Origin of the sequence: Leptolyngbya sp. GB1-A1 (genome assembly GCF_039962475.1) — a bacterium.
Classification (GTDB): domain Bacteria; phylum Cyanobacteriota; class Cyanobacteriia; order Elainellales; family Elainellaceae; genus Leptolyngbya_A.
In genome coordinates this window covers 115,344-173,014 of the sequence record NZ_JAMPLI010000005.1, presented here as the reverse complement: position 1 = coordinate 173,014, position 57,671 = coordinate 115,344, and the positions used below count along the sequence as shown (strand labels likewise).

Annotated in this window: 35 protein-coding genes and 1 tRNA gene (2 of these 36 cut by a window edge); 19 read left to right on the top strand and 17 right to left on the bottom strand. The window is 51.1% G+C overall.

Going from position 1 to position 57,671, the window contains the following annotated elements:
* The 3 genes from NDI45_RS07600 to acsF all read right to left on the bottom strand — a co-directional run.
* On the bottom strand, positions 1-8,036 hold the 5' portion of the coding sequence (locus NDI45_RS07600; RefSeq protein WP_348246931.1) for an SDR family NAD(P)-dependent oxidoreductase. Its footprint begins 1,096 nt before the window's first position; 8,036 of the gene's 9,132 nt are visible here — the first part of the coding sequence; it begins with the start codon at positions 8,034-8,036; its stop codon lies off the left edge, out of view.
* Positions 8,037-8,256: 220 nt separating this feature from the next.
* Positions 8,257-8,333 (bottom strand) — tRNA-Met (locus NDI45_RS07595).
* Between the two features lie 121 nt (positions 8,334-8,454).
* The gene (gene acsF / locus NDI45_RS07590; RefSeq protein ID WP_348246930.1) at positions 8,455-9,531 is read right to left on the bottom strand and encodes a magnesium-protoporphyrin IX monomethyl ester (oxidative) cyclase; all 1,077 of its coding nucleotides are present in this window, start codon (positions 9,529-9,531) and stop codon (positions 8,455-8,457) included.
* Between the two features lie 810 nt (positions 9,532-10,341).
* Between acsF and NDI45_RS07585 the strand changes: the two genes are divergently transcribed.
* Positions 10,342-12,408, top strand: coding sequence for an N-acetylmuramoyl-L-alanine amidase (locus tag NDI45_RS07585; RefSeq protein ID WP_348246929.1), 2,067 nt, complete (start codon positions 10,342-10,344; stop codon positions 12,406-12,408).
* Here the strand turns inward: NDI45_RS07585 and lnt are convergent.
* Positions 12,405-14,066, bottom strand: a complete 1,662-nt coding sequence (lnt, locus tag NDI45_RS07580) for an apolipoprotein N-acyltransferase (protein WP_348246928.1) — start codon at positions 14,064-14,066, stop codon at positions 12,405-12,407. The genes NDI45_RS07585 and lnt overlap by 4 nt on opposite strands.
* A 329-nt stretch (positions 14,067-14,395) precedes the next feature.
* Here lnt and NDI45_RS07575 point away from each other — a divergent pair, with 329 nt between their 5' ends.
* Positions 14,396-15,604 (top strand): serine hydrolase domain-containing protein, encoded by a 1,209-nt coding sequence (locus NDI45_RS07575; protein ID WP_348246927.1) that lies wholly within the window; start codon positions 14,396-14,398, stop codon positions 15,602-15,604.
* Here NDI45_RS07575 and NDI45_RS07570 read toward each other — a convergent pair.
* A complete protein-coding gene (locus NDI45_RS07570) occupies positions 15,601-17,052 on the bottom strand; it encodes a low-complexity tail membrane protein (RefSeq protein WP_348246926.1) in 1,452 nt (483 codons plus the stop codon). The genes NDI45_RS07575 and NDI45_RS07570 overlap by 4 nt on opposite strands.
* A gap of 75 nt (positions 17,053-17,127) precedes the next feature.
* Positions 17,128-18,069, bottom strand: coding sequence for an NAD-dependent epimerase/dehydratase family protein (locus NDI45_RS07565; protein ID WP_348247023.1), 942 nt, complete (start codon positions 18,067-18,069; stop codon positions 17,128-17,130).
* A gap of 93 nt (positions 18,070-18,162) precedes the next feature.
* Between NDI45_RS07565 and NDI45_RS07560 the strand changes: the two genes are divergently transcribed.
* Entirely contained in the window at positions 18,163-18,633 is a 471-nt protein-coding gene (locus NDI45_RS07560; RefSeq protein ID WP_190791800.1) for a GNAT family N-acetyltransferase, read from the top strand.
* 240 nt (positions 18,634-18,873) lie between these two features.
* Positions 18,874-20,058, top strand: a complete 1,185-nt coding sequence (locus tag NDI45_RS07555; RefSeq protein ID WP_348246925.1) for an MFS transporter — start codon at positions 18,874-18,876, stop codon at positions 20,056-20,058.
* Positions 20,059-20,134: 76 nt separating this feature from the next.
* Here NDI45_RS07555 and NDI45_RS07550 read toward each other — a convergent pair whose 3' ends face one another.
* A complete protein-coding gene (locus NDI45_RS07550; RefSeq protein WP_199296527.1) occupies positions 20,135-21,097 on the bottom strand; it encodes an SGNH/GDSL hydrolase family protein in 963 nt (320 codons plus the stop codon).
* A gap of 184 nt (positions 21,098-21,281) precedes the next feature.
* Here NDI45_RS07550 and NDI45_RS07545 point away from each other — a divergent pair, with 184 nt between their 5' ends.
* A complete protein-coding gene (locus NDI45_RS07545; RefSeq protein ID WP_190791798.1) occupies positions 21,282-21,422 on the top strand; it encodes a hypothetical protein in 141 nt (46 codons plus the stop codon).
* Positions 21,423-22,012: 590 nt separating this feature from the next.
* On the top strand, positions 22,013-23,827 hold the full coding sequence (locus tag NDI45_RS07540) for an ABC transporter ATP-binding protein (RefSeq protein ID WP_348246924.1): 1,815 nt from the start codon (positions 22,013-22,015) through the stop codon (positions 23,825-23,827).
* 12 nt (positions 23,828-23,839) lie between these two features.
* Here the strand turns inward: NDI45_RS07540 and NDI45_RS07535 are convergent, their stop codons facing one another.
* Positions 23,840-24,805 (bottom strand): glycosyltransferase family A protein, encoded by a 966-nt coding sequence (locus NDI45_RS07535; RefSeq protein ID WP_348246923.1) that lies wholly within the window; start codon positions 24,803-24,805, stop codon positions 23,840-23,842.
* Positions 24,806-25,221: 416 nt separating this feature from the next.
* Here NDI45_RS07535 and NDI45_RS07530 point away from each other — a divergent pair, with 416 nt between their 5' ends.
* The 9 genes from NDI45_RS07530 to NDI45_RS07490 all read left to right on the top strand — a co-directional run bounded on the left by NDI45_RS07530 (position 25,222) and on the right by NDI45_RS07490 (position 43,145).
* Positions 25,222-26,676, top strand: coding sequence for a DUF697 domain-containing protein (locus tag NDI45_RS07530; protein ID WP_348246922.1), 1,455 nt, complete (start codon positions 25,222-25,224; stop codon positions 26,674-26,676).
* 522 nt (positions 26,677-27,198) lie between these two features.
* Positions 27,199-30,354: a GAF domain-containing protein gene (locus NDI45_RS07525; RefSeq protein WP_348246921.1), complete on the top strand. Its 3,156-nt coding sequence runs from the start codon at positions 27,199-27,201 to the stop codon at positions 30,352-30,354.
* An 8-nt stretch (positions 30,355-30,362) separates the two neighbouring features.
* Positions 30,363-32,186, top strand: coding sequence for an EAL domain-containing protein (locus NDI45_RS07520; RefSeq protein WP_348246920.1), 1,824 nt, complete (start codon positions 30,363-30,365; stop codon positions 32,184-32,186).
* 542 nt (positions 32,187-32,728) lie between these two features.
* Positions 32,729-34,888 (top strand): glycogen debranching protein GlgX, encoded by a 2,160-nt coding sequence (gene glgX, locus NDI45_RS07515; protein ID WP_348246919.1) that lies wholly within the window; start codon positions 32,729-32,731, stop codon positions 34,886-34,888.
* A gap of 204 nt (positions 34,889-35,092) precedes the next feature.
* Entirely contained in the window at positions 35,093-36,922 is a 1,830-nt protein-coding gene (gene treZ / locus NDI45_RS07510; protein ID WP_348246918.1) for a malto-oligosyltrehalose trehalohydrolase, read from the top strand.
* A gap of 283 nt (positions 36,923-37,205) precedes the next feature.
* A complete protein-coding gene (gene treY, locus NDI45_RS07505; protein ID WP_348247022.1) occupies positions 37,206-40,001 on the top strand; it encodes a malto-oligosyltrehalose synthase in 2,796 nt (931 codons plus the stop codon).
* A 308-nt stretch (positions 40,002-40,309) separates the two neighbouring features.
* Positions 40,310-40,846 carry a cell division protein SepF gene (gene sepF / locus NDI45_RS07500; protein WP_190791790.1) on the top strand — a complete coding sequence of 179 codons (537 nt, stop codon included), beginning with the start codon at positions 40,310-40,312 and terminating at the stop codon, positions 40,844-40,846.
* 43 nt (positions 40,847-40,889) lie between these two features.
* Positions 40,890-41,753 (top strand): Tab2/Atab2 family RNA-binding protein, encoded by an 864-nt coding sequence (locus NDI45_RS07495; protein WP_348246917.1) that lies wholly within the window; start codon positions 40,890-40,892, stop codon positions 41,751-41,753.
* Between the two features lie 81 nt (positions 41,754-41,834).
* Positions 41,835-43,145, top strand: coding sequence for a TldD/PmbA family protein (locus NDI45_RS07490; RefSeq protein ID WP_348246916.1), 1,311 nt, complete (start codon positions 41,835-41,837; stop codon positions 43,143-43,145).
* On the opposite strand, the gene NDI45_RS07485 is transcribed toward NDI45_RS07490, so the two are convergent.
* From NDI45_RS07485 to NDI45_RS07475, 3 genes are all read right to left on the bottom strand, one after another.
* A complete protein-coding gene (locus tag NDI45_RS07485; RefSeq protein ID WP_190791861.1) occupies positions 43,142-43,294 on the bottom strand; it encodes a hypothetical protein in 153 nt (50 codons plus the stop codon). The genes NDI45_RS07490 and NDI45_RS07485 overlap by 4 nt on opposite strands.
* Positions 43,295-43,832: 538 nt before the next feature.
* Positions 43,833-44,525, bottom strand: coding sequence for a serine/threonine protein kinase (locus NDI45_RS07480; RefSeq protein ID WP_190791862.1), 693 nt, complete (start codon positions 44,523-44,525; stop codon positions 43,833-43,835).
* 370 nt (positions 44,526-44,895) lie between these two features.
* Positions 44,896-46,248 (bottom strand): hypothetical protein, encoded by a 1,353-nt coding sequence (locus NDI45_RS07475; RefSeq protein ID WP_348246915.1) that lies wholly within the window; start codon positions 46,246-46,248, stop codon positions 44,896-44,898.
* A 133-nt stretch (positions 46,249-46,381) separates the two neighbouring features.
* Between NDI45_RS07475 and NDI45_RS07470 the strand changes: the two genes are divergently transcribed.
* Positions 46,382-49,699, top strand: coding sequence for an alpha-mannosidase (locus NDI45_RS07470; protein ID WP_348246914.1), 3,318 nt, complete (start codon positions 46,382-46,384; stop codon positions 49,697-49,699).
* A gap of 40 nt (positions 49,700-49,739) precedes the next feature.
* Here NDI45_RS07470 and NDI45_RS07465 read toward each other — a convergent pair whose 3' ends face one another.
* The 4 genes from NDI45_RS07465 to NDI45_RS07450 all read right to left on the bottom strand — a co-directional run bounded on the left by NDI45_RS07465 (position 49,740) and on the right by NDI45_RS07450 (position 53,491).
* Positions 49,740-49,949 carry a hypothetical protein gene (locus tag NDI45_RS07465; RefSeq protein ID WP_190791864.1) on the bottom strand — a complete coding sequence of 70 codons (210 nt, stop codon included), beginning with the start codon at positions 49,947-49,949 and terminating at the stop codon, positions 49,740-49,742.
* A gap of 293 nt (positions 49,950-50,242) precedes the next feature.
* Positions 50,243-50,467 carry a type II toxin-antitoxin system HicA family toxin gene (locus NDI45_RS07460; protein WP_190791865.1) on the bottom strand — a complete coding sequence of 75 codons (225 nt, stop codon included), beginning with the start codon at positions 50,465-50,467 and terminating at the stop codon, positions 50,243-50,245.
* Positions 50,464-50,667, bottom strand: a complete 204-nt coding sequence (locus tag NDI45_RS07455; RefSeq protein ID WP_190791866.1) for a type II toxin-antitoxin system HicB family antitoxin — start codon at positions 50,665-50,667, stop codon at positions 50,464-50,466. The genes NDI45_RS07460 and NDI45_RS07455 overlap by 4 nt, the downstream gene beginning before the upstream one ends.
* A 259-nt stretch (positions 50,668-50,926) precedes the next feature.
* Complete coding sequence (locus NDI45_RS07450; RefSeq protein WP_348246913.1) at positions 50,927-53,491, bottom strand: NACHT domain-containing protein; 2,565 nt, start codon at positions 53,489-53,491, stop codon at positions 50,927-50,929.
* A gap of 124 nt (positions 53,492-53,615) precedes the next feature.
* Between NDI45_RS07450 and NDI45_RS07445 the strand changes: the two genes are divergently transcribed.
* On the top strand, positions 53,616-53,858 hold the full coding sequence (locus NDI45_RS07445; protein ID WP_199296435.1) for a hypothetical protein: 243 nt from the start codon (positions 53,616-53,618) through the stop codon (positions 53,856-53,858).
* A 356-nt stretch (positions 53,859-54,214) separates the two neighbouring features.
* Here NDI45_RS07445 and NDI45_RS07440 read toward each other — a convergent pair whose 3' ends face one another.
* Both NDI45_RS07440 and NDI45_RS07435 read right to left on the bottom strand, forming a co-directional pair.
* Positions 54,215-54,814 carry a DUF3318 domain-containing protein gene (locus tag NDI45_RS07440; protein ID WP_190790992.1) on the bottom strand — a complete coding sequence of 200 codons (600 nt, stop codon included), beginning with the start codon at positions 54,812-54,814 and terminating at the stop codon, positions 54,215-54,217.
* A gap of 26 nt (positions 54,815-54,840) precedes the next feature.
* Entirely contained in the window at positions 54,841-56,052 is a 1,212-nt protein-coding gene (locus NDI45_RS07435) for a M20 family metallopeptidase (protein WP_190790991.1), read from the bottom strand.
* Between the two features lie 131 nt (positions 56,053-56,183).
* Here NDI45_RS07435 and NDI45_RS07430 point away from each other — a divergent pair, with 131 nt between their 5' ends.
* On the top strand, positions 56,184-56,810 hold the full coding sequence (locus NDI45_RS07430; protein ID WP_348246912.1) for a GNAT family N-acetyltransferase: 627 nt from the start codon (positions 56,184-56,186) through the stop codon (positions 56,808-56,810).
* A 569-nt stretch (positions 56,811-57,379) separates the two neighbouring features.
* On the top strand, positions 57,380-57,671 hold the 5' portion of the coding sequence (hydA, locus tag NDI45_RS07425) for a dihydropyrimidinase (RefSeq protein WP_348246911.1). The gene runs 1,118 nt beyond the window's last position; the window shows 292 of its 1,410 coding nt (coding positions 1-292); the start codon lies at positions 57,380-57,382; the stop codon falls past the right edge of the window.

The window sequence follows — 57,671 nt, the reverse complement described above, 5'->3', positions numbered from 1 at the left end:
ATGTCGAGTTGGGCGATCGTGATCTGGACTCCCTGAGCCTGGAAATGATCGAGTTTGGTTTGGGTTTCGGGGGTGGGTTTGCTGCGTCCGATCAGGAGAAGGGAGGTTGCGCCGCGATCGATAAGCCATTGGGCAACGTGCAGTCCAAGTGCGCCGAGGCCGCCTGTAATCAAATAAGTGCCGCTGGGTTTGACGGTGAAAGGCTGTGAGACTGGATGTGAAACGGGAGCAGGTTCAGGGTGGGCAATGACGATTTTGCCGATGTGCTTTGCCTGCTGCATCCAGCGAAAGGCTGCGATCGACTGACTCCGATCGAACACTTTGTGCGGCAGGGGCTGCAGCCCGCGCGAATGAAACTGCTGCAAAAGCTGGCTCAGCAGGGCCTGAATTGTTTGTGGCTGTTCCTGGGTGGTCTGCATTAGATCCATGATGTGATATGCCACATCAGAACGAACCTGAGCAACCTGTTCGGTTGACCAGATGCCCTGCTTGCCGATTTCGATCAGGCGACCGCTCCGACGCAAAATTGACAGATTTGCCGGGATAAATTCGCCGGACAGGGAATTGAGGATAATATCCATTCCTTGTCCCCCAGTTTGAGCCTGGATGGCTGCGGCAAATTCAGTCGATCGATCGCTCAAGACGTGTTCAACGCCAATCGATCGCAAAAAGTCCCACTTCGCCGGAGCTGCGGTTGCCCAGAGTTCTGCCCCTGCCTGCTGCGCGATCTGGACTGCGGCCAGACCGACTCCACCTGCTGCCGAGTGAATGAGCACCCGTTCTCCGGGTTTGATCTGGGCAAGGTGATGCAAGCCATACCAGGCAGTCAAAAAGGCGATCGGAATCGTAGCGGCTGCGGCAAAGTCTAGATCAGAGGGCAGGGGAACCACTCGCCGCGCATCAACCGTGACCCATTCGCTAAAGCTGCCCGTCGCCAGTGCCACCACCCGATCGCCCACTTGAACCGAGGTGACACCCTGGCCGACAGCGACCACTTCCCCGGCACACTCCAGGCCCAGCAAACCCGCTTCGCCCGGATACAGCCCCAGCACGTTCATCACATCCCGAAAATTTAGCCCCGTTGCCCAGACGCGAATCTCGACTTCGCCGAGTTGGGGAGGACGGCGATCGATCGGCTGCCAAACAAGCTGATCCAGCGTGCCGCGATTGAGAATTTCGAGGCGGAGCGATTGAGCAACGTCAGGCAACTTCTCCGTGAAATGTTTTACAACAGAATGTCGTACAAGCCGCGCTGCATAACGGGTTTGATTGCGATAAACAATCTGGTTTTCCCCGTCCTGGCTGACGAACTCTGCCCAGAGCAGACTTGCGGCTTCTGCGCCCGAAAGGTTTTCTAGATCGATCGTGATGCAGTTCAGTTCGGGATGCTCCAGCCGAATCGATCGCGCCATGCCCCACAGCGGAGCCTGTCCGGTTGCCTCCAGCAAGATCGACGGCTGACAAACGCCTCGCGTCACAATCCAGAGCTGCGGTGGCGGGTTCAGATGAGTTATAGACTGAACGATCGCCAACAAACGGCTGCACTGCTCAGAAACAAACTCTTCCAGGGAGTCGAGAGTTAAAAGTTCAGGGGTCACGGCATCCGCAAAGAAGATAACCCCGCGCAGGTTTGCCCCGCTAGCCCCCTCATTCTGGGGAGAATCTTGCCGATTATTCTGACTTTCAAAGTCCCCTCGGTGTAAGGAATTTAGGGAGCTTTCAGAACCTTCAAACGAAGCCCACTCCTTTAGAGAGGATAAATCAGCCGGATCAAGCCTTGCCCAGGGTTGTTGCTGGGTTTCGAGCAGCCCAGTCAAAGCGTCGATCGAATCATTTGCTTCGCCCACAATCAGCCAGTAACCTCGATCGCTGCAAAGCATTTTCCCTGCTGGAGTCATTGCCTCCTGTGAAGAAACCAGGGGAACAGGTTGCCAATCAATCTCATACAGCCAGTCCTGCCAGGAGAACGATCGCACCCGATCGGATGAAGGTTGAATTCGCTGAAGGGTCAGTCCTTCGATGTGGGCAAGGCATTCACCAGAGTCACTGTACAGCGATAAATCAGCCGTAATGTGAGTCGAATTGTCCGCCCAAGAGCGTAGCTGCACATGGCTCCAAACCGTTCCCGCCGGACGCTGAAGCAGGCTGAAAGACTCGATCGCCACAGGCAAATAAGTCACGCCTTGCAGACGAGCGGGCAGGGCTGCCGCTGCAACTTGAATGCAGGCATCAAGCTGGGCAGGATGAATCTGATAGGGCTGAGCATCACAGGATGAAATTTGCCCTAACGCTTCACCGTCTTTGCGCCAGAGCTGTGCAACCCCCCGGAAGCTTGCCCCATATCGAATGCCTGCGGCTTCAAAGCTTTGATAGTGGGTTTCAGCGAATCGCCGCTCAGAAAGACGCTGCCGGATTTGTGCCAGGCTTGCGCTGGGTAGAATCGGACGAGCGCAAACCTGCGCCTGTCCTGTGCAGTGAAGTGTCCAGTCAGAATCTTGCTGGTAATCGGGCTGCTGATGATCGGGCTGTTGACTGTAAATTTCAATGCGAATCCCGGAACCAATTACCTCGCTGCGGTTGGACAGAGGAATTGGGGTGGCGATCGTCTGAACCGTTTGCGGTGTGGATGACAAAATGAGCGGCTGCTGAAACTCGATCTGGCTCAGCGAAATCGTCTCGGTTTTCAACTGTTGCACAGCGATCGCCAGAGCCATTTCCACAAAGGCAGTTCCCGGCAAAATGGGGCGATCCTCAAGGCGATGATCGGTGAGGAAGTCCGGCGAATGTTCGCAGAGAAGCGACTGAAACAGCGCAATTTTAAGCGGCGTAGAAACACGGCTTCCTAACAGAGGATGACTTTCGGAAGCAGTGAGAACAGGCTGAGCCGATCGCTTCGCCGCTTCCTGAAGGGGAAATTGCCCAGGCGGATCGATCCAGCAGCGTTGTCGCTGAAACGGATAGGTCGGCAGAGACATCCGATGACGAGAAAAGCCTTGGTGGAACGCTTGCCAATCTACAGGGATACCCCGCTGATAAAGTTCGCCCAGGCTTTGCAGCAGCGTTTCGGTATTCGATCGATGCGAAGCCGTTGTCGTTCTGGTTGCCGTTCTGGTTGTTCCTCTGGGCAAATCGCGTCTCAAACTTGGCAGCCAAATGCGGTGATGCGAAGCCGTTCCCCCTAGGGGGTCATCGGGAAACTGTTCACGTCCTATCCCCAGCAGCACTGGATGCGCTCCACATTCCAGGAAAATTGCACAGCCCGATCGAATCAGCGTCTTCATTCCGGCAGCAAATAAAACAGGCTGCACCAGATGGCGACTCCAGTAGTCCGGGGAGGCGATTTCGTCAGCGATAAAATCCCCGGTCAGGTTAGAAATCAGCTGACGCTGCGGTGTGGAATAGCTAACTTGGCGCGCAATTTGCTCAAAGTTCGGTTCGTTCGGAGTTACGCTTTGCGCGAATCGCAGTGGTTCCAGCAGGGGCGAATGAAACGCATGAGAGACATTGAGCCAGGTCGTTTTAATGCCGCGATCGGTGAGGCGATCGACCAGAGTTTGCAGCGATGGAATCTTTCCAGACACAACGATATTTTGATCGCTATTGATGGCAGCGATCGTCACCGTTTCCGGGTCAGTCTCACCCTCAAAATCAGCAAGGAACGATCGCACCGTTGCCTCATCGCTTCTGATTGCCACCATGCCCCCTGGAGGTAACGCCTGCATTAGCCGACCCCTCGCCGCCACCAGCTTTAAGCCATCCTCCAGGCTGAATACCCCCGCCACACAAGCCGCCACATATTCACCGATGCTGTGCCCCATGACGATATCTGGCTCAACGCCCCAAGACATCCAGAGCTGCGCCAGAGCATAGTCAATCGTAAAAATGGCAGGCTGGGTATAGAGAGTTTGATTCAAAAGTTCGGCAGCATCTTCGGCAAAGAGCAACTGCCGCAGCGGTCGATCGATTTCTCCTTGTAAGATTGCCTCACACCGATCGATCGTCTCCCGAAACACGGGTTCCGTTTCATAAAGCTGCCGACCCATCCCGGAATACTGCGAACCCTGTCCGGTGAAGAGAAATGCGATGGGCGAAGAAATGCCAGAACGAATGGAGCGGGGACGCTGAGCAATTTGTTCGAGGAGATGCGGAATTGAGCTGGATACGAATGTGAGTCGATGCTCAAAGTGCGATCGTCCGACGTTAGTAGTGAAGCAAAGATCGGCGAGAAAGCGATTGGGTTGTTTGAGGCGGGTGAGCGCTTCTGCATTGCCCCCCAAATGCAAACATTGCTTGAGAAACCTTTCATAGCGGTCAAGCAAATCGTTCAGAGCAGATTCGCTTTTGGCAGATAGCGTTAGCAAATGATCAGGACGATCCGCCGCATTTCCCAATGCCGCATTTCCCAATAGGGAGGAATCATCCGCCTGCGTCACAGCCGCGATCGTCGGAGCCTCTTCGAGAATGACGTGGGCATTGGTGCCGCCGATTCCCAGCGAGTTCACCCCTGCCCGTCGTGGATGCCCGGCTTCCTGCCAGTCCAACAGGCGCGTGTTGACGTAAAACGGACTGCGATCGAAATCAATTTGCGGATTTGGAGCTTCAAAATGCAGGCTCGGCGGAATCTGGCGATGATGCAGCGATAGCACCGCTTTGATAAATCCCACCACGCCCGACGCAACGTTTAAGTGTCCCACATTCGTCTTGACGGAGCCGATCGCGCAAAACTGCTGCTGCTGAGTGCTGAGGCGAAACGCCTGGGTCAGTCCGGCAACTTCGATCGGGTCGCCTAAGGAAGTTCCGGTTCCATGAGCCTCAACATAGCCAATCGTGTCTGCGGGGACCTCTGCCATTGCCAGAGCTTCTGCAGCAACCGTTGCCTGACCTTCGGCGCGAGGAGCCAGATAGCCCACTTTTTGGCTGCCATCATTGCCGATCGCCGAACCTTTTATGACCGCATAAATTCGATCGCCCGCTTCGATCGCCTGATCCAGCCGCTTTAGCACCACGACCCCCGCTCCGCTGCCAAAAATCGTGCCTTGTGCCTTTGCATCAAAAGCGCGACAGTGACCATCCGGCGACAAAATCAGCCCTTCCTGATACAGATGCCCCACCTGCTGCGGCGTATGCACCGAAACCCCACCCGCCAACGCAATCTCACATTCGCCCGATCGCAAACTTTGTGCCGCCAAATGAATCGCCACCAGCGAAGTCGAGCAAGCAGTTTGCACGTTCACACTCGCGCCTGTGAGATTCAGCTTGTAAGACGTGCGCGTAGTCAAATAGTCTTTATCGTTGGCAATCGTCACCTGAAATCCGCCCATCGAACTCAAGTTAAACACCTGCATATTTTCGTGGGCGTCTAGCCGATCGCGGTTTGGATAAACATGATTTAGCAGGTAAGTATTCATTGACGCACCCGCATAAAGCGCGATCGATCCGGGATAGGAAAACGGGTCATAGCCCGCATCTTCCAGACCTTCCCAGGCACACTCCAGCAACAGCCGCTGCTGTGGATCGATCAGTTCTGCTTCTCTGGGACTGTAGCCAAAAAATTCTGCGTCGAAGCGATCAACATCCTTCAAAATTGGACTTGCTTTGACATAGGCAGGATTCTGGAGCAGCGTTGGATCAATCCCCGAAGCCAAGATTTCTTCATCGCTAAAAAAGGCGATCGACTCCACTCCGTCACACAAATTTCGCCAGAACTGATCGAGCGACTCCGCCCCCGGAAACCGACAAGCCATTCCAATCACGGCAACCTCAGACGAAATCAGAGACGATCGGCGGGTTTGCTGTCGCTGCTGTACCCGCTGCTGTGCCTGCTGAAGACTGGAATTAACCGTTGGATTTTCCCTGGTGTCGCTCAAGTCGCTTAAAAATTGCGCCAAAGATTCGATCGTCGGATGCTGAAATAGGCTTACAGTATGCAGATCAGGACAATCGAATTCCGTTTGCAGTCGGGCAAGCACCTGCATGAGCCGCAGCGAGTTGCCGCCCAGTTCAAAGAAGTTATCGCGAATTCCCACCCGTTCCAGTGCTAAAACGTCCTGCCAGATCGAAACAATCTGCTGTTGTCGCTCCGTCTGCGGTCGATCGATTGCCTGCTGTCCCCACAACTCGCTGATTTGCCTGATAATTCCATCAAACTCCCCCGCTCCAAATCTCCCACTCAACACAGATCGCTGAATTTTGCCGATCGCCGTTTTGGGAATCTCCTTCTGCTCTACCGGAATGACAAATCGGGGACTGATGCCGATCGCCTCTCCCACTCGGCGCTGAATTGTCTTGATCAACGGCATCACAGCAGCCAGATTGTCACACCCCCTCTCTGGACAAAAGAAAATCGCGAGCTGTTCGGTCGAATCGCTGGATTGCTTCCCAGTCTCGCCAGCGGGTAATCGCCGCACTGCACAAGCCGCTGTGAAGGACACCGCTATTCCGTCTAGTGCCTCTACGATCGCCTCAATTTCGTGATTAGCGTAGTTTGCACCGTTGATGATAATCACTTCTTTCTGACGACCCGTAATCGTTAAGCGCCCAGATTGCAAAAAGCCCAGATCGCCCGTGTTAAACCAGCCATCCGGCGTAAAAACTTCCGCATTCAGATCGGGTCGCTGGTAATAGCCCGCCGTCACTGTCACTCCGCGCACCTGAAGCTGACCGATCGTTCCTTCGGGAACAAGCTGATTTGCCTCATCCACAACTCGCAGCGATACGCCGGGAATCGGTTTGCCCAGCTCGATATAAGTGTCCTCGTCCGACGTGGTTTGGCGCGAGAAGCGATCGGAATGGACAATGCCAGAGCAAGTTTCTGACATTCCATACCCCGGACTGACCGCCGTTCCGCTTAACCCGTGGGGTTCCAGCAGCGCTAGAAAGTGGCGGGTCGTTTTGCCGACGACTGCCTCTGCGCCGTTGCCCATCCAGCGAATTGAGGACAAATCCCAGGTTTTTGCTGAGGTTGCTGCTTGCAGACGATCGATTACCAGCCCATAGCCAAAATTAGGCGACCAGGTTGCCGTGACGCGATGCGCCTCGATCAAATCTAGCCAGCGAAGCGGTTCCTGCAAAATTAGCTCATTTGCGACGTGAATTTGCGAACAGCCCAAATACACCTCGGTCAGATGAAACATCACCAGACTGGCAACGTGTTCGATCGGCATCCAGTTCAGCGTGGTCTCTGTTGCCGTCAGTCGGTTCACGGTTGCCATGCCATACACACTGGCGAGCAGATTGCGTCTGCTCAGGGTCACTCCTTTAGGAATGCCCGTACTGCCAGAAGTCAGCAAAATTAGAGCCAGCTCGTCTGGTGCACTGTAATGAATCTGGCGATCGGGTTCAAACTGTCGCAGCTCCTCAACCAGCAAAATCTCTGGTGAAACGGACTTTGCTGTACTGCTGCCTGAATCCTCTATCGATGAGGCACTTTGAGCAGATAAAGCACTTTGATCAAAGGATAAATCCTCCTGCTGGTTCGGAAGTTTCCTCCTGGTAAAGGGGTGGGGGGCAAATTCCTGATCGTTAAGAAAATCCCCGATCGCTTCCTGCAATTCCCCATTCGCAATCACCACCGGACGCACAAACCACCGCAACGCCTCCAGTAGCGCGATCGCCTTACTGTGATCAGCACGATAGTTCGGCGCAACTGCGATCGGCACGGGCACAAATCCCCCCAGCAGACAGCCCCAAAAGCACGGCAAGAAGTCGAGTCGATCGCTGATTTGCAAAACCACTGGATCTTGGGGCTGGAGTCCGATCGATCGCAGTCCGGCAAGAACTCGCTGTGCCTGAGTCAGCAATTCGGCATAAGACACAAACTGACAACTCTGATCGGGCAGCACATAAAGCACACCCTTTTCCGTTTCACTCGCTCGCAGCAGCAGATCGGGTAACTGGAGGCGATGCGAAACAATTCCCCCTTTGGAGTAATCGAGATCGGCAGGCAGCGGCTCCCCGTCACTACAGGATAAAGGGATCATCAATTGGCGCAAAGCCATATCCCCGCTGGGATGTCCAAACTGGGTTGGGCGATCCATGCTCATCCTCACTCACACCAGATCTGCTAAGAGCCTATTCTGCATCATGCTGCGATCGAATTGAAGCCATGTTAGTACAGCATGGGCTACGGCTACGTTGTTCCTCGCTCGATTGTGGGAATTCTGCAGAGCAAGGTTTGCGCTGTCTTTTTTCAGCTTCTACTCAATTCCTTTAAAAAGCCAAAACCCCAGACTCCTTAGAATCTAGGGTTTTCCTAATTGGTGGCGGGGAGCGGATTTGAACCACTGACCTTCGGGTTATGAGCCCGACGAGCTACCAGGCTGCTCTACCCCGCGTCGACTTATCTAATATAGCAAGGAATTGGCAATTGTGACAAGGTTGAGTAAAAATTTTGAGATCGCATGAAAAAAGCGGCTCCGCCTGAGCAGAACCGCCGAGTTGAGGGGTGAGGTCAAACTAGCGAACCGAGCCTTCCAGACGAGCCGTGTCGATCGGCTTCATCAAATACAGGCGCAGCAAATTTACGCCAATCTTGGCAACGTGGGGCACTTTCTTCAGCAATTTCACCACGCCGGGGGCATTGCCATTGCCTGCTTCCATCAGCTTCAGGTTAGCAGCAGCGGCTTCATCCAGCAGTTTGAAAAAGTTGGGGTGATCCACGTTCAGGATGAGGGGAAAGACCCGTCCTGCGGTTTCGTTCGTTTTCTGGATCACATGGATGTCGTAGTCGCGTGCATTCAAACCCAGCGAAGCATAGAAGCTCGATCGCTGAATGTCGTTCAGAAACATCGTGGCAAACACTGACAACAGGAAGAACCGCGACCAGAGGCGAGCTTTCCAGTCGTTGAGGATGCTGGGCTGAGACTTCATGATCGCGTCAAAGAAGTCGCCGTGGCGGTTTTCATCCTGACACCAGTTCTCGAAGAACTTGAAGATCGGATAAATCCGGTGTTCGGGGTGTTGCTCCAGATGGCGGAAGATGGTGATGTAACGCCAGTAACCGATCTTCTCTGAGAGATAAGTGGCGTAAAAGATGAACTTGGGCTTGAAGAAGGTGTAGCTCTTGCTTTCGGTGAGGAAGCCCAAGTCGAGCTGAAGCCCAAAGTCGGACATTGCCTTGTTGAGGAATCCGGCATGGCGTGCCTCGTCGCGAGACATCAGCAAAAAGCACTCTGCCAGCAGCGGGTTTCTGTCTTTCAGCTTGCGGGACAACTCTTTGTAGAGCAGAAATCCAGAAAACTCAGCCGTGCAGGATCGCTCCAGGAACTCGACAAACAGAGCACGAGTTTCGCCGTCGAGGTGATCCCAGGACTGCTGGAATTCTTCGTTGCGAACGAAGTGATGGCGATTATAGTCGGTGCGGAACTCTTCTAAGATTGCCCGCAGCTCATCCTCGTTCGGCGAGATGTCCATTGTTGCCATCTCGTCAAAGTCGGTGGTGTAAAACCGGGGGGTGAGGATGGTGTCTTTTGCCGGAACCTTAACTCCAGGTCGCAGCTCTGCAATTTCAGGTTTTTTCAGCGAATCTACCATGTGTTCCTTTTCTCTTGCTTCAGTATGATGCCCAAACCCCAGTTACTTAAGCGAATCAAACCTAAGCAAACCCAGAGGAAGGCTGCTGACTTTAACGGGTGGACTTTTAACGAATGAAAGTCTTGCGGCGATGGCAAGTCCTGTAAAAGACGGATTGCAAAATCAGTCAAAATCTTTTACGTCCCTTAGTCTATCAAGGGATCAGGCTCTACAACGAGCGGCAACGTTAAGAGTTGCAACAGAGGATGGGGAATTGTGACAGGGGTGGGGAAGTGGAAACAAAAGGGTCAGTGCTTGAATGACGGGCGATTGCGACAGCGCACAGAATTGTCAGCAATCTTCCTAAATCTTTCTGAGACAAGCCTTGACCTTTGCAGGAATTGGCTTAATATTGGGTGTCGCAGATTTAGCGTCTCTGTTCGTTGAATTGCTATTTTAGGCGCAAGACCTAGCATCAAACTGCCTGAGCAATTGAGCAAACTCGCGAATTTGGGACGATCGCCTCGAAATAAGAGCAGTCTTTGGTCGAATTGCCTGATTTCAGTTCATAACGGGCTTCCGATTGAAGTTGCAATACAGCAGCGTTAGGCTACACTGATTTCGCTCATTTCGATTTCGTTTATCCGTTTGCCTGACCTGTATTCTCTGTTCATTCGTGATGTAACAGCGATGTAACAGAGGATCTAGTGAACCAGATCTAGTAAACAGGCTCTCGACTGACCCAGACAGCATCACACCTGAAGATTTGACAGCCAAACATCGATCGCACTGTATCAATCGCACTGTAAGGAATTGTAAGGAAAAGCAGCTTTGAAGATTCAGTGGTGGCTCCCCAGTGCCGTTAGCGTTTTTTGTGTCATTTCTCCCAGTGTCGTCGCTCCGGCTCTGGCAACGGGAGTGACATCCTGGCGGTTTGACCCAGGGCAAAATCAGCTTGAGTTTAGAACCCGTGAACCCGTACAGCCCCGCGCCCAGCTTGTAACCAATCCGACTCGTCTGGTGATTGATCTACCAGATATTGAGATGGAGCAGGCTCCGATCGATCGTGATTTCAGCGGCAATATTCGGCAGATTCGCATCGAGCAGTTTGACGGTCAGACGACGCGCATTGTTCTTGAACTGGCTCCTGGTTATACGATCGACCCGCAGCAAATTCGGTTTCGCGGACTTTCGCCGACGCAGTGGACGGTTCAGCTTCCTCAGCCGATGCCCGAATCGGTCGCAGTTTCTCGTGAGGCTCCTCCCGCTGCTTCAGTTACCAATCCAATTGCCAATCCAGTTGCCAATCCGCCTGATGCGATGCAAAGCACTCCTTCCGTGGAGGGAATTGACCCCACGCTAGCCCAAATTGCAGGCATTCAGGCAACGTCAGACGGGTTGTTTGTGCGCTTCAGGAGCGGGGTGCCCCAGGTCGAAGTTGAGCGTAGCCGCGATCGGCGATCGGTGGTTCTGACGGTTGAAAATGCAGTGCTTTCGCCAGAATTGACCCAGCAGGAAGTGTCGATCGATCGATTTGGCGTGGAGCGGGTGCAGTTTGAGCAGGTGAGCGATCGTTCTTCCAATCGTCGCCCAACCGTGCGAATTCGCCTGGAGGTTGACCCTAGCAGTCAGGACTGGCAGGCAACGGTGAGCAATTTGGGTGGAATTGTGATGCTGCCCACTGGAAACAGCTCGACTGCCCGCACCGCTCGCAATCCGTCTGCGTCTGACCGGACAACTTCACGTCAAGCCAATCGATCGTCCGTGGGGGGAACCGCAGAGCGAATTAGTGCAGAACGAGCCAATTCAGAACGAGCCAATGCGGCTCGGAATTCATCGGGTCGATCGATCGCGGCTCAGCCGAATCCGACTCCATTGACGGCTCAGGGAACGAGGGTTTCTGCATCGAATGGCACGGTGACGATCGAAGGCGTGGAACTCAATCCGGTGAATAACCAGCTTTTGATCGAGTCCGATCGCCCTGTGGCACCTACGACTCGCTGGCAAGACGGCACGTATCAAATTGTGCTGTCTCCGGCACGGTTAGCAGAGCGAATTACAGGACCACGGCTAACGGCAAACAGTCCTTTAATTCGGGTGCGGCTGCGGCAGGAAGATGCGGATACAGTCGTGATTTCCTTGCAGCCTGCAACGGGAGTGCGGTTTGGTTCCCTGAATCTGGTCAGTCCGCAGCTTCTATCACTAGAAATGGAGCGATCGCCCCTCCAAGGAACCCCAGCGCGATCGGCTGCAAGTCCTTCTGCTGCGGCTTTGTCTGGAAACCCTCCCTCATTCCGATCCCTACCGCCGCAATCGAATTCAATCCAGCCGTTACCTCGCCCTGGCAATGGACGACTGGTGGTGGCGATCGATCCGGGACACGGGGGAGTAGACGTGGGCGCAGTTGGAATTGGCAACATTCGCGAAGCCGATATTGTGCTGAATGTGTCTCAGCAGGTGGCACGCTTGCTAGAGCAGCAGGGCATTCAGGCAGTGATGACTCGTAGCGACGATCGCGAAATTGATTTGCAGCCGCGTGTGGATATTGCCGAGCAGGTGAACGCCGCGCTCTTTGTCAGCATTCACGCTAACTCAATCAGCATGGATCGCCCAGAGGTGAACGGTGTTGAAACCTATTACTATTCCAGCGGTGCAGGACTGGCAGACACGATTCACCACAGTATTATGAGCGACCTGGGCATGAACGATCGCGGCGTGCGGCAGGCTCGCTTTTATGTGCTGCGAAGAACTTCGATGCCTGCGGTTCTGGTCGAAATTGGCTTTGTCACCGGCAGCCAAGATGCCCCCCGTCTTGCCAACCCCAACTGGCAAAACCAGATGGCAACGGCGATCGCGAGAGGCATTTTGCAGTATCTTAGAACCGCTGCCAGTCGCTAAATCGGGTTAGATTTCGCCGCGTCTTTGACCAACAAGCCGATCGCCAATAAACTCACCAGCGGCGTAAACCAGTCTCCCCAGCGGACGTAGAGCGTTTGAGTTTGGCGGCGATAAATCGTGTGGGCGTGAGTTTGATACAGGCGAAACTCAGACAGCCATTCCGTTTTGCCGTGTGGATCGACAATGCCCGAAAATCCGGTATTGGTTGCCCGCACTGCCCAGCGATCGGTTTCGATGGCTCGCATGACATCCTGAGCGTGGTGCTGTGCCATCATTGCCGGCCCGTAGGGATCGTTGTTGGAAGCCGTTAGAATAAACTCGCCGCCCGATCGCGCCTGATTACGGAAAATATAGGAAAACGCAGAATCAAAGCAAATCCCAACGATCGCCTGTCCAAAAGGCGTTTTCACTTGCTGCTCGCCGTGACCGGGCGTAAGCGATGCCTCAACCGGCGATAGCCGCCCGATGAATTGCCCGATCGTCTCGGCAAACGGCACATACTCGCCCAGCGGCACAAGCTTCACTTTGTCATAGCGGCTCAAGACTTCTCCGTCGCCTGCGATCGTCACCAGTGATTGGGTCAAATTGCCCTGGTTTAACCCGACCGTGCCCACCCAGGCAGGAATGCGGTGATCGAGCAGTGCCCGATAAAACGGATTTTGCAGCGGACGACTGAGCCAGAGCCAGGGAAAGGTTCCCTCAGGCGTTAAAACTGCCTGCACCCCTTGGCCTACCAGCATTTCATAGCCTCTGGTGTAATTATCAATCGAAAGGCGAATTCCCGCTTCAAACAGCTTGATCCGCGTCGGCACATTTCCCTGCACAATCCCAATCGACAGTGCTGCTTCTGGGGGCGTTGCCAGCGATCGGCTCGCCAGACCAAACCCAACCCCATGTAGCCCAATCAGCCAGACCAAACCCAGCCCCCAAAGCGATCGTGCCAGTCGCCCTCGCCCTCCGTCTCTTGCCATCCACCCTTCTGCCAAAAATCCGTTAAAGGCAACGATCGCCCCTGCCACCAGCATCGGTCCTGCAAGCTGCCCCAAATGCAAAATCCACCGATCATGCGGACTCTGCGTATAAGACAAAAACGTCCATTCCAGTGGGCTCCAGCTCCACACCGTTTCCAGAATGCACCACAGTGCAGTGCCCACCACAACACGGCTGACCGGAGCCAGTCGCCCCCGCCGATTAATCCACGCCAGGCTCCCCGCCCAGATGCCCACCAGCAGCCCACCCCAAAGGATAATTATCAGCCAGCAGGCGATCGCAATCGTGATACTGGCAAGCCAGGGAATGCCCATCCAGGTAAGCGGATGCAAATCCTTAATCCAAAACAATGCCGTGCCGTTGTAGCCCACCCCCCAGGCAGCTCCCAGCAAAAAGTTAAAGGTGGGAAAGTGGTTTCTAGCCGCGATTTGGCTCGATTCCGGCTGCGATCGCACGACCAAAACCCACAAAGGAACGATCGCAATCCAGGCAAGAAACCAGGCATTTGCAGGCGCAGGTGCTAATCCCATTACAATGCCCGCACAGAGGGCGATCCAGAGCAGCAAATGAGGCGGCAGCTTGGAATCCAAAATAGCCCGGTAAATCGGTAAAACAGCAGGGTAACGATGCGAAGCAGTTTCCCCTTCGGGGCGATCGGGTAGCGGCATAGGTAAAGTAGGTCGTTTGGGAAGCTCCTTTATTATTTAGAACGATTTTGGGGATTTGGGGGAGTGGAGGGGTGCAGAGTGGCTAAGGTTGAGGGAAGTTCAGTATCTCAGGATTAATTTTCAAGATTAGATTTTCAGGATTAAATCTTCAGGATTAATTGATTGAGACAACACGCTTTTGCAAGTGCGATCGTCCTATCAAAAGCTTGCTAATTCCTTATCCCCAATTTCATTTCCCTTATCCTTTCATCCACCGCTCCGCCTTCATCTGCAACAATACATCTGCCACAATATAAGTTCCCCCTTACCCCCCACCTCCCTGGCGATCGATGAAGCACCGAATTCTTGTGATTCTCACAGTTTTGCTGCTGACGGGCACGGCTGGCTGTCGTCGGGGTGAGCAGGCACAGCAGAAGGAAGTCAGGCTAGGGACGCAGCAGGCAACGCTCTCGGCGGCGCAAACAAAACCTGCCCCATTCCCGGCAGAAACGGCGAATAAGCTTCAGCAGATGTTGAGTGGAAAAGTGGAGTCGATGAAGCTACCAGGAGCGGTGCTGTACCTATCCACTTCAGAAGGAAACTGGATGGGGGTTGCCGGAAAAGCCGATCTCGCAGCACAAACGCCCCTGAAGCCGACCGATCGCTTTCGGCTGGGCACTCTGACCGAGATGTTTGTAGCGATCGTCTGTTTGCAGCTTGCCGAAGAGGACGTGCTTGATCTGGATGCTTCGATTACAAATTGGCTTCCGGCAGACTTGAGCCAGCAAATTCTAAATAGCGAGAAAATTACGGTTCGCCAGTTGCTCAACCATACCAGCGGCTTGCTCGAACCGGAGCGCGAGGCATTTTGGGAGACCGTGAGAGCTGACCCGTCGCGTCAATGGAAGCCGCAGGAAGTGTTGGCTTATCTGCTCAACGATGCTGCCGCAGCGGAAGATCGCCCTCCGAGTTCCTTAAATGATTTTTCCTACTCCCACGCCAACTATATTCTGCTGGGCATGATCATTGAGCGAGCCACGGGTAGCCCATTACCCAGGGTCATTCGCTCCCGCATTAGCGATCGGCTCAATCTCAAAAATACATTCCTGGAGCAGCAAGAAGAAATTCCAGGTGGCTTTGTGCAGGGATACGCCGACTGGGACAAGGATGGAGCGATGCAGAGCGTGACCAAACCTTTAATTAATCCGGCGATCGGGCTGGGCGATACAGGCATGATTTCGAGTGCGCCTGACCTGGTGCAGCTCTTTCGCGGGCTATTTCTCGACAATGCGCTGTTATATGAAACCTCGGTGGAGAAAATGCTGACTCTGGTAGACTCCGATGAGGGCGGCTATGGATTGGGAATTGCCCGCTTGCCGACTGCTTGGGGCGAAGGCTGGGGACAAATTAATCAAACAACCGGATTTTCGATGGTTGCCCTTTATCTGCCCGTCCATGATTTGATGCTGATCGCCTGGACAAATACCAGCGATCGCAATACCGAACCCGTCTACGAAATCGCTCGCCGCAGTCTACGAATTATTCTAGGAATGCCCTAGCCCGGTGTTTCGTCTTCCCAGTCGTCCTCCAGCCAGGACTCGATCGTCTCAGCGGGTACGGCTGCCTCTTCGCTCACATCCTCGACAATTTCCGCTGTCACGACTTCGACGGCTGACACATCCACGGCTGCCTCTTCACTGACATCTTCCGTTTCCATCAAGGTCATCGAAGAGATTTGCAGCGAATCTGCGCCTGTTGGAGAGGTGATTCTTGTTTCAGGCTGTTCTTCGATCGGTTCAGGAATCGGTTCTAGTAGCTCATCTTCGGTTTCTGTCTCTATTTCTGTCTCTTCTGTCCCTGTTTTTGTCTCTATTTCTGTCTCTATTGAAATCGGTTCAGCAGTGGCTTCTGCGGTTTCTGCAATTTCCTCTGCGGTTGCCTGAAAAGCAGCTAGGTCTGAGGTTTCAATGGCTTCGGAAAGTGGTTCCCGGTTGGTTTCCAGATTTGTTTCCAGGCTTGTTTCCAGGTCGGTTTCTAAATTTGCGGCAACCTGTGTTTCCGGGTCTGGGTTGACTGCCGCGACTGCTGGCTGCGCTTCGGGGCTTGCTGGGGGATCTTCGGTCAGGCTTTCCTCCTCAGAAACGATTGTTTCATCCCATTCGTCTTCTGTGTCCAACTCTCGAAACTCAGCATCGATCACTTCGACCGGAACGAAGTTACGCTTTGTGCGGGGTGCGCTTGTTTGTGCCGCCGGATTTGGGGGGGAGCCTGCTTGGGGTTGTGCGTTCTCAGAACGAGGCTGAGGATCGGGGTAGCGAGTTTTTGCGTTCTTCTTGCTGCGATCGCCTAGAGAATCGATCGTGCCCGTTTCCGTTCCACCCGTGCCAGCGGCAGCAGTTGCCGGAATCGTTGTAGCTCGGAGCGGTGGCAGAATTTGCTGATTGATCCAAACTCCGAATAAGGTAAAGTCTCTCGCCACCGCATTGACTGGATAAGGTTCGGTCGCGGCGATCGTTTGTTCCTTCGTCAGCATGACCTGCGCCACGCTCACCGGAACCTGCAAAAACAAATTGCTGACCAGAAAGCTCACCGTTGCGAGCAGCAGTCCCCCTAATGCTCCACCGGGAACGATCGCGGATGACTCCCAGGCGATCGGCGCAAGCTGATAAAGTGGCCACAGCACAACGAACAATAAGACTGCCGTCAGCACCGAAAGCCCCTTGCCCAAAGGCTCCTTAAACCGCCGCAAGATCCGCCGCTGCTCGTCGCTGAGATGCCGGGGCTGCACCGCCAGAAACATCAGGCTATAAATGCAAAAAGGACGCTGCCACTGCATCCACAAGATCGGCAAAGCCCCAATTGCACCTACTAGCCCCAGTTCTACCCAGGGCGGCAACAGCGAATTACTCGCCGCAAACCCCAGCAAACACCCTTCGAGCGCGATCGGCACAACCGCCACCCCCGCAAGATGCACCCAGAGATAAGGATCAAGCCAGAAGGAACGCATTGCTGTTCTCCGTTGGACAGGTTGTTGATTGGATCTTACCTGAGAGGATGAGTGGATGGATGTCTTCTCATCTCTTCATTCCCCCACCTTCTCCAGAATCTCCTCATCCAGTGAGAAATCCACCTCAGCGGCATCCCGCCCGATCGCCAGATAGTCATTCTGGAAGGAATCTTTTAAGCCGGAAATCAGGTCGAATTCAGGCTTCCAGTAAAGGTCTTTTTGCGCTTTGTAAATGTCGGTGAAGAAGTGCTGGACGCGCATCGGAAAGGCTTTCTTTTTGCCGAAGTCAAACTGCTTCGGGTCGTAGTGGACAATTTTGAGCGAGGCGGGGTCTTTTCCGGCGGCAACGGCACAGGCACGCGCTAAGCCATCAAAGGTGACATAGCGATCGCCCGAAATGTTGTAAATTTGCCCGATCGCTCTGGGATTACCCAGCACCGCGACCATTGCACTTGCCAGATCGTGAACGTGACCAAACTGGGTGATGTGCATTCCGTTTCCGGGAATGGGGACGGGACGATCGCGCACAATTCGATCGAAGTACCAGGCTTCCAGGTCGTTATAGTTTTGCGGTCCGTAAATATAGACCGGACGAACCGAGGTGAAGGGAATGCCCTGTTCTGCCAGATAGGTTTCGGTTTCAAACTTGCCTTTGTGTCGGCTCTTGGGGTCAACGGGGTCGCTTTCCTGGTGGGGCATTTGGTCAGATTTGAGGTAGACCCCTGCTGAGCTGACGTAGACAAAATGCTTGATGCTATCGCGAAAGATTTCAGCCAGAGGTTGAGTGTCGCTCAGTTCGCGTCCATTGTTATCAAACACTGCGTCAAACGATTCGCCTGCAAGCTTTTCTTTAAGCTGGTCTGTATCGGTTCGATCGCCGTGGATTTGCTCAACGCCTTCGATCGGTGCAGGTTTATTGCCTCGATTAAACAGCACCACTTCATGGTCTTGCTCGACCAGCAGGCGCGTCAGATAAACCCCAATAAAGCGAGTTCCGCCCATCACCAAAATTCGCATTGTGCCTTTCCCCCTAGCTGAAATACTGTTACCCATCGTAAAACTGATTGGGATTCGTTTATCCTTGCATTGAATCTAAAGCTGAATCTGCCGATGCTGCCTGTCCAAATTCGCCCTGCAACGACCGACGATCGCTCGTTTATCCTCAGTCTTGTTCCGCGCTTTGTGGAATTTGGCTCTCCCACTGAACGCGATCCCGATCAGGTGATTCGGGCAATTGCAAAGGAAATCGATCGGGCAATCATCAGCTATCCCACACCGCAAAATATTTTTATTGCCGTTGATTCACAGGGCAAATCGCTGGGGTTTATCTTTCTGGAAACGCTGACCGATTTCTTCACGCAAGAACGCCACGCCCACATTTCCGATATCGTCGTCATTCCCGAAGCATCAGGGCAGGGCATTGGTCAGGCACTCATGGCGTATGCCGAAACCTGGGCAAAGGCGCGAAGCCTCAGCTTTATTACGCTCAATGCATTTGGTGGAAATGGTCGGGCACGATCGTTTTATAGTCAGTTAGGCTATCAGGAAGATACGGTGAAATATTTAAAGCGATTGAATTAGGCGATCGATAGGTTGAAAAATTAAGGGAATCGCCATTGATATCACAAAAATTAGCGATTGCAAAATTAAGCGATTGCAAAAATTAATCGAATTTCTGTACTCATCCCTTCTCTTTCGAGTCACGATTATCAACATCGCTCTTTCGGTGTTGCGAATGGAATCAATCGATGGCGATGCTGAATCAAGATCTGAAATGCCCTCGTCCCCAACCCATCTAGTGGAAACCGGGTGAGCAATCCTATGAAATCCTACAGCCCTGATAGCCTGCTTGTAAAAGCAACTCTGCTACTCGTCAGTACCCTCACCGTCATGGCAGGAGCAACGATCGCCCCCTCGCTTCCGGCAATGCGGCAGCATTTCTCAACGGTTCCCAATGCCGATTATTGGGTCAGATTAGTCTTGACTGTTCCCGCGCTGTTGATTGCCCTGGGCGCACCGATCGCAGGCAGCATTATCGATCGCTTTGGACGCAAAGGACTGTTGGCGGCGGCGGTGTTTCTTTATGGCTTAGCTGGAAGCTCTGGCTATTTGTTGGATTCGATCGGGTCGATTCTGGTCGGGCGAGTGCTGCTGGGCTTGAGCGTGGCAGGCATTATGACCACAGCAACTACCCTGATTGCCGATTATTACCTGGGGGCTACCCGTGCCCAGTTTCTTGGACTGCAAGCTGCCTTTATGGGATTGGGCGGCATGGTGTTTCTAACCCTGGGTGGCTATCTCGCCGATGTCAACTGGCGGCTGCCGTTTTTAATTTATTTGCTGGCGTGGTTCATTTTTCCTTTAATTTTGCTGGTGCTGCCCGAACCCAATCGCAACCGATCGCCCAACCAAACCGAGAACCTTCCTGCGGAGGCAGTTCCCTGGACGGTGCTGATCATGACCTATGGGATTGCGCTGATGACTCAGATTGTGTTTTACATGATCCCTGTGCAGCTTCCCTTTTATCTTCAGCAAATTGCGAATGCAAATGCATCTCAAAGTGGATTAGCGATCGCCCTTGCCACGCTTGCGACCTCAATCAGTGCCCTTAGCTATCAGCGGCTCAAAGCGCGGTTCACTTTTACCCAGCTCTATGCGATCGCCTTCCTGCTGATGGGAATTGGTTATCTCATTATTAGTTTTGTCTCTCGCTACAATCTGGTTTTGGTTGGCTTGGCGATCGCTGGATTAGGAGTCGGACTGCTAATGCCTAATATGAATGTCTGTTTGACTTCATCTACTCCGGTCGCGCTGCGGGGAAGAATTTTGGGTGGACTAACGACGAGCTTTTTTCTGGGTCAGTTTATTTCGCCGTTGATCAGTCAACCGCTCAGCCAACAGGTTGGTTTAGGCGCAACCTATGGACTGGCTGGGGGATTAATGCTGGGCATGACGCTTGCAATGCTGGCAGTGATGCTGCGCTGGAAAGCAACGCCAGAGGTGTGAGAAAAACTGCGGCGATTCCATTCTGATCGCGACGATTGCTTTCTAGGATGACTCGCTGCCTGGAATGATCCCAGGGTTAATCCACCATCGATCGAATCATGTACTGCACAAGCTGCTGATTCCCGATCGGGCTGAGATGAATGTGATCGCGATAAAGCGTTTCGGGCTGAGAATTGGCAGCAAACCGGGGAAGAACATCCAAAAATCGAATTCCTTGCGTTTCAGTAAACGCTTGCAGACGATCGCGGGCAGTTTTCTCGTAGTCGCGCGAGCCGGGCGGTTTGAGTTCGCGCAGGAGCGGCGTAATCACCAGAAAAAACTGAGCGTTAGACTGTATCGCAATCGAGTAAATTTCTTGAATTGCCGCCAGGTTTTCTCCCACCCGATCGCCTCCTGCCAGCTGAAGCTGGACAAGTTCAGGAATTGGCTTTGACTTGAAGGCATAACGCTGAATCACCTCAGCTAGGGCAAACGGCGGAGTCTGAGCCGGATAGTTGCGATCGCGCCCCACCTGTACGGAAGTAGGAACCGTGCCAAACAAATCATCGGTGTTGATCAGCAGCACGATCGCCTGTGATTCAAAGCTGCCAAATCGTTTTAGATAAGCCAACTGATTGCGCGGCGACCAGGAATTTGCAGAAGCATTCAAAACTTCGACTTGCTCAAGGTTTTCGGTTTGGAGCAATGGAACGGTTTGATTTTTTGATAATCGTGTCTGAAGCTGGGCTTGCAGCAGAGCAGAAATCGTTTCGTCTTGATCAGTCCACCACGCCCCGTTTGCGATCGAATCTCCTAACAGCAAGATCCGCAGCGTGTCCTGATTTCGTTGGGGGGTGATCGGTGAACTTCGCATTGAGTATTGATTGATTGCAATTCGATGACCAAACCGACGAGTGGTTTGATTCGGAGCTAGCAGATAGCCAATTTGCGGGTCGGCAACGTACAGCAGCGGCTTACCAAAACCAAAGAACGATCGCAGTCCCAGCTCCAGGACTCCAGCGATCGCGATGATCAGCAAGGTTGACATCAGAATAGGCATTGCGACTGAACCTTTACCAAATAAGAAATTTTAATGGTGTGACCTGGATAACTGGAGGTTTCCCTTGTTTAGCTAAAATTATGATATTGATAAGCGATTAACCTGCCTTCTGGAGGTGGCACCTCTCTTTCATGCTGCTTCAACATGAAGGCATGATTGTTTCACTGCAAAGGATCACCCCCCTATGACCGACCAAAATCGAGGAATCATGAAATTCCAAAGCGCAGACAGCACGCCAATGGTCACACTCTCGGCTGTGCTAATTCTCGGCTCGATCGCTTTTTTGATCATCTGGGCACTTCAGTCTGCCTATGCGATCGGCTAACTTATTCGTTAAGTGATCATTCGTTGACTGATATTTGCATTAATCATTCCTTCTTGAATTTTCTGGGGCAGTGCTGCGGTGCTTGCCCTTTTGTTTTATCTTCATATCTTTATTTCGATCGCTTCAATTCCTATCGCGCATCAGATCCATTGAGGAGAGCCATCGAAGAGAAAGTAATGCCTGATACCAGCCTGAAACCGTGAAATCGATCAGGTAACCATTGACCTGTCTAGATGGACTGAACAATCATCGTTTTTTCTGAGAAAGGTTAAGGGTCTTGCCTTCAAGTCAGGGCAAGGCTAAACAGCATGCTTTAATTTGCTCTAAGTAATCGGATGAGCCCATTTCATTGAGATTGTGTGGCTTGCATACTACAGTCGTGCTACAATCTGTATTGTCAAAGCGATCGATCGTCATTCTGCTGCGGTAAACCGCTCGATCAGTCGTCTGCACATTAGACACTTTTCAAATATTCCCTCATCTTGCCAGGGAAAGGAATTGTTTCGCTGTCCCCAATTCGGCTAACACTTTTCCGCTAATCCTTTGCTGATTTTATTCATTCACTTCAATTTGCTCTACCGCATTTTCCTATGGCTAACTTTCGCGATTTAGCACATTATTTTCGACCGTATTGGTCTGCGGTTATCTTCAGCATTGCCACAAGCAGTTTGTTTGAAATTCTTGATCTGGCTGTGCCTTATGCGATCGGACAAACACTCAACGTGCTATCGGGTCAACCGATCGATAACATCTTGCAGCAGTTGCTTGGAGGATTGGCGGCAACGACTGGAATTCCGGCGAGTCGCGGGCTTACCCTTGCGGTGCTGTTAGGACTGATCTTTCTAGTAACGGTCGTACGGGCGCCGATTCAGCCCTGGATTAGTCACTGGTATCACTGGGAGATTCCCCTGCGGGCACGACGCGATCATTCGATTCGATCGGTGGCAAAAATTCTCAAATTACCGATCGAGTTTTATGACGAAAACAATCCGGGTCGTATTGCCGGACGGGTCGCACGAGGATTATCAAACCATACCTGGACATATCCTGAAATTGCCGGAGAACTGGTTCCCAAACTATTTCGAATTGTGGGAATTTTTGTCGTGATTTTGCTGATCGAATGGCGGATCGCGCTGCTGTTTCTAGCGTCTTTTATCTTCATTCTTGCCTTTACGCTCAGGGGCTTAAAACACTTGATTCGCAAAGAAGAAAGCCTCGATCGCTATATGGAAAACACCGAGAGTCGTACCTCGGAAATTATCACCAACATAAAAACAGTAAAGGCATTTGCAACCGAGGCGGCGGAGCTAAAGCGGCAAAGACAGCGATTCGATCGCGAACTCAATGTGGTGATCAACCGAGTTCATCGGGGCTATGTGACGCTGTTTACCTGGCAGCGATTTGTGATTCAGATTTGCGTATTCCTGATTCTGGCACTAACGCTGTGGGCAACGGTGCGCGGCGAGATTTCGCTGGGTCATTTCGTGACAACGTTAACCATTTCCAGCATGGCGTATGCCGAACTGGAACCGATTAGCGGATTAGCCGAAGTCTTTGCCCGCCGCTATTCCTCGATGCTGCGCTACCACGAGTTTATGCAGTTGCCCGACGGTCAGGACACAGTTGAACTGGAACAGCCCGCAGCCGTTAAACATTATGAGTTTACGGGGAAGGTGCATTTCGATCACGTGTCCTTTGGCTACGCAGCCGATCGTCCAGTGCTGCAAGACATCAGCCTGCTGATCGAACCGAAACAAACGATTGCTTTAGTGGGGCGATCGGGTTCTGGCAAATCAACGCTGGTGAAACTGCTGTTTCGCTACTTTGATCCGCAGCAGGGACGCATTTTGATCGACGGGCAGGATACCCGACAGCTCGATGTTACAGGCTATCGGCGCAGACTGGCGATCGTCCATCAGGAAGTGGATGTGTTTAACGGGACACTGCTCGACAACCTGACCTACGGCAATCCGAAGGCGACGTTTGCAGAAGTCGAAGAAGCCTGTCAGATTGCCAGAGTCGATGAGTTTGTGCGGGTACTGCCCCAGGGCTATCGCACAATCGTCGGCGAACGGGGGGTGCGCCTATCGGGCGGCCAGCGTCAGCGTTTGGGCATCGCCAGAGCATTGCTGATGCACCCGGATGTGCTGGTGTTTGATGAGGCAACCTCTAGCCTGGACTACGAATCAGAGCGATCGATTCAGTTGGCAATGCGATCGATTTTGGGAACCCGAACGACGATCATCATTGCCCATCGGCTCAGCACGGTGCGCGAAGCAGACCAAATCGTAGTGCTGGATCAGGGTCGCATTGTGGAAGTGGGCAGTCATACAGAGCTTCTAAATCAGGGCGGCATTTATCACCGCTTGCACCAGTTGCAGGAAACCGGGGAACTGCTGGCATAACAGACGACCCGATTACCAATATCGACTCTTGAGCTTCCAGGCGTGATGTCCAAACTCGTGATTCCAAACGCTTTTGAGGGAAAGCAAATAGCAATAGCAGTAAACGCTAAACTGCATAATGTTCTTTAAGCCAGCCGATCGCGCCACCTCAGAAGGCTTAAACGGGGGGCGATCGGCTTTCTGTTTGAGAAACTCTGAAAACCAGTGAGGATTGGTCTGGAAAAGCTGCATCACAATCTGTTTGGCAGAATCGCCGCCACCGAACAGCGTTCTCATGCAAAAGTCGATCTGTTCCTGCACATAGCCGCCGATGATCGTGCGTTTGCGGCAAGCTAGCCAGTAAGTCAGGTTCCGATCGCGGGGGGTGGAGCCAGATTGTACGGTCGGGTTTTGCACGCGGGCAAGATAGCCTTTTTGCATGCCCGTCTCAACGTCAATCTCGTACCAATGGGTGACGGCTGTGACTAAAACGTAGGCGTCATCCATTACAATCCCTTCCGGGATCACGATTTGCCGCAGGATTTCTCCCTGTGCAGCGTAGCATTTGCCGTCCAGCTTCCGCACGACAACATTGCCGTTGTGATCCATTACTTTACCTGCACAAAGGCGAGCATTTTGATTGTGCTTCAAGGTATCAATTAATTCGCTGAGTCCAGTTGGGGTGATGAAAACGACATCCGCATCAAGCAAAATGTAATAGTCTGCTGGCTCTGTGGCATGATGCACAAAGTGATTCCAGGCATTGCACTTATCAGCAATCGGAAGTTCAATCACCTGAGCTTGAATTCCAAACGGGGCAAATTCCCGCAGAGCTTCTCTGGCAATCGCAGCCATGCGATCGGTTGAACCATTGGACACGACAGTAATGGAAATGCTGTACTCCTGCTGAATCAACGTCTGCGATCGCAGCGAGTCCAGAAGTCGCCCGATGCCAAACTCCTCGTTATAGCCGAGAATTCCGATCGCAATCTTTTGCATCTGAAGTGTTATGGATAATACGAGAAGGAATCAACACAATGGTTCACAAAGTAGCGATCGAAGTTCGATCGAATAATATCTAGATAAACAGAATTCTAAGGAAGCAGCAGTTAAATCTGAAACAGCTTGTGAATAAAATTTCTTCCTTTCATTGCAATTTAATCCTTGATCCGATTAAACCCTACAGAATAGTTAACAGTTCAGCTTGCTATAAGCGTCTGACCAGGGGAGGATTTCGCTTAATTTCTTCTGATAGGGATTTTTTTGGATTAAAATTGGATTAAAAATAGACAAGCAGGACAACGCCGCAGGAATACCGTACTTGATCAATTCGGTTATTGGATCGCTGCTGCTAACTCAAACCAGTAGAAATTTAGTAAATTTAGTAACAGACCTCTCTTTTGCCAGGACTTCCTATGAATTCCCCTGTCTCCTCGATTCTGTTACGGCGACCGATTCTGCTGGGCGGACTCGGCTTGACCTGCGGCGCGCTCATGCTAAACGGTCTGGATGCTGGCTTGTCTCATTGGGGCGGCACGATCGTTTGGGGTGCAATCACGCTGGGGTCGGGAATCTGGTGGCTTCAGCAGCGCACGGCAAAATCTCTGACCGATCGCCTGAAACTGCCGACCACCCCTGCCGATCGCGCTCTGGTTGACAAAACCCTTGCCGCTGTCGAGCAGCGCATCAGTCATCTTATTGCCGAGCGAGGAGAAAATAGCGAAATTCATCCTTCGATTACTAGCTTTCAGGAACAGCTCAGCACCCTGAGTCAAAGCCTCGATCGCCAGCAGCTTTCTCTGTCTTTCCTGGGCGGACGCGCTACGGGGAAAACAACCCTCTCCCAGCTTTTCCGGCAGGGGGGAATTGAGCAGCCGCAGGACATTGCAGGCAGTTGTGAAACGCCACAAGCTCATACCGAGGAAGTGACCGGAGCTGATCTGATTCTGTTTCTTACTACAGGCGACCTGACCGACTCTGAGTTTCAAACCATCCAAACGCTGCTAGCTCAGCGGCATCGCGTGCTGCTGGTCTTCAATAAGCAGGATCAGTATTTGTCAGACGATCGCCCCGTAATTTTGCAGCAGTTGCGCGATCGCGTGGCGGGCATTCTGGCAGCCGAAGATGTGATCGCAGTCTCGGCAAAGCCCGCTCCGGTAAAGGTGCGTCAGGTGCAGGCAGATGGCTCAATGCAAGAGCGACTGGAGCATCCAGAACCCGAAGTTGCTGCCCTTCAGACCCGGATTCAGCACATTCTTACCAGCGAGAAGCAGCAGCTTGTTTATGCCACCGTCGTGCGGCAGGCGCAGGCTCTCCAGCGATCGATCCAAACCGAGCTGAATCAGGTGCGGCGCGATCGTGCCCTGCCCATTATCGAGCAATATCAGTGGATTGCGGCAGCAGCAACCTTTGCGAACCCGGTCTCAAGTCTTGACCTGCTGGCAACCGCCACGATCAATGCTCAAATGGTGATGGATTTAGGCGCAATCTATCAGCAAAAATTCTCGCTGGAGCAGGCGAAGACGATGACCGGAACCCTGGCAAGCCAAATGGTGAAGCTAGGCTTAGTCGAAGTCGCAAGCCAGGCAATTTCGCCTCTGCTGAAAACTCACGCACTTACCTATGTGGCAGGTGGAATGCTCCAGGGGGTGAGCGCAGCTTATCTCACACGGGTCGCAGGCTTGAGCCTGACCGAATACTTCGAGGAACAAAGCTATCTTCCGCAAGCTGAATCTGCGTTCAAGCCCGATCGCCTGATGCAAAAACTGCAATCGGTCTTCCAGGCAAACCAGCGATCGGCATTCCTGCAAACCCTGGTGAAGCAAGCGATCGGTCGGCTGACCCCTCCGGCTGCGGCTGAAGCATCATAACTGCGAACAAAGTTACTGCAAACAAAGTTATTCGGCGGGCGATCGAATACTGAACGAATCGTGCTGAATTGATACAAGACTCCCAGGCTTCGGTTTGGGAGTTTTTGTTGATCAACTTCGCCCCTTTTGAAGGGGAGCTAGAGGGGAGCTTAAAGCTCCTAAATCCGTTCTAATTCCCTTGCTTGGCCGATGCCGTCCTGAAGGTTGCTTTTGGATTGCACAACTTTCGATTCAGCCATCATCAGCCTGCGATTGCCTGATTGCAGCAGGATTGAAACTACTTCTCTCCCTGGTCCACTCATCCTATTTATTACTCATTTGTTTTATTGCTGATAAATTATTGCTGATAAAGCCTAATCATTTCAGCGGAATCAATAGCGAGATTACCCGAGTAAATCACCGCGAATCGATCAGAAGAAATTAAGATTCCTACTTCAGGGTGAAGGAAATAATACCTTCCAACCTCATTGCAGACTCACCAGGTGATAAGGGAACATTAGGAACATCTCTAGATTCTGAATAATGTTCGACCTCATCCGGAATCTTGTATCCCCCAGTTATTACATTCCGCATGGACACTGCTATCTCTGGCAGGCTCCTTTGGTTTGGCTGCATGCCAGTAGCGATGCATTAATTGCAATTGCCTATTTTTCGATTCCCCTGATGTTGGTCTGCTTTGTATGGAGACGGAAGGATATCCCGTTCTCGCCAGTATTGTTACTGTTTGGGGCCTCCATTGTCCTTTGTGGAACCGGGCATCTTCTCGATATCTGGACGCTTTGGCATCCTGCCTACTGGCTATCTAGTGCAGTGCGAGCAATTACGGCTGTGGTGTCTTGCTACACAGCATTACAACTAGTTGAGTTACTGCCTCAATTCCTGACGTTGCGAACCCCAAAGCAGTTAGAACGCTTAAACCAGGAACTCGAGAAACAGGTGATGGAACGACAGCGGGCGGAAGAAACACTGCGAACCATCGTAGCCGGGACTGCTTCGGTCACAGGGCAAGACTTTTTCCCGGCACTGGTAAAAAACTTAGCTTCTGCTCTCAATGTTCCTTGCGTTGTGGTTTCAGAGAAAGTCAAGAGTTCTCCTGCGACCCTGCAAACCCTTTCTTTTTGGTCGGACGACCGCTTGATCGCAAATACCCAATTTCACCTATCGGGAACTGCCTGTGAACAAGTGGTGCAAGGTAAACAACTCTGTAGCTACGGCGGTAGGCTAAAGCAGCTTTTCCCTGATAATAATTTTCTTCCAGCAGACAGTCCACTTGATAGTTATGCGGGAATTCCCCTGCTAGATGCCAACCAAGCAGTCATCGGAACGCTCTGTATCCTGGATGTTAAACCTATGAAGCTAGATGACTGCACTGAAGCCTTGCTCAGTGTATTTGCTGCTCGGGCTGCTACCGAACTTGAACGTAAATGGGCTGAGGAGGAAAAACGTCAGGCCTATGAAGAATTGGAGTTTCGGGTTGAATCTCGTACAGCCGAATTCGTTCAAGCTAACCAGGCTCTAGAAATCGAAATTCAGGAACGGATTGCGGTTGAAGCAAAACTTCAGCGGATTGCAGAGCGAGAGCGAACGACTGCCTGCGTAATTCAGCAAATGCGGCAGAGTCTAGACTTAAAAGCAATTTTTGACGCTACAACCAAGGAACTTCGTCGAGCAGTTCGCTGCGATCGCACTCTAATTTATCGTTTTCAGCCCGATTGGACTGGGCAGGTTGTGGCTGAATCCGTGGAGGAAGGGTGGAATACAATTATTGCAATCGAAGACTATCAGCAGGAATTGACCCCTGCAACCCTTGAGCAACCTAGCTGTATAGTGAAGAAACTGGACGGTGCAGAAGTCCTTATTCGCGATACCTATTTACAGGAAAACGCTGAGGAACTGTATCACCAGCGGTTAAATTACTGTTGTGTTACAGATATCTATCAGGCAGGTTTTGATACTTGCTACTTGCAGCTATTGGAGTTTTTGCAGGCTCGCTCTTACGCTATTGTCCCTATTTTCTTTGGTAATAAGCTTTGGGGCTTGTTAGCGGCTTATCACAATACTGAACCTCGTGAATGGCAACTCTCCGAAGTTCAGATGATGACTCAAATTAGCAACCAGTTAGGGGTAGCGGTTCAACAGGCAGAATTGTTAACCCAAACGCAGGAACAAGCCAAACAGCTACAGCAGGCTAAAGAAGCTGCGGATGCGGCTAATCGGGCTAAAAGCGAGTTTTTGGCAAATATGAGTCATGAGCTTCGGACGCCACTCAATGCCATTCTGGGCTTTACCCAGCTTATGCAGCGAGATGAATCCCTTAGCCTTGATCAGCGGCGATCGATCGAAATTGTCAATCAAAGCGGGGAGCATTTATTGGGGCTAATCAACGATGTACTGGAAGTTTCAAAAATCGAAGCAGGGCAGGTGACGCTCGATGAAACCGAATTTGACCTGTACCAGTTGCTCCACAGCTTGCAAGCCATGTTCCAGCTAAAAGCCGAGGCCAAAGGCTTACAGCTCAGGTTCGATTGGACGACTGATGTTCCCCAACAAATTCGAGCAGATAAAAATAAGCTGCGTCAGATTTTGATTAATTTATTGGGAAATGCAGTCAAGTTTACAGAGCAAGGCTGGATTAACCTGCGAGTTCACGCTCTTGCCCCTCCTGACCGAGTTATAGGTAAATTTGGAAACTTTATTAAGCTGAGCTTTGAGATTGAAGATACGGGAGCAGGCATTGCAGCCGATGAGTTAGGCAATTTATTTCAGGCCTTTAAACAAACTCGATCGGGACGCAAATCCCAGGAAGGAACGGGTTTAGGTTTGCGAATTAGCCAGCGATTTGTGCAGTTGATGGGCGGGGAAATCACAGTGCAGAGCCAAGTTGACCAGGGGAGCTGCTTCAGCTTTGAGATTCTCGTTGGTTTAGCTCAAAATGCCTCTAGCTTCCCCGAAACGGATGATATATCCGCTGCCCCCTCCGCTGATATTCCTTTGAGAGCAGTCAATCATCGCCTTCTCATTGTCGAAGACAACGCAACAAATCGGTTACTCCTTAAGAAAATTCTGAGTCATTTAGGATTCGACATTCGAGAAGCTGAGAATGGTCAAACTGCCGTTGCGCTTTGGCAAGAATGGCATCCTCACGTAATTTTAATGGATATTCATATGCCGATCGTGAACGGTTATGAAGCCACTCAAAGAATCCGGGAGCTAGAACAACAGCAACCAAATTTACAGCGCGCCTGTATTATTGCCATTACCGCCAGTGCCTTTGCTGAACAAAGACAGGCGACCCTTGCTGCGGGCTGTGATAGTTTTGTCAGCAAACCGTTTCGGTGCGAAGAATTACAAGCAGTGCTCTCCAAGCATATTGGCATTACATTTCTCCCAAAGCCTACTGCCAAAACAGCAATTCCGCAGTCTGGCTCTCCTGGCCACAAGTCCCCGCTTGATGCGTCTACCCTGGCTGCCCTGATGCCACCGGACTGGATTGCCCAGCTTCACTTTGCAGCAGCTCAAGGAAATGACACGAAGAGTCTGGCATTAATTGCTCAAATTCCCTCAGAGCATTCCACGCTAGTTGCAGCGTTAACGAACTTGGTGAAACGATACCAATTTGATCAGTTAACCAGCCTGACTCAACCTGAAAACTCAACCATCGATCAAGGGAGCATTTAGCCAGACCCATGAGCAATGAGAATTCTTTTCTCCCTCAACCATCATCCCTGAATCCGCTGACTCAGGCTGATATTCTGATCGTGGATGATGTTTTGGAGAATATCCATCTTCTCTCAACCATTCTAGACTCTAGTGGCTATGAAACCCGGAAAGCAACAAACGGCAAAATGGCACTGACGGCGATCGCAACAACGCTGCCCAGTTTAGTGTTATTGGATATTCGGATGCCAGAAATCAGTGGCTACGAAGTGTGTCAGCGATTGAAAGCAGATCCCAAAACAGCCCATATTCCGGTGATTTTCTTAAGTGCAGCCGATGATGTTACCGATAAAGTAGAGGCTTTCCGAATTGGAGGGGCAGACTACATCACTAAGCCCTTCCACATGGAGGAAGTTCTCGCGCGAGTACAGCATCAACTTGCGATCGTTGCAGCGCAGCAAACGATTCACCAGTTAAACGTGCAGCTTGAGCAGCGAATCAAAGAGCGTACCCAACAACTGGAAGCTGCTAATGCTCAATTGCTCAATATGGCATTTCGAGATCCCTTAACCCAGTTGCCCAATCGCGCTTTGCTCATGAAGCGGCTTCAAACCCTTCTGGAACCTAGCAACTCGCACCACCGCTTTGCTGTGTTTTATTTGGATTGCGATCGATTCAAGATTGTTAATGATTCGTTAGGACATCCAGCAGGGGATGAATTGCTGATGGCAATTGCTCATCGGCTACAGTCCGTTTTACGATCGCAAGATCTCCTATTTCGCTTAGGAGGAGATGAATTTGTGGTTCTATTAAACCATCCCGCCGAAGCAGACACCGCGATTGAAATTGCTCAAGGGATTTCTAATTGCTGCTCCGCTCCTTTTAGTTTGAGAGAACGAGAGTTTTTTATTTCTTTCAGCATCGGGATTGTTTTAGATTGTTTAGCTTACCGCAATCCTGAAGAACTGCTACGAGATGCAGATATTGCAATGTATCAAGCTAAATCCTTGGGTAAGGATCAGTATCAAATTTTTAATCCATTAATGTATCAACAAATTTGTCACCGAATTCAGCTTGAAACCGATCTCCGCAAAGCCATTCTCAATGAAGAATTTGTTTTGCATTATCAGCCCATCGTGGAATTAGCAACCGGGGCGATCGTCGGTGTTGAGGCGTTAGTTCGATGGTATCACCCTGAAGCTGGATTAACTCCGCCCAACCAATTTATTCCGATCGCAGAAGAAACAGGACTGATTCTGAAGCTGGGACACTGGGTATTAGAAGCAGCTTGCCAACAGCTTTATGCCTGGCAACAGCAGCGGTTTGCTCACTCATCTTTTTCTGTCAGTGTGAATGTATCTGCTCACCAGCTCGCCCAGGAAAACTATGTCAAACAGATTGATGAGGTTTTAGCCAAAACTCAGCTTGATCCTCAGTGCTTAAACTTAGAAATTACAGAAACGGTAATTATGCAAAGCAATAACTTTGCTACCAGCGTAATCCGCGATCTCCGCGATCGACATATTCGGCTCAGCATCGATGATTTTGGTACGGGTTATTCATCGCTCAGCTATCTTCACTCCTTCCCCCTGGATCATCTCAAAGTCGATCGTTCTTTCATTCAACGGCTTCATGAAGAAAGTAGCTTGAGTTTAGTGACTGCGATCGTTCAAGTTGCTAAAACAATGGACATGAGATTGATTGCAGAAGGCATTGAAACAACCGAGCAACTGACCCAACTAAAATTGTTAGGCTGCCAGATGGGCCAGGGATATTTATTCTCTAAGCCTTTGCCCGTAGAAGAAATGACTAATTTGTTAGCTCAATCTTTGGGCGGTATCGCCAACGGATAAACGTTGCAACAGTTCGGGATATATTTACGATTTCGACTTCAAGAGTAGAGCCAAACTAGGTGCAAATTGTAATTGTGGATAATGCCATAGGCATGACTGAAGCAGCGTACCAACATAGCGTGCCAGCATATTTTGGCGTTGCTGAATTTGAGTATGATTCGCCCCCCTAGCCCCCCAAAGTTGGGGGGAACGAATCCTCAAAGTCCCCCAGCATTGGGAGATTTAGGGGACGATGCAATATCCAACCCAATCGCAGCGCTGTGTACGGTTTCGCGCAATACTCGATCGTGGCTCTCATGAGACAGGGCAAAAATGAGGAAGACAAAGATTTCTGATTAACTCCTTCTCAGGATAGACTCTAATTTTTCGCCTCATCATGAAAACTAATAAAAGACTTGACTGCCAGCAATTGGTCTGAAAGTCTGATGCAGTGGGAGCAAGCTGCGATCGCTTCAGTTTGCTCCGGCTTCTGCTGGTCAATTGCCCCTGGTCTAAAATCAGCGGTTTCGCTACTTTAAAGATCCAAAACATCTACATTCGCTATGTACCTATCAGTCTGGCCCGGTAAGCCCTATCCCCTGGGAGCCACCTGGGACGGCAAGGGCACCAACTTTGCTCTGTTTTCAGAACACGCCACTGGAGTAGAACTCTGCCTGTTCGACAAGAAAGGACGCGAAACCCGCCTAAAACTTACCGAAGTCAGCAACTTTGTCTGGCATGGGTATGTGCCGTCGATCGGTCCCGGACAGCGATATGGATTTCGGGTACATGGTCCCTTTGCCCCGCAGGAAGGACACCGCTTTAACCCAGCTAAGCTGCTAATTGACCCCTATGCCAAAGCCGTGGACGGCGATATTCGGTTTGGGGAAGAAATTTTTGGCTATCGCTGGGGCGATGAAGCAGAAGATCTCTCTTACTCAGAATTAGACGATGCCCATCTAGTTCCCAAGAGCATCGTAATTGATGAGTATTTTGACTGGGAAGGCGATGATCTGCTGCAAACACCGCGCCATGAGACGATCGTTTACGAGGTTCATGTACGGGGCTTTACCAAGCTGCATCCCGAGATTCCGCCTGAACTGCGGGGAAGCTATGCAGGGTTAGGGCATCCGGCTGCCATTTCGCATTTGCAATCGTTGGGAGTGACCGCAGTCGAACTCATGCCCGTGCATCATTTTCTGGCTTGTCCAGGGCATTTGGCGGGCAAGGGCTTGCGCAATTATTGGGGCTATGACTCGATCAACTACCTGGCTCCCTATGCAGGCTATAGTGCTAGCGGCAAGCAGGGACAGCAGGTGACGGAATTCAAGCAAATGGTGAAGGCACTGCATCGCGCCGGAATTGAGGTGATTCTGGACGTGGTGTACAACCACACGGGCGAAGGCAACCAGATGGGCCCAACCCTGTCGCTGCGCGGCATTGACAACGCATCATACTACCGTTTGGTGGAAGGAATGCCCCGCTATTACATGGACTTCACCGGCTGCGGCAACTCGCTGAACGTGCGCCATCCCCAGGTACTGAAGCTGATTATGGACAGCCTGCGCTACTGGGTGCTGGAGATGCACGTAGACGGCTTTCGGTTTGACCTGGCTTCTGCTCTTGCCCGCGAACTGTATGCGGTCGATCGCCTGGCGTCTTTCTTCGACATTATTCACCAAGACCCAATCCTGGCGGATGTAAAGCTGATTGCTGAGCCGTGGGATGTGGGCGAGGGCGGCTATCAGGTCGGAGAGTTTCCGCTGTTGTGGTCGGAGTGGAACGGCAAATATCGTGATACGGTACGCGACTTCTGGCGGGGCGAGGATAGCCGTCTGGCGGAGTTTGCCTATCGGTTTACGGGCAGTTCAGATCTGTACCAAAGCAACGGACGCAACCCCAGTGCAAGCATTAACTTCATCACAGCGCATGATGGATTCACGCTGCACGATCTGGTGAGCTACAACGAAAAGCACAACGAAGCGAACGGGGAAGAAAACCGAGACGGCGAAAGCCATAACCGATCGTGGAACTGCGGCGCAGAGGGCGACACCGACGACACCGATATTCTAGCTCTGCGCCAAAAACAGCAGCGCAATTTTCTCGTCACGCTGATGCTATCCCAGGGCATTCCCATGCTGGTGAGCGGCGATGAAATGGGTCGATCGCAAAAAGGCAACAACAACGCCTACTGTCAGGACAATGAGCTTTCCTGGCTGCACTGGGATTTGCAGGAGGACAACGACCAACTGCTAAACTTTACCCGCGAGCTGATTCACTTCCGGCGCAATCATCCCATTTTTCGGCGGCGTAAGTGGTTTCAGGGACGGGCAATTCGCGGGTCTGGCGTAAACGATATTGCCTGGTTCAACCCAGACGGCAAACGCATGACCGAAGAGCAGTGGCACGATGGCTTTGCCAAGGCGATCGGCATTTTCCTCAACGGTCAGGAAATTCTCACCCCCGGTGCATACGGTGAACGCATTGTGGATGACAGCTTCCTGATGCTGTTTAACGCCCACTACGAGCCGCTGGACTTCTTCTTGCCGGCTGGACTGAATAAATGGGCATGGCTGACGCTGATCGACACCACGCAACCGCGCATGATCGAAGATGGTGATTGCCATGAAGGGGGAACTGCTTCGCATCAATACACCGATGACAAGCCAATTACAGTCGCAGAGCGATCGATCGTGCTGCTGAAGTGTTTGGGCATGGCGTGATCGCTCGAACGGTAGGTGGACATCGCGGTTGTTTAGGAGCGGGGGGAGCGGCAAATCCAGCAAACCCCCTATCAGGGCGGGGAGGTTCTAACGGGATAGTTCTCAGGGGTGATGTGAATCCCTGCCGAAATGTGTAGAAAAATAAAGGATTTGTTTGATAATCCGCTTTTTCTCGCCCGCATTCTGAACTTCACAAACGCCGCCATGCAAATCGGATCCCGCTATCTTGGTAACGGTCAGTGTCAATTTACTGTCTGGTCGCCGCTCAGCCAGCAGGTCGATCTTCATCTCGTGTCGCCCGAAGACAAGCTCATTCCGCTTCAGCGCAGCGAACAGGGCTACTGGCAGACCACGATTGCTGCCGAACCCGGCACGCTATATTTCTATCGACTCAATAACGAGGTCGATCGCCCCGATCCCGCATCGCAATCGCAGCCGCAGGGTGTTCATGGGGCTTCTGAAGTGGTTGACCAGGGCAAGTTCACCTGGAGCGATGAGCAGTGGCAAGGGGTTCCGCTTGAAGATCTGGTGATTTACGAACTTCATGTCGGCACGTTCACAGCCGAAGGAACCTTTGATGCGATCATTCCCCGCATTCCCGAATTGCTGGAGCTGGGGATCAATGCGATCGAGATTATGCCCATTGCTCAGTTTCCGGGCGATCGCAACTGGGGCTATGACGGGGTATATCCCTACGGGGTGCAGCAGTCCTACGGCGGCGTGGAAGGCTTAAAGCGATTGGTGAACGCCTGTCATCAGCAGGGCATGGCGGTGGTGCTGGACGTGGTGTATAACCACATGGGACCGGAAGGCAATTATTTCAGCCAGTTTGCGCCCTACTTTACCGATCGCTACCGGACGCCCTGGGGCAGCGCAATGAACTTTGACGATGCCTACAGCGACGAAGTGCGGAATTATTTTGTCGAGAACGTGCGCTACTGGCTGCAAGATTATCACCTGGACGCGCTGCGGTTGGACGCGGTTCACGCGATTTACGATTTTGGCGCAAAGCACATTTTGCAAGAAATGGCAGAAGCAGCTGATCAGATTGCGGCTGAAACCGGATGCAGAAAATATTTAATTGCCGAAAGCGACCTCAACGATCCGCGCATTATTCGATCGCCGGAAGCAGGCGGCTATGGCGTTCATGCGCAGTGGTGCGACGATTTTCACCATTCGCTGCGAACAATTCTTACTAAAGAAAGCCATGGCTATTATGCCGACTACGGCGACCTCGACAAGCTTGCCAGAGCCTACCGGGATAGCTTTGTTTATGCCTGGAGCTATGCGCCCAGCCGCAAACGACATCACGGCAATACAGCAAGCGACTGCCCTCCCAGTCAGTTTGTGATTTGCACTCAAAATCACGATCAGGTCGGCAACCGAATGCTGGGCGATCGACTTACTGAAATCGTGTCGTTTGACGCGCTGAAACTGGCGGCGGCGGCGATGCTGCTGTCTCCCTTTCTTCCGATGCTGTTTATGGGCGAAGAGTACGGCGAGGAAGCTCCGTTCCAGTATTTTGTTAGCCACGGCGATCCCGATTTGGTGGCAGCGGTGCAAAAGGGTCGCAAAGAAGAGTTTGCTGCGTTTCATGCAGAAGGCGAAGCTCCCGATCCGCAGTCGGAAGAAACGTTTATGCGATCGAAGCTGAACTGGGAAAAGCGGCATGAAGGCAAGCACAAAACCCTCTGGCAGTTCTACCAAACCCTCATTCGCATGCGGCGAGAAATTCCAGCACTGACGTATAAAGACCGGAACTGTATGGAGGTTGCCGTGCTGGATGACGAACAGGTGCTTACGCTGCGTCGCTGGTATCAGGATCAGGAAGTGGTTTGTTTATTTAACTTCCACGCGAAGCCTGTGGATCTCAGCCTCACTTTAGCGGACGGCAACTGGAAAAAGCTGCTTGATTCCAGCGATGCCGCTTGGAATGGAAGTGGATCAACCTCTGCCGAAACCGTCACTGTCAATGCAGCACAGCCACAGACGTTTCAGCTGAATGCAGAAAGCGTTGTAGTGTATAGCAAATAGCGTTTTGAGCTGTCAACCGTTCCCGGCAAGGCGATCGAGCGTTTGCCTGTTCTGTTGGAAGAATTTCCTCAGGCTGGAATCTACCTTACAGGACTCCTCTTTTCAGAATAAGTGTGGCAATATACTCATACCTGAAAAGCAAATTGCCGTCGCACCCCGGATATGAGCGCATTGGTTGACTATACATGGGTTGCCCATATATTGGTCGCCGATCATTGTTTACATAAAAACCAAACAGCAGTTTTCACTGGTCTCTGAATTAAAAGCCTTTAGCCCCCCTATGATGCGAATTCCCTTAGCGACTTATCGGCTTCAGTTCACCCCGGACTTCAGGTTTGCTCACGCTCAGGCGATCGTCTCTTACCTGGCAGAACTGGGCATTTCAGATATTTATGCCTCACCCGTTTTAACAGCGCGTCAGGGCAGCACCCACGGTTATGATACCGTCAACCCTAAACAAATCAGCCCAGAGTTAGGGGGGGAAGAAGCCTTTAACGCACTCCTTGAGGAACTCAAGCCCCGGGATATGGGTTGGCTGCAGGACATTGTGCCCAACCACATGGCGTTCGACAGCCAAAATTACATCCTGGTAGATGTGCTGGAGAACGGTCCTGACTCCCAATATCACGACTATTTTGACATCGACTGGAATCATCCTTACGAAGGGCTAAAGGGAAAGGTACTGGCGCCCTTTTTAGGTAAGTTTTACGGCGACTGTTTAGAAAGCGGTGAACTTCAGCTTAAATACAACGAACAAGGCATTTCGATTAATTACTACGCGCTCAGTTTCCCGATTCGGATCGAGTCGTATAGCCACGTGCTGATGCACAATCTATCGCAGATTCGCGAGAAGTTAGGACGCAATGATCCGAGTTTTGTGAAGCTGCTGGGCGTTCTGTATATGCTGCGCTACATTCCATCAGAAACAGAGCGGCGAGAACGCTATGACCAGATCACCTTTATTAAGCGAATGCTTTGGGAATTGTGGAATGATAGCCCTGAAATCAAAGCATTTATTGAAGAAAACATTCAAACTTTCAATGGTGAAGCTGGCAATTCTGCAAGCTTTAACTTGCTGGACAACCTGCTATCAGAACAGTTTTTCCGCCTTTCTTATTGGAAGGTTGGAAACGAAGAGCTAAACTATCGGCGATTCTTCACGGTGAACGATTTGATCGCAATGCGGGTTGAGGAAGAGCGCGTTTTTGACACGACCCATTCCTTTATTTTTCAGCTTGTTGAAGAAGGCAAATTTACAGGCTTGAGAATTGATCACATTGACGGTTTGTATCATCCGGCACAATATATTGCTCGTTTGCGAGAACAAGCCCCGGATGTGTATCTCGTCGTTGAGAAGATCCTGGAACCTCATGAAGAGCTACCGCTTAATTGGGCAGTTCAGGGAACGACAGGCTATGACTTTATGAGCAAGATAAACTGCTTATTCTGTCAACAGTCCAGCGAAACCGAATTTGATGCTATCTATCAAAACTTTATCGGTCGAGCAATATCCAGCGAGGAACTGATTGACGAAAAGAAACGCCTGATCATCGGCAAACATCTAGCAGGCGATATTGATAACCTGGCAATTTTGCTGAAACAGCTTTCGGAACGCTATCGCTACACCAGTGACTTCACTATGTATGGTTTGAAGCGGGCACTGGTGGAAGTGCTGGCCATGTTCCCGATTTATCGCACCTATGTCAGCTCCGAAGGATTTCGGAAACCTGATCAGGAATGCCTGCGGCAGGTCATTGAGAAGGCAAAAGAGAAGATTCCCAACTTCGACAATGAGGTGTCGTTTATCGAAAAGTTCCTGCTGCTGGAATTTGACGAAAAACTGCCAGAGGAAGACAAAAAACTCTGGCTCCATTTCATTATGCGAATGCAGCAGTTTACGGGACCGCTGATGGCGAAAGGTGTTGAAGACACGGCAATGTACGCCTACAATCGCCTGGTTTCTCTGAATGAAGTGGGTTCGAGCATTTCTCAGTTTGGCATCTCGATCGAAGACTTTCACGCCTACAACCAGAATCGAGCTGCCCAGTGGCCCCATGCCATCAGTGAAACAGCGACCCACGACACCAAGCGGGGCGAAGATGTACGTGCCCGACTCAACGTGCTGTCGGAACTGCCGCAGGAATGGGAACACCATCTGAAAAACTGGCATGCCATTAATGCACCGCTCAAAGACACCGTAGACGGCTTGGATGCTCCTGCTCACAACGACGAATATTTCCTGTATCAAACGTTGCTGGGAGCTTATCCGTTTGATGCTGCCGAACACGATACGTTTATCGATCGCGTTAAAGAATACGTGATCAAAGCCTGTCGCGAATCGAAAGTTCACTCGTCCTGGCAACTGCCCGACAGCGACTACGAGGCTGCCTATACGCAGTTTGTCGATCGCATTTTGAAGAACACCGACGACAATCTGTTCCTGCAAGAATTCCGCCCTTTCCAGCGCAAGCTTCAGCACTACGGCATTTGTAATTCGCTGTCTCAAACGCTGCTGAAGATGACCGCTCCGGGCGTACCCGATTTCTACCAGGGCACAGAGCTATGGGATTTGAGCCTGGTCGATCCCGATAACCGCCGTCCGGTGGATTACGAAAAGCGGTTCCATTTCCTCAGAGACCTGAAGCAGCAGATCGACACCGACATTTTCGGCTGCATTAATCAACTGCTGAAGTCGCCTGACGACGGACGGATCAAACTCTTCCTGATTCACCAGGTACTCAAAGCGCGTCACGCCCTTGCCGACCTGTTTCAGCGCGGCAGCTACGAAAAAATCGCTGTAGTGGGCAGCCTGAAGGCGCATTTGACTGCCTTTATGCGCGAGTTGGGTGACACCAAGGCGATCGTCATTGCGCCCCGCTTTCCGACAGCGATCGTGAAAGAAGGCGAATACCCGATCGGCGAACAGGTCTGGCACGAAACTCGCCTGCTGCAACCCCCCGGATCGTCTTCGCTATGGCGCGATGTGATTACGGGACGGGAAATCTCCAGCGAGGAAACGATCTGGATTAAGGAAGTACTGACTCATTTCCCGGTTGCGCTGTTGGTGAGTCAGGAGTAGGAATGGTTTGAGACCCTGGTTTGAAAGCGATAAAAGGGGCTACATTGCTTCCTAAATAGAGGATGAAAGGGGCAATATAGCCCCTCAATTCCTCAAATCTGGGGAACTTTGAGTTCCCTCAAGCGAGCCAGGTTCCTCTTAGCATTAGAAGGCAAGATTAGAAGGCAAGGGGCAGTCGGGGAAGAACCCTGACCGATAAAGCATTCTTTTAAGACGAAAAATCAACATCTAGCGTCCAAAATTGGTATCCGATCGCCAACATCGCACTACAATAAGAACAAGCGATCTGGTCTAAGGACAGAACGGTCATGAATCTTTTCCAACGGTTGCGGGATGTGATCGGGTTAGGCGAGGGCTACGACGAGTACGACGAGTATGACGAAGATGGCGAACTAATCGAAGGCGAACCGCCAAACGACGGCCGATCGCCTATGCAGCGGTCTGCGTCGGGAAAAGTCGTGGGTATGCCCGGTGTGCTGATGGAAGTCACGCTTATGCAGCCGCGATCGTTTGAAGAAGCTGCTCAGGCGGTTCTGGCACTGCGCGAACGCAAATCGGTCGTTTTAAACCTGGGATCACTCGACCCTGTTCAGGCGCAACGCTGCGCGGACTATGTGGCAGGCGGGGCATTTGCGATCGACGGACATCAGCAACAGCTCAGCACTCACATCTTCCTCTTTACCCCCAGCTTCGTCCAAATCACCCAATCCGGCGTCGAAGCCACCATGCAGCAAATCGCCCAAGCGCAACAAAATCCCTGGATACCCCCCAATTCCGCCTCACCTACCTCCTCATCCACCTATCTCCCTACCTCCTCATCCACCCGTCCCCCTCGCCCCCTATGATGGAGATCGCTGCCACCCATCATCGGACACCGATCATCGAACAATGACAACTGTTTGGGAGCTAGATTTCTACTCGCGCCCCGTGCTGGACGAGAACCAAAAAAAACTCTGGGAAGTGCTGATTTGCGAAAGTCCAATGGACATTCAGCGACAGCCAGATTCGCTGTTTCGCTATGCCGAGTTTTGCCCGAACGCTCAAGTCAACTCGGTTTGGCTGCGAGAAGCAATCGATCGGGCGATCGAAAAGGCAAGCCAGCCCCCGGATAAAATCCGCTTTTTCCGGCGACAAATGAGCAACATGATCACCAAAGCCTGCGAAGAAGCCGGAATTCCGGCTTACTCCAGTCGGCGTACGCTCGTTTTGCCGCAGTGGATTCAATCACGAATGCAGGACTATTACCCCACCCTGCCGAATTATCAGGCGAGTAACAATCCCTCGGTTGCCATGCCTACGTCCCAAGCCCAGCCTTTGCCGGATGCGCTCGTGGGCGATCGATGGGCATCTGTCACGCTGGAGGCGGCTGCCTTTTTGGAAATGCCGGAATGGGAAATTGGCTTTAGCGAATCTTTTCCACTGAGTCTGTTTGACATCGCGCCCGACCAGCCGATTCCTGGAATAATCATTTATTCCTCGCGTGCCCTGCCCCTTGCCGCCTGGATGTCGGGCTTAGAGCTTGCCTTTGTTCGTTACAAAAGCGAATCGCCTGCTCAGCTCTTGCTGGAAACGGGCGGGCTTGACTCCTGGGTTTTGGCTTCGCTGCCGAAACCTGCGCTGCAATCTGAAGCAAAAGAGTTTGAAGCTGCTAAACAAGAGGCGAACGGCGTACATTTTATTGCGGTGCAGTCGCCCACCCAAACCGAAGCGTTCGCAGGCTTCTGGCTGCTCCAGGAAGTGAAGCTAGCCTAATGTCCCCCAATCCCGGAAGATAGGGAAGAAGCAAAACGTCTCTGTTCTCCCTCATTGACCTTTTCTCCAATCACAAGAACTATGGGATCTGACCATTCCCCCTCGGAATTACGGGCAGAGCAACTGCTGCAACTTGCAAAGCGATCGGGCGCAGAAGCCGCAGAGGTGTTTGAGTCACATTCGCTCTCACGTCCGGTCTTTTTTGAGGCGAATCGGCTAAAACAGCTTGAAAGCTCCCAGTCTGAAGGCGTTGCCCTTCGACTCTGGCGCAACGGCTGTCCGGGCTTAGCGGTTGCTTATGGTGCGGTTGAGCCTCAAGCTCTGGTCGATCGTGCCCTTGCCCTCAGCGAACTGAATGAACCAGAGACGATCGAACTCTCACCGCCTTCGGGTCAGTCTTACCCGGATTTGGGTGAGTCAATTCCTGTTGAAACGCTAGTGGAATGGGGTAAGGAGTCGATCGCCCTGGTGCGAGAAGCATACCCGGAAATTCTTTGTACCGCTGAGTGGGAGTGCGACGCAGAAACGACCCGCCTAATGAATACTGAAGGCTTAGACTGCGGCTATACCGACACGACCCTAAGCTGCTATCTCTCTGCTGAATGGGTGCGCGGTGATGATTTCCTCAGCGTGTCCGACGGGCAAACCCAGCGCGAACCGCTTGATCCGGTGCTTCTGGCACAGCAGATTATTCAGCGATTAGACTGGGCAAAACGCAATACGGCTCCCCCCGTGGGAAAAGTGCCCGTCCTGTTTACGGCAAAAGCTGCGGATATGCTCTGGGGCACCGTTCAGGCGGCTCTGAGCGGCAAACAGGTGATCGAGCGGGCTTCTCCCTGGAGCGATCGCTTAGGCGAAACGGTGACTTCCCCCAGCATCACGCTCAGTCAGGAACCCGATCGCGGTCCCTTTAGCTGTCCGTTTGATGACGAAGGCACCCCGACCAAGCCAATTACCTTTATCAAAGACGGCATGTTGCAGTTGTTTTATACCGATCGCCGAGTAGGTCGGCAGTTGGGCAGCGGCACGACTGGAAATGGTTTCCGTCCGGGCTTGGGCGGCTACCCGACTCCGGGACTGTTTAACTTGATCGTGCAGCCAGGAACTGCTTCCCTGAGCGAGTTGATCAGCAAACTGGAAAGCGGCATTATCGTTGATCAAATGCTGGGCGGCAGTGCCGGAATGTCCGGCGAGTTTTCAATCAATGTTGATCTGGGCTATCGCGTCGATCGCGGTCAGATTGTTGGACGGGTCAAAGATACGATGGTGGCAGGCAACGTTTATACTGCGCTGAAAAACCTGACAGAGCTAGGCAGCGACGCAGAATGGAACGGTTCCTGCTACACGCCATCCCTGATCGTTGAAGGACTCTCGACCACGGGACGCGGCTAAGGTAAATAGCCCGATAGAGCAGTTGGCAGCACCCAGTGCAAATGAACGGGCAAAGTTGGTTTTGCATCGGACGGAGCAAACAGGCAAATCGTCGCGACAGTGAGAATGGTAGTCAGCCATGTGCTGATAGATTCTGATGCGTATCTCATAGACATATCCGGGAAAGGCAGAAGTACAGAAGCGGCAAACCCGATTGAGGAGAACTGGGTAGCTGCACCTGATGAACGGTAAGGACGCTTAGCCAAAAAACTGATAACCGAAAAAGTCATAACCGAAAAACTGGCGACCCTAAGCAGGTCAAACAGTCCGACCATTCAAACTGTTCTTTGAACTCTATCGACGATCGCGAGAGGAATCGCTGTGCTGAATCTTTTTTGCCAAAAAATCATCACGCAACCGCGATGCAGAATGGCAGATGAAGAAGAATTGTATTGCCGAAAAAGAACCCTGTAGAAAATGTGCCAAACAACACATATTGCGTTATGGCTATCCTGTCACAGTTGATACAGAGGCAACCAAACCTTTGTACAAACTTTATAAAAAGCCTTAAAAATCAAGAAAACTCTATTTAGAGTAAAATTAACTTCAAATCTCAAATTGATTTCATCACCGTATCCTGGGCAAAGCGAGTCTTTCGCCAGGTCTGGACGCTGTGCTATCTGCTTTATGCAGGGTATCCCAGCCGCTTTAGCCGTGGGAAGATCTTAAAAATAACCCTCTAAATTTACGGCTTCTCATTTGTCGTAGTTTTCGGTAAAAGGCGCGAACCCAATCCAATGTCCAACTGGGAACCCGAACTTTTAAAGGAAGCAAAATCGGGCGATAGATCCAGCGGTAGGCTCGCTTCAGGTCGTCCCAGGCAGAACAATAATCAGCGTGCAAAAAGTCTGACACATCCACCACAACACCCCGACGAGCGGGCGTCATCATCACGTTTTTGCCGTGAATATCGTGAGGATTTAATCCTAAGGAACGGGCGTAGTCCAGTGCGCGATCGATGTCTCGAATAATCTGAGGTGGAATGGCAATGCCTCGATGCAGCGCATTCCACAGCGTCACCCCTTCCAATCGCTTCAGGATTAGAAAGTTCTTTCCCTCAAATAAACACTGAGAAAAGGCAGGATGATCTCCTAGACGACGATACACTTCTGCCTCTTCCTCTAACCCAGGACGACCCGGCGCGTACACCTTCACCACGAACTCTGGATAATCCGGGTGGCAGAATACAGCAGCATAGTTGCCTGCCCCTAACAGCGTCCAGGAGGAAGGATATTGCCTCACAATCACAGGATCATGGGGACTGTTGCTGCTCACTTCCAGTTCAGGGAGAAGTTCGTGCTCCACACGATCGCTGAATCGAGCCGCCAAATTATTGCCCATTAGATCAACGCTCCTGACCAGAGAAAAGAGAACCCGTTCACTTTCTATACAAATACAAAACCAGAGCAGCGATTCCGTCAAACTTCCGGCAAACAAGGATACCCACAATGCTCCACTAATAATGGGAACTCTAAATTTCTAAAGCGATCGAGATTCCTTCAGCAAGGGTTGGCTCAAAAGGCAGTTCGGGGCACAAATATTGCTTTTCAAATATTGCTTTTCAAATACTACTTTTCAGATACTACTTTTCAAACCTCCGCTAACGTTTATTTTTGTTTTGCTATTGGTTTTGCTATTGATTCGGCAGATTTATTCAGCAAATTGATCCAGCAAAGTCATTCGGCAAATGGCATTTACCTTATCGTTCGCCCTATCGCCAGCGACGAATCCAATCCCAAATTTTTGCGATTCGATCTTCGATCCAAACCATGCCCCGATCGAGCCATTCTAAAAGCTGTTCAAGCGGATGTTTAATGTAGCCGACAAGCTGTACTTCCGCTTCGATGTAGGAAGCAACTTCAATGGCTTGACTGGTTGCAGCAGGGTGAACGGCAATCTGGTCAGGCTCAGGCGCAACGGTTGCTAAAGCAGTTTCCAACGGCGTAAAAGGAACGACCTCCCGGCTGACGGGCACATTCACCGCGATCGATTTTGGCATGGTTCGATACAGCTGAACGGCTTTGGGGGCACGGTTCCAGGTTGCCAGCACGCCTTTGTTGTACCGCTCGATTGCGCTGGTGTCCGTGACTTCCCAGTCGGGGGGATGATCCAAGCGATTCAGGCGATCGAAGAAGGCTTGAGTTCCTAACTGGAGCCAGCGAAATTTGCGGTCGGTTGGCTGCGGTTTCTGTCGCATTGCTGCGCTGAACGCCTTCGACCATTCCTCGAACGGCAGCCAGTTGACCTCCGCCGACCTCAGTTGCGGCTTCTCAGCTTGGCTTGCTGTCAGCCTTCTAGAGAGCCGGGCTTCTTGAAATAAATTTGTTGAAAGGGCGATCGTGCCTCGCTGTTCCCATGCCATGAGCTGATAAAACAACCGGATCGGCAAAATTGCATGGGGAGAATGCGGCAGGGGTAAAAACGGATCGACAAAAGGGGACTGACTCAAAGCGAGACTGCGCTGCTGTCGCCAGTATTCTGCCAGTTCTAAAACGATGAGCCGCCGAAGCTGCTGCTGTTGAGGCTCGGTTAGCCCGTCTAAGAGCTGATTTTGCACCGTCACTAAAACCAGCTTTTGAGATTCAATTAAACAGGCAATGCCGCGCACCCGCAGCGACGGGGATTTTCCGGGCTTTGCCCTGGGCGCAAACTGAACCGACTGTGAAGAGTCTTTTAAAGCAGGCTGAAGCTGGATTTGATCGATCGGCAGCGAAATTCCCATTGCCTGCACGGCTGCCAAAACTTTGCGAATCGGAGTGTCGCTGGTGAGCGGCTGTCGTTCTATAGGAGCCTGGGTCGATGCTGAGTCGTTGCCTCGCTGCGGTAGTCGCTGCACGGCTGCCTGAAGTCGGGGCAGGGTTTGGCCAATGCTGTGTCGCAGTTGTTTGGTGGCGAGTCGGCTGCTCTGAAACGCCAGATAAATTGGATAAAGCGTAATCTGCACGCCCCAGACGGCCATCAACTTTGCCTGTCGCCACAAAATGCCCGATCGATCCTGGATCTGGATTGACTGGTGCGACAAGAAACTCAAAAAGCGGCTGTTGTATCGTCCAGAAGAAGACATAGCGGCAAAAGGGCGGCAAAAGGACGGCAGGAAGAACGCAATGGAAGGACGGTAGAAAGAACGCGAGAAAAAATGAGGCGATGATAAAGTCAGGAAGGCAAATCCTGAGCAATGCCTTGATCTTATCGAAATTATGACAGACTCGCTGCCCGTGCCCGCTCTGAGCCAGGCGATCGCCCGTCTCCGCCAGCTTACTCAATTCAACCTGCAAGCCAATTGGCGCATTTGTGAAGCAGACCTGCCGCTTACCGCCGCACTCGATCCGCAAAGCTGGAATAGATGGACAATCGCCTCGGCGAACGATCGCGAGCATATTGCCTGGGAAAAAGGGCAGCGCGTGTTGTGGCTGAGCCATCGGCTGACGGTTCCGGCGGAACTCAAGGGCTATCCGTTGACGGGAATGACGCTGCGGCTCTCGCTGGTTTGGTGGGCGGAGGCAGCGCAGGTATTTGTAAACGGCGATCGAGTGCAGGAAGGCGATTTGTTTGACTGTCAGACGCGAATTTGCCTCAGCGAAGCCGTTCAGCCCGGCGAAGAAATCGATCTGGCGATTCGGCTGGTCAGTCCGGGACACGATAATGGCGCGCTGGTTCGATCACTGCTGCTGTACGAGCGAGAAAACCGTGAGCTTGACCCCTGCCCAGAACCGGGATTTGTTGCCGATGAACTGGAGGTGCTGCAAACCTATCTGACGACATTCGCCCCCGAAGCTCTGGCAGAAGTCGCGGCAGTCGTTGATTTTCTTCCCTGGGAAGAAGTCAGGGATGCTGCCCGGTTCGATCGCGCCATCACCTCGATGCGGCAGCAGCTTAGTTCCTGGAGCCAGTGGATCAAACAGCGATCGGTTTACTTGTTGGGACACGCCCACCTCGATCTGGCATGGCTCTGGGAAATCGACGACACATGGAAAGCGGCAGAACGCACCTTTCGATCGGCTCTCGATTTGCAGCAGGAATATCCTGAGCTGATTTTTGGACATTCCACCCCTGCCCTCTATCACTGGATTGAAACCAACCGCCCAGACTTATTTGCTGAAATTCAATCGCAAGTCAAGTCGAACCGCTGGGAAATCATTGCCGGACTCTGGCTGGAACCAGAGCTGAATTTGATTAGCGGCGAGTCGATCGTCCGACACATTCTTTATGGGCAGCATTACACCGAAGAGAAATTTGGTCAGATCAGCCGGGTTGCCTGGTTGCCCGATACCTTTGGCTTTTGCGGGCAGTTGCCCCAGCTTCTCCAGCAGGGCGGTGTGGAATACTTTGTCACCCAAAAGTTGCGCTGGAACGACACTACCCAGTTTCCCTATGAAGCTTTTTGGTGGCAGTCTCCCGACGGTAGCCGCATTTTCAGCCATCATTCTGCGCCGATCGGAGAAGGCATTGATCCGGTAAAAATGGCAAGTTACGCCTGCAACTGGGAAAAGAATTCGGGTCAACCCATTGTCCTCTGGCTGCCCGGAGTGGGGGATCACGGCGGCGGACCCACCCGCGATATGCTGGAACTGGTGCGTCGCTGGCAGCAGTCACCCTTTTTTCCTAACCTCGAATTCAGCACTGCCGAAGCCTTTCTCGATCGCCTCCAGTCCCTTACCTCAGATTTGCTCCCCACCTGGAAAACCGACCTGTATCTGGAATTTCATCGCGGCTGCTACACCAGTCATGCCTGCCAAAAGCGATTTAATCGGCTCAGTGAACGGCTGCTCTACGAAGCCGAACTGTTTTCCTCGATCGCGACTTTGCTGCTCGGCGTTGAATATCCCCAGTCTCAGCTAGAGTCCGCCTGGAAGCAGGTGCTCTTTAACCAGTTTCACGACATCTTGCCCGGTTCTGCCATTCCTGAGGTGTACGAAGACGCAAACCGGCTCTGGCAAAGCGCGATCGACACTGCCACTTTCCTTAAACAGCAGGCACTCCAGACGATTGCCGCCTCTCTTATGCTGCCCGAGCCACCTCAGCCAGGAGCACAGCCCGTTCTTGTCTTTAACTCGCTGACGTGGGAACGATCGCCCCTGATTTGCCTGACGCTGCCCGCTGGCCACTGGCAGGTTTGCGATTTCGCTGGACAACCGCTTGCCAGCACTCACGAAGCAATTGATTCAGACACAATCCGCTTCACGTTTCAGCCCACCCCGATTCCCGCACTGGGCTATTGCTGCTTCTGGCTGGTTCCCGCCTCAGAAAAACTTTCAGAAGAAATGCTGGCTTTGCTGAATTTGAGCCTGTTTCGCTCCCCTACTCCCTTAACTTCTGAGGGAACCAAGTCAGTTCCATCTAACGTTCAAAGCCCTGCAGTATTGAGGAATTTAGGGGGCGATGCCGGAGCCAGGCTATCCCTCTCCAATTCTCCTGTTGCCTGTGAGGAATACCTACTCGAAAACGAATTCTTGCAGGCAACGATCGATCCACAGACCGGGGACATCGCCCGACTCTACGACAAATCGAGTCAGCGGGAAGTGCTCAAGGGGGCAGGTAATCAACTTCAGGCATTTCGCGATCGCGGGCAATATTGGGATGCCTGGAACATTGACCCTAACTATGCCAGCCATCCTCTCCCTGCCACAGAGCTGACCGAAATTCGACAAGTTGCCCATACCCTGCTGGAAACCCGGATTCAGGTCGTTCGCCGTCTGGGGCAATCCACCTTTTACCAAGCCTACAGACTGGCGCACAACTCCCGGATTCTCACGATCGAAACCCAGGTGGACTGGCAAGAACAACACATGATCGTCAAAGCCGCCTTTCCGCTCAATTTGGAAGCCGATCGAGCCATCTACGAAAGTCCGTTTGGCGCGATCGATCGTTCCACCCGACCGCAAACCGAGGCAGAAAAAGCCCAGTGGGAAGTCCCGGCGTTAACCTGGGCAGACTTGAGCGACGAAACCTACGGCGTCAGCCTCTTGAGCGACTGCAAACACGGCTATGATCACCAGCCTGATCAACTCCGGCTCACCTTGCTCCGCGCTCCCATGTGGCCCCATCCCGATGCCGATCGCGGCTGGCATGAATTCACCTACGCCATCTATCCCCATTGCGGCAACTGGCAAACCGCCCAAACCGCCCGACGAGGATATGAACTTACCCATTCGGTGCAGGTTATTTTGCCTCAGCAATCCTCGATCGCCCAGCCCATCCTGCCGCCCCAGGGCGAATTTCTAACGCTGCCGCCCGATGCCCCTTTCCTGGCTGCCTTCAAACGCTCTGAACGTAATCCGACTCAGTGGGTGCTGCGCTGCTTTGAAGGACAGGGACAGTCTGCGGCGATCGACTGGCAATCAACTGGTGGCTTGCTGGCTCAGAAACTCAACTTTCAGAGCGTGTGCAAAACCAATCTGCTAGAAGAATTTGAAGGAGGAGGGATTGATTCCTCAGGGAACTGGGGAGCGATCGAGCCAATCACGCAACTCGCACCGTGGCAAATTGCATCTTTCTTGCTGACAGAGAAGAAATAAGCTTTAGTTGCTAACACGCCTCAAACCCTCCCCAATCCCGCTAACTCATGATTCGATTCAGCGCAACAATCACCTTCTCAGACCTATCCGGTGCAGGCTGCGGCTTGCTCCATTCATAGATTTTGGCGTATCCGCGCAAATGCTGCTCTCGCTTATAGCGATCGATGTGTTCCGGTGTACCAATCACCACGATCGTCAGATAGCGAGGGTCAGGATTAATCTGAATCGGCGCAACATTGTTGTAAGTCATGACAGTTTCACTCCACTTGTCGTTGAGTCCATTGGAACTGGGTTGATGCGATACCCAAAACCAAAGCCACCCTGCTGCTTTTTTGCCAGAGCAAGTCAGGATGGCTAGTGGAGTGATAAACTGCCCTCTAGCCCTCCGAACTGGTCGCACAGTTTTGAGGGTTAGTCATCTGGGACTGTTCGCGCAGCCTCAGGTGACGCTTTGATACTGGATATTTTTTAGTACTGAAAGACAACCGTACTGGAAACCCCAATTTTTGGCAAGCGTGTCTTGATACAGGTTTACACGTCGCTTTAATCAATTTTCCACTCATTGTCTGGAATATCAGCCGTTGTCATGATGTTCCGCAAAGTTCCAATCGGTAAATCACGGCTTTTGTGATAGGGAACAATCACCTGAAGCTGACGCTCAAGATTGCGCCACTTGCGATGGCTCCCTTTCTGGGAAACTAAAACAAATCCATAACGCTGAAGAATTTTCTCAACTTCATCTGCGTTCATTCTTCGGGTTCGACTCATCCGATCGAAACCTCTTTGATGATGGCTCCTTCCGATAGTTCAAGGGGTTCAGGTTCAAGATAGAGTTCGATCGCCTCACGAATATTATCTAGAGCCTCTTCTTGAGTTTCTCCTGCGGAGGTACAGCCGGGCAATTCTGGACACCACACTGCCCAATCTCCCGTTTCTGGGTCATGTTCAAGCACAACACGCCATTTCATTCTGAGTTTCTCCACCTAACGAGCTCTTCCCTTAGCGATCGCAAAACTCTTTAATTTGGTCGATCGACACTTCAATATTTTTGAGTTTCATAGTGATTCTATTTTCATTACACTAAGCTTTTGGTCCGTCTATTCAAAAGGCTAAACCGATTGTTATTTTATAATTAGCTAAAATCTCCAGCTTTAATCTCATAGAGTTGTTGAGAAACCACCCTTATTCTTTTATGCTACTTCAAATCCTATCAACACAATAAAGCTTCTATAATCTTTCAAGCTCGACACTGGAAGAATGAAGTTTATGCCATGCGTTGTAGAAGCTCGAATAGCTCATTTTCTTGGCACAATGCCATATAATCTCATAAATGTATTCGTCTCTAAAATGCTTTATTTCTACTAATTGAACTGCCAGGTGTTCCTTTAGATTTGAAAGACAGGGTTCCAAGGCTTGCACAATCTTGAAGAGCTGGCAAATTCTTGTTTCTTCCTGTAAGGCTTTGGCGATTTCTAGAACTTCAAACGAATCATCTGATATTTGAATTCGTCGTATTAAATCATCAATTTCAATCGCCGAGTTAGAATTCTTACCAGAATCAATAGATTTGTCGTTAGATACTAATTTTGGCTTATTAGTATTGGACAATTTATTATTGTTTGTCGTTTCAATTTCTTCCCTTAATTTATTAAGAACCTTAACTGCATAGGGTGGAAGCTGTGTCTTGACTCCTTTATAAAAAATCAATCTTATATCTCTAGTACGAATTCCCATAGCATATAGAGTATTGGCAATGCTGAAGCGAACCCCCGCATCCAAATATTCATTTAGCAGGCAAAGTAAATAGTTTTTAATTTCTTTTTCTTTTAAGCCATGTCGAATTACTGCCTTAGCCTCTGTGTAGATAGGCTTTAGGAAAAAACACCACTTCTGTTCCTCAGGATATCCAAATGCATACTTAGCAACCGCTGATACAATTTCGTGGTACTCCAATGCTGAGTACCTTGAAAATTCCTTTGCGACTTCTGCTGCTAGAAAGTAGGCTCTGAAAGAGTAAAATCTTCCACAGTTGTCTTCAAAATTTAATAAGCGATGAAGGAGTTGTTCCTTAAAGTAGTCGTTTAAATCAAACTTCCCTAACCATAAGCCTATAACTTCCTTCCACTGAGGTTCAAAAATTCGATATTTGCCATACTTCATAGGTTTATCAATGTGAGTTTGAGGAAGGAAGAAGCTCCAATCGTCGATCGCCAAAGCTGCAAAATACTCCTGAAATGTAGGATGAAAGAAGGCATACGTAGCTTCATGGGGTTTTTCTGATGTGGTTCCAATATAATTAAGCCAACCTAACTGAACGGCTTTATAGAATAAAGACCCTCTTGCATCTGATTTGCCCATTGCTGATATATCCTCAATCTGGCTCTTTCTCAACCTGAATCGACTGTCATGGCTGTCAAGAGCAGTTTTAGCAACTTCGCCAAGTGCTGAGTTTAAAGTATCTCGTTCGGTACGATCGATTTCCACCTCAGAATGTTTTCGTGCTTGTAGGTCATAGTAGTAATCAACAAAAAGTCGATAAAGCTCAGCTTTTGTGTCAGGTAGTTCTCCAATGTGTGATTCCCAAATGTAGCAGAGCAATGATAAACGCAAAGGATTTTTTACAGAGTCGCGAATTCTTTCTTTACCTGGTAGATAAAGTTGCTGGATTAACGCATCCCCTAATTGAGAATCAACTCCATCTCTTGTGAAAAACCGATAAATGTATGCTTCAATCTGATTTCGATATTTGTTAATAGGTGTTTGATAATCAAATGCAAGAGTCCGAAAAACTTTAAATCTAGGTAGTGCATAAACATCCCAGGTGTTCAAACGGCAGGTTAGAACAACCTTGACCCGATCTGCCCATGCTTCTTTTAATTGCTCTCCAATCATTTGGAGAGAATTACCAGTTGTTGTTAGTTCGTCTGCTCCGTCTAATAAAAGCCAAACCTTTCCCGTCTGCAATAAAGCATTGATGCTTGCCTCCCATTCAGAGGACTCAACGCTTCTGGGTTTAGCATTTTTTTTAAGAAGATGGCTTAGAAACTCAAACGTGGGTGATACTCCACATTTACCCAGCGAAATCCAGATTGGAAACATTCCTTTCAGGTAAAGGCGATCGCCTATTTTTTGCAACAGTGTTGTCTTACCTGAACCTGGCTCTCCCGTAATGACCAGACGAGAGTTATCTGAAGTATTGGAGTTACAGATGACCTCACTTAAAAAAATCTCCTCATTATCAAATCGCTTAACGATTTCGTCCTCAACAGGTTGTAATAGCTGAGAACCCTGCTCAACGGAACTTACATCAGAGCGCCGATACTGTTTTTGCTTGCGCTCGATCAGTCCAACAGATATGAATAATTTAGCGGGATCAATACAAACTCCATCCTTTGCCATCAAATATTCAAGAGTTGGAGATTGAATCTGACGATCGAGCATTGCGCGGCATACTTCTTTCCAATAATCATCGGGATAGCCCTCTCCAATTCCATAACCCGCTTCAATTAGCCATTGTGGTAAGCGTTTCCAATCAATCTCACTTTTGTCTGGAAGAAGTTCAAGAATCTGCTGCCTAACACGTCCAGTCAAGGCAGTTTTGACAGTTCCTTTCGTGACAGAGCAGTGTTTCGCAATTTCTCCCTGATCTAATTCGCACAGTATGCCTTTCAGATACTCCCAATTTCTGGGCGTAATTTTTCCTGTCCTTTCCAGGTCAGAGCGGAGCCTGTCCAGATCAAACCTTTGCCTAGCTTGCTCGAAAAGAGGAGGTTGTGACGAAGGTGAAGGCATCGAAAACCCAGAGATTGCGAGAAACACAAGCTGATTCAATGCTAACTGATTGCTAACACTTGAGAGGCGATTCGCAGCGGTCTACCCAGTTAAGTTAGGTTCATTGAGTTGAAAACAGTAATCGATGCAACACTCCACTCCTCAGTCTCCCACAGCCAAAACACAGCCTGTTCAGGTTGTGATTACGAATCCTGGCTCGATCGAGCCTCCCTCAGCTTGGATGCAGTATGGCACTAGCCCCACTGAGATCATCCTTGCAACCGCGATCGTTATCGGCGCGATCGCAGGAGTAATTAGCTCCATAGCCCTCCTGCTCCAGGTTCTTGTACCCGTCATGAAAGGAAACCCATCACGGGGAAGGAAGTAGTGCAGCTTCGAGGTGGCTGGAATCTTTTGGATAAACCAATTGAGAGGGTTCCAGTCATGTCAAATTTCTTGCCTTTCAAGAAGAAGACTCGAAATGCTGACCTTTAAGCTCGAATGTCCACCCTCCGGACTTAAAGCTTTAACCTTTTTGCTAGAAATTTCAACCTCGAAGCCTAAAACTCTGACTCTAGAATTTGGAACTTCAGCCTTTTTACTTCAGTTACAAGGCTCAGAACCTGAAATGCCGAGCAAATTGCTGAGACTTTGAGCCTTCATATCTCTATCGCCAATCTCCAAGAGCAAACAATGAGACTTCCTACCAAACCATTCCTACTCGCTTTCACGCAGTTAAGTCCCTCAATCCCCCCGACCCCCAATCGCCCTCAAACTCTGACACCGCACCTGTTCCTCCACCGTGATCGATCGCCCTTCCAGTAAAGCAACCGCCTCGATCGCCTCAATCAAATATCGGGCTGCCTCTGTGCTGGTGTAACCTCTTCGCTGGGCGATTGCGATCGCTTCTTCGTCTGCCAGTTGGGACTGCTCCAGGCTGCGGCTTTTGCGCCAGATCTGGCTAGCTGCCAGAAACGTGAGTCCAGTGGTTACAACAATGCCTGCGGGGTCAGAACGCAAAAATTCCCAGCCGATCGCCGCAAATCCAACTGCCGTGAGTCCCTGATACAGGCTGGGTTTAAACCAGTCAATCGAGAGTAGCCAGCTTACCTTCTGCAGCAGCAGCAGATCGCGCTGAGGTTGGGTCAGCATTTGCCAGCGGTCAAAGTTGATGGCGATCGGGCGAGATTCGCTCCAGGGCAGGGGAACCTTTGCGGCAATGACTTGCGGCTGATTCGGTTTGCTGACGATTTTGCAGTACATCCGCCCGGAAGCAGGCATCAGGTCAATCAGTCGGTATTGTTCATCGCCTTTTTCATTACCTGAAACAGGAGTTCCTTCCATAGATGCCTTTTTCAAACACCCGCTTATCAAGAGCAGAACTTTTCAACGCAGCGAGCAAAAATTTCAACCCCCATTCCCAGAGCCGTCTCATCAAAATCAAATCGGGGGTGATGATGCGGATACGCCAGCCCTTTGCTGAGGTTTGCCGAGCCAAGGAAGAAATAGCAGCCGGGAACTTCCTGCAAAAAGTACGACATATCTTCGCCGCCCATGGTCTGACAGTCGGGCACAATGCCGATCGGCGTTTCTACCACTTCTTCAGCGATCGATCGCACAAGCTGAGCAATGGCGCGATCGTTGATCACAGGCGGATAAAATTCGTCGTAGTCCAGATGATAGGTTGCGCCGTGGCTCTGGCAGATACCTGAAATAATTTGCGCCATCCGTTCGCGAAAAAATCCTTTCAGGCTGGGGTCAAAGTAGCGCACGGTTCCGGTCATTCGCGCCGTGTCTGCAATCACGTTGTTGGCATGTCCAGCATGGAGTGATCCAACCGTCACCACTCCAGCTTTGAGCGGATCAACATTGCGAGAGACGATCGTTTGCAGCGCATTCACAATTTGGGCACTAACCACAATGGCGTCGATCGTTTGCTGCGGAATTGCGCCATGTCCGCCACGTCCCTGAATCGTGCAGTCAAACAGCTCTACTGCCGCCATGAGTGCCCCTTCCCGAACGCCCACCGTTCCAAGCGGCAGATTGTTCCACAGGTGCAGCCCAATTACAGCATCAACTTTAGGATTTTGCAGGACGCCCGCCTGAATCATCGGCTCTGCACCACCTGGACCTTCTTCCGCAGGCTGAAAGATAAACTTCACCGTTCCGGCAAATCGCTCTGGATGCTGCGACAGGTAATAAACCGTGCCAAGGGCGATCGTCGTATGTCCATCATGTCCGCAGGCGTGCATTTTGCCAGGATGCTGCGATCGATAAGCAACTTCGTTTTCTTCCTGAATTGGCAACGCGTCCATATCTGCCCGAATTGCCAGAACAGGTCCAGGCTGGCTACCCGTGACAGTTGCTACAATGCCTGTTTGAGCAATGCCCGTCTGGTATGCAATGCCCCATTCCTGCAGCTTTTGCGCCACAAACTCCGCCGTGAGCTGCTCCTCAAATCCCAATTCTGGACGCTGATGCAGGGTGCGCCGCCATTCGACTAACTGCGGCTGAAGCGACTGAATTTCAGCGCGAATTCGAGATAAATTGACAGTGAGCGCGGGAAGGGACGTAGAAACCATAATTGCTTAAAAAATATTTCTTTTCTCTAACTTAACCGATCGCAGCAATCGTATGCTTCATCGTTCCCCGAAGAGATAATTGCTCCCTCCTTACATTCTCCTATTCACTCCTCAAGCCTCATCTGCCCTTCATGCCCCTGCCTGCCCTACCCGAAGGCTACCTTTTACGTCCTGCAGTTGCCGCCGATCGTAGGCAAATTCACCGCTTGCTGCAAAACTTTGAGCGCGAAACCGATCGCCCCGTGCGCCGATGGCAATTTCTGGGCTGGAGTGTAGTCGCTGCCGTTTTGCTCTGGATGATGGTGAGTATGGGAGTGGCAGTCGTGCTGCTGGCGATCGTTGCCCTGAGCAGCTCGCTTTTCTGGATACAGATCAGTCCCTTGATTTCTAATGACTGGAAGCAATATTGGGTCATTGTCGATTGCTTCGCAGTTCCTCGGAGTAGTCGCTCCGTAGAAAAGCCATCGGGAAAGCTAATTGCCTGCGGTAAACTCTGCCGCTATCGCCATTACTCGCTGCTGTTTAACCTGCTGGTTGTGCCTGCCTATCGCCACCACGGGTTTGGCTCAATTCTGGTGGATGCGCTGAGCCAAAAAGCAGTCAAACCGCTTTATCTTGCCTGCCATACTAATCGCGTTAGTTTTTACACCCGATTGAGATTTGAGCCAATCGCCGTAAAAGAACTTCCGGCAAGCGTGCGAAATGCTCTGGGAATTACACCTCGCTCAAAGCTGCTTGCATTGAAGCTGGATCGCTAAAAAGAGCAAAAAAGGCAGAAAAAGAACAAAAGAAAAAACCTCCGGGAGTCTTGCCTTGTTTCGACCCCAGAGGCTTTTTCTACTTTTCCTCACACCTTGATTACAACAATAACGAGTCAATTCCGCCTCCAGCCTTTACTTGTGACACTTTATCCGGTGGCACAGAGATAAGCATACCTAAAGGAGTAGTAACCAGAAAGACGATCGCGTAAAACCTTGGTTAAGCCAGTGCAAACAGATTCAACACGACTACAAAGATCCATGAATAATCATCAATAAATAAGCTCAGGAGATTGAGCGACATAAAAAGCTGTAGTACGTTGCAAACAAGTGATTATTCAAAAAATAGCGCAATGTAATGAAATCTAGACAAAATTGCAAACCGTGATGGAATGCAGTTGACAAAAAACTAGAAGAAATTAAAGTTAATCATTAAGTAGGCAATTTGTTTTAATCAATCGATTAACCTGTTAAAGATTAAACGCAAAGATCTGACCCAAAGATCTGACCCAAAGATCTGATCCAAAGATCAAACATAAGGATTCAACAATCACTTTAGGAGAAAAAGAATGACCGAAATCTTAATTCAAGGAGGAAGAATTATTACCGCAGTTGATGATTATCGAGCCGATATTTTGATTAAAGATGGCAGAATTGATACGATCGCCCGTGAAATCCACTCCGACACAGCAACTGTTCATGATGCCAGCAATTTGTTCGTGCTGCCGGGCGGTGTCGATGTTCATACCCACATGGAGTTTCCGCTGGGATCTGCCGAAACCTGCGATACCTTTGAAACCGGAACGCGATCGGCTGCCTTTGGCGGCACAACCACGATCATCGATTTCGCGCTGCAAAAAA

Bases quoted from the DNA above. Each gene is read 5' to 3' on its own strand.
- NDI45_RS07475 (WP_348246915.1), bottom strand. From the start codon at position 46,248: ATGTCTTCTTCTGGACGATACAACAGCCGCTTTTTGAGTTTCTTGTCG.
- NDI45_RS07465 (WP_190791864.1), bottom strand. From the start codon at position 49,949: ATGACTTACAACAATGTTGCGCCGATTCAGATTAATCCTGACCCTCGC.
- NDI45_RS07490 (WP_348246916.1), top strand. From the start codon at position 41,835: ATGGGATCTGACCATTCCCCCTCGGAATTACGGGCAGAGCAACTGCTG.
- NDI45_RS07450 (WP_348246913.1), bottom strand. From the start codon at position 53,491: ATGCCTTCACCTTCGTCACAACCTCCTCTTTTCGAGCAAGCTAGGCAA.
- NDI45_RS07435 (WP_190790991.1), bottom strand. From the start codon at position 56,052: ATGGTTTCTACGTCCCTTCCCGCGCTCACTGTCAATTTATCTCGAATT.
- NDI45_RS07535 (WP_348246923.1), bottom strand. From the start codon at position 24,805: ATGCAAAAGATTGCGATCGGAATTCTCGGCTATAACGAGGAGTTTGGC.
- NDI45_RS07550 (WP_199296527.1), bottom strand. From the start codon at position 21,097: ATGCCTATTCTGATGTCAACCTTGCTGATCATCGCGATCGCTGGAGTC.
- NDI45_RS07555 (WP_348246925.1), top strand. From the start codon at position 18,874: ATGAAATCCTACAGCCCTGATAGCCTGCTTGTAAAAGCAACTCTGCTA.
- lnt (WP_348246928.1), bottom strand. From the start codon at position 14,066: ATGCCGCTACCCGATCGCCCCGAAGGGGAAACTGCTTCGCATCGTTAC.
- NDI45_RS07460 (WP_190791865.1), bottom strand. From the start codon at position 50,467: ATGAGTCGAACCCGAAGAATGAACGCAGATGAAGTTGAGAAAATTCTT.
- NDI45_RS07445 (WP_199296435.1), top strand. From the start codon at position 53,616: ATGCAACACTCCACTCCTCAGTCTCCCACAGCCAAAACACAGCCTGTT.
- NDI45_RS07495 (WP_348246917.1), top strand. From the start codon at position 40,890: ATGACAACTGTTTGGGAGCTAGATTTCTACTCGCGCCCCGTGCTGGAC.
- NDI45_RS07560 (WP_190791800.1), top strand. From the start codon at position 18,163: ATGCTGCCTGTCCAAATTCGCCCTGCAACGACCGACGATCGCTCGTTT.
- NDI45_RS07440 (WP_190790992.1), bottom strand. From the start codon at position 54,814: ATGGAAGGAACTCCTGTTTCAGGTAATGAAAAAGGCGATGAACAATAC.
- NDI45_RS07485 (WP_190791861.1), bottom strand. From the start codon at position 43,294: ATGAGATACGCATCAGAATCTATCAGCACATGGCTGACTACCATTCTC.
- NDI45_RS07525 (WP_348246921.1), top strand. From the start codon at position 27,199: ATGTTCGACCTCATCCGGAATCTTGTATCCCCCAGTTATTACATTCCG.
- sepF (WP_190791790.1), top strand. From the start codon at position 40,310: ATGAATCTTTTCCAACGGTTGCGGGATGTGATCGGGTTAGGCGAGGGC.
- NDI45_RS07540 (WP_348246924.1), top strand. From the start codon at position 22,013: ATGGCTAACTTTCGCGATTTAGCACATTATTTTCGACCGTATTGGTCT.
- NDI45_RS07545 (WP_190791798.1), top strand. From the start codon at position 21,282: ATGACCGACCAAAATCGAGGAATCATGAAATTCCAAAGCGCAGACAGC.
- NDI45_RS07565 (WP_348247023.1), bottom strand. From the start codon at position 18,069: ATGCGAATTTTGGTGATGGGCGGAACTCGCTTTATTGGGGTTTATCTG.
- NDI45_RS07480 (WP_190791862.1), bottom strand. From the start codon at position 44,525: ATGGGCAATAATTTGGCGGCTCGATTCAGCGATCGTGTGGAGCACGAA.
- acsF (WP_348246930.1), bottom strand. From the start codon at position 9,531: ATGGTAGATTCGCTGAAAAAACCTGAAATTGCAGAGCTGCGACCTGGA.
- NDI45_RS07455 (WP_190791866.1), bottom strand. From the start codon at position 50,667: ATGAAATGGCGTGTTGTGCTTGAACATGACCCAGAAACGGGAGATTGG.
- treY (WP_348247022.1), top strand. From the start codon at position 37,206: ATGCGAATTCCCTTAGCGACTTATCGGCTTCAGTTCACCCCGGACTTC.
- NDI45_RS07470 (WP_348246914.1), top strand. From the start codon at position 46,382: ATGACAGACTCGCTGCCCGTGCCCGCTCTGAGCCAGGCGATCGCCCGT.
- NDI45_RS07530 (WP_348246922.1), top strand. From the start codon at position 25,222: ATGAATTCCCCTGTCTCCTCGATTCTGTTACGGCGACCGATTCTGCTG.
- NDI45_RS07430 (WP_348246912.1), top strand. From the start codon at position 56,184: ATGCCCCTGCCTGCCCTACCCGAAGGCTACCTTTTACGTCCTGCAGTT.
- NDI45_RS07575 (WP_348246927.1), top strand. From the start codon at position 14,396: ATGAAGCACCGAATTCTTGTGATTCTCACAGTTTTGCTGCTGACGGGC.
- treZ (WP_348246918.1), top strand. From the start codon at position 35,093: ATGCAAATCGGATCCCGCTATCTTGGTAACGGTCAGTGTCAATTTACT.
- NDI45_RS07520 (WP_348246920.1), top strand. From the start codon at position 30,363: ATGAGCAATGAGAATTCTTTTCTCCCTCAACCATCATCCCTGAATCCG.
- NDI45_RS07570 (WP_348246926.1), bottom strand. From the start codon at position 17,052: ATGCGTTCCTTCTGGCTTGATCCTTATCTCTGGGTGCATCTTGCGGGG.
- glgX (WP_348246919.1), top strand. From the start codon at position 32,729: ATGTACCTATCAGTCTGGCCCGGTAAGCCCTATCCCCTGGGAGCCACC.